Genomic DNA, 57,671 nt, shown 5'->3' on the forward strand with positions numbered 1-57,671 from the left:
TCGGTGATGGCTCAAGTCAATCCATCATCGATCCAGCAGTTGTCAATGCCTCAGCTGATGCAAAAGACAAGCATCAAAATATCACAAATGGCGAAGATGACTATACAACTCAACTTTTTGATAGTGGTGATGTAAGCTTGCCTGACTATGCAAATCAGCGTAGCTATCCGAGCCTTGTGACCGACTACCCAGCAGGTGGTGGGATTGAAACAGGCAAAGACCTCAAAGACTATATCAGATGGACTTTTGGCCCTGATGTGGTCATGCTTGGTGACTTTGATCCAGATACAGCGACTCAACCTCAATGGGTCATTGAGCCCAAAACAGGTTATGTCTATTGGTCAGAAGCCCTTGCGCCCGGTCAAAAAACGACTGATTTCTTGGATAGTTTGACCTTAACACAAGTCCCTAACAATGTCTCGCTTTACTATGCCATTCATACCAATCTTGAAGCGGTAGACTATAATGACATTGACGCCATGGATGGTCGGGGCGGTATTCCTAGTAAAATTATTGATGCATGGAAAAAAGTACCCGGTGTAAAAGTGCCTGATACAAAACCCGGTACTGAGTTCGAGTTTGCGGGTAGCCAGTGGCGGATTTTGGATACTGATATGAATGATAATTCATCAGACGGTTTACAAGCTCTTGTCATCAAGGTTGAATCTATTGGAGATAGTCAATTTATCTCTGATTCCAATAGAACAACTTACTTTAGTTCAGCTGGTACGAATGGCTATGAAGATAGTGCTGCTGGTGGTCTTAAACAGATAATTAATGCGTGGTATACGACTACTATCGCAAATAATCCTACTTTAGAAGTCGTGGTTCAAAAAGTTGACTTGAACAACCCATCTTTGGCTGAATTTAATGCCACAAATAATTTAAGTTGGACATATGATTCAGGTGGCTGGTCTGATTTCTATCAAGATACCGACTTTGCGACGACTCTAGATGCGTCAGGTCGCAAACAAGCCTTTGCCTTGAGTTATGGAGATATTCATGGCCATATGGCAGTACCAGAAGCAGAAAACAAAACGCCCCTATTATATTTCTCTAGTAATGGGAATAACAGTTTTTGGCTTCGCTCGGCCGGCAGCCTCTCTACTACTGCGGCCATTGCCGGCGGTGGTGGGGGGCGTTTCGATGGCAACGAATATGTGATCGACTATCCCATACGTGTCCATCCTGCTTTGTCTCTCTTAATTCAATAATCGGTTATCAGCTATAGCGATAGCCATGGTCATAGGAGTGTTGCAACATTTGAGTGCTCTTCATCGCTTTTGGATTTCAGCAAGTGTGCTAAAAATTGCCTTTGGTTACGCTTGCAAAGTGCAAGCTATAAGGGTGCAGCTTTTGTTTTCGAGACAGCTTTCTAGGGTAATCAAAGCGTGAGCGGTATCTATCCTGTCCATCCAGCATTAGCTATCGTGATCAAATAATATCTCTATCGTTATTTATAAGTGATTTAAGTACACGATTTCCGTGTGCTTTTTATTTCTGATACTATTCTCTAACTGTCAAAATAGGTTGTGTTTTTAAAAAACTAGGTGGAAATTTCAAGGACACCTGAAAATGGAGAGATTATGGTAGAATATGGTAAGAATAGATAAAGCCTTTGAGCGGATATCAGTTCACGAAGTGAAATCGCAGAAAGGAAGTGCTTGAAATGATTGCAATGATGCGTGAAATGTCAAAGGAGAAGCAACAGCATTATGAGACCTTATTTTCAGAGGAGCTTTTAAGTGTGGATAAGCAGCTATCGAAAGCTTATCCAGAAGTTGACATTTTAATTTCAGAACCGAATGTGACACCGGAGTTTTTGGCCCATTTCCCTAACCTCAAATTGATTTTCACCCTGTCAGCAGGGGTCAATAAAATGCCTTTTGAGTATTTGAAAGCCAATCAAATTATTTTGACGAATAGTCGTGGTCTTCACGCAGAGCATATGTCAGAGCACGCTTTAGCGATGATTTTAGCGCAGACACGCCAGATTAATTTAGCTGTCAAAAATCAAGTACAGCACCATTGGGCGCATAATGAGGGGAAGTTTACGACAGTCCATGGCAAGACCTTGTGTGTGGTTGGTGCAGGAGCGATTGGCAATGCACTAGCTCGAAAGGCTATTGCGATGGGGATGCAGGTGACAGGTGTTTCGCGAACGGGTAGGCAACAGGAAAATTATCAAACCATGTATCCAACAGACAAACTCATCGAGGCGGTAGCAACAGCAGACATTGTTGTCTTATTGCTACCTTTGACACCTGAAACCTACCATTTATTTGACAACCGTATTTTTTCGGCGATAAAAAAAGGCAGTGCATTGATTAATCTATCACGTGGTGGAACGGTTGACGAAACAGCGCTAATCGCTGCGCTGACTAATGGACAAGTTGGCTTTGCAGGCCTGGATGTTTTTAAAGATGAGCCATTGGGTAGCGAATCAGTTTTTTGGGATATGCCAAATGTACTGATTACGCCACATGTCGCAGGCGATATTTCAGATTATCTTGACCGTGCTTTGACCATATTTACGGCCGTCTTAACGGATTTCAGAAATGGTACAGCGGTCAGAAATCGTGTGGATTTGGATCTGGGCTATTAGATGAAGCCGATTAAAACGAAGTTGGGACAAAAGTCCTCTAAAAAAATAGGCTATGAACGATTTCCGATGTTAATCGAAAATGTTCATAGCCTATTTTGTGTGAAATTGGTATTCTTTTGTCAAAACAATACGAAATTAGCAAGAAAAGCGCTGCTACCATTGAAAAAGTCAAGAATCTGTGAAAAGTCGAAAGTTAGCATCATTTTAGTCTATCTATTTTTGAAGCCTTTTGTCCCAGTCTCTTTTAATATTATTTCATTGTTGGGAATAATAGAACATCGCGGATAGATTGGGCACCTGTTAAGAGCATGACCAAACGGTCAATCCCGATACCAAGTCCACCAGTTGGAGGCATACCGTATTCTAATGATTCAACGAAGTCGTAGTCAACGCCTGTCGCTTCGTCATCACCGTTTGCCGCATCGCTCGCTTGTTTTTCAAAGCGTTCGAGCTGGTCAATCGGGTCATTCAACTCTGTAAAGGCATTACCAAACTCACGACCGACGATAAAGAGTTCGAAACGGTCAGTGAAGCGGCCGTCCTCTGGATTCTTCTTAGCCAGAGGTGAGATGTCTACCGGATGTCCGTAGACGAATGTCGGTTGGATCAAGGTTGCTTCGACATATTTCTCGAAAAATTCATTAACGATGTGACCCCAGCGGAAATGTGGTTCAACCCGGATGTCGTGTGCTTCAGCGACTTTAACCGCTTCGTCGAAATCACGGATGTCAAAGAAGTTGACGCCTGTTTTTTCATTGATGGCATCAACCATGTGGATGCGTTTGAAGCTGTCTGCGAGGTTGATTGTTTGCTCATCGTATTCGACAAGGTCTTTACCAACAGCAGCTTTGGCAACGTGCTGGATGAGGCCTTCTGTCAAGTCCATGACATCAGTGTAGTCGGTATAAGCGGTATACACTTCAAGCATGGTAAATTCAGGATTATGCGTCGTGTCCATGCCTTCGTTACGGAAAACACGGCCGATTTCGTAGACTTTTTCCATGCCACCGACGATGAGGCGTTTGAGATGGAGCTCAAGCGCGATACGAAGCACCATGTCGATATCTTGCGCATTATGGTGGGTGATGAAAGGTTTTGCTGCAGCGCCACCAGCTTCGTTATGAAGGACAGGTGTTTCAACTTCAAGATAGTCTTGGCTATCAAGATAGCGACGAACTTCTGAGATGATTTTGCTACGTGTGACGAAGCGCTCGAAGCTTTCGCGGTTAGAAATCAAATCCAGATAGCGTTTGCGATATTTGGTTTCAGTATCTGTCAAGCCATGATATTTTTCTGGCAATGGTCGTAGGGATTTAGAGAGGAAAGTAATTTTATCAGCTTTAATTGATAATTCGCCCATGTCTGTCCGCATGACTTCACCTTCGATACCGTAGAAGTCGCCGAGGTCAGCGTGTTTGAAAATATCGTAGGCTTCGTCACCAACGTTATCCTTGCGGACATAGATTTGGATTTGACCTTCACGGTCTTGGATGTGGGCGAAAGCGACTTTACCTTTACCACGTTTGGTCATCATCCGACCAGCAATTGTTGTGCGTTCAGCCAATTCATGCAAGTCTTCTTTAGATTTATCAGTGTATTTGGCATTAAGAGTTGCCGAGTTGGCATCACGCTCAAAACGCTTACCAAATGGGTCAAGTCCAGCTTCCCGAAGTGTTTCTAATTTCTCGCGGCGGACTAGCATTTGGTCGTTTAATGCTACTGTATTGTCATCAGTCATTGTTTTCTCCCATTAAAATTTCATTGCTCTTATTTTATCACATTATAGTAGATTTGTGTAGCTAGTGGGCGAAACAACACTATTTTTAATCATAAAAAAATAGATAGCGTCTAGCACCCCATCTATCTTTACTGTTTTACTGCGTTCAGCTTAGTATTTTGCCAAAAAGGCAGCGACCTTGGCATAATAGCCAGCCTTATCGGTCTCGAGGGACTTAGCGTGTTTGGCCCCCCTGACGATAAATTTTTCACGTGGCCCTTTCGTTGTGGCGTAATTTTGATAAACCATTGCTGTCGGTACAAAATCATCTGCATCGCCATGGATGAAGAGGATAGGCAGTTTGTTATGGGCGAGTGATTTGACAGAGCTTGCATCCGCCTCGCCATAGGCAAAGCCAGCGCGGATTTTCGAGAGCGCCGACACCTCATAGAGTAGCGGGAAGGCAGGCAGGTTGTACATATCCTTGGCTTGGAAAGTCAACTCTTCCCAGACAGAGCTGTAACCGCAGTCCTCGATGACGTTGACCACGTTTTTAGGCAAATCTTGACCCGACGCCATCATCACGGTGGCTGCGCCCATAGAAAGGCCAAAGTAGGTAATCTCAGACTTAGGGTTCGTCTTGATGAGTTGATTTGTCCACTTGATGAGGTCATGTTTGTCGGTTACCCCATAGCCAATCAAGGTGCCTTCAGATGCGCCATGGGCACGGTTGTCGGGCATAAGCACGTTATAGCCAAGTTTATGGAAAAGCATACCATAAGCTGCCATTTGTTCCTTGCTACCATTGAAACCATGCACGACGATGACAGTGTTATCGGTTTTATTTTCAGCTGGGACATACCAAGCCTTGAGAGATAAACCATCGTTTTTTAGGGACAAGTTTTCCTTGTCTAATTTGAGAAAATCTTTCTCATCCTGATAAACAGGAGAAGACTTAGGCGTTGCAGCGTGACTGATGAAAGTTTTATTCCCACGAACCTGCGCCACATGGAAGAAGTAAAAGCTAGCACCGATTGAAGCGATGGCTAGGAAAGCGATGATACCTGCGATTATTTTAAAAAGTGTTTTCATTTTTATCATTGTTATATTATAACAAAAAATGGTGGATTGGTCTTGTTTTTGGGCTGGGATTTGGGGCATGCAAGGCTTGATTTATTAATAAAAATAATGAAAATTGCTCAATTCGGGCGATTTTTTAGTTAAAAACGATAAAAATGCAAAAATATACAAAAAACTACTTGACAAATGTATTTTTATTCAGTAAACTGTATATATAGTCAAAATAAGAAAATTGAGGATTGATACATGTCAAAAGAAAAAATTGTACTCGCCTATTCAGGTGGTTTAGATACGTCAGTTGCCATCAAATGGCTCGTTGACGAAGGCTATGATGTTGTCGCAGCTTGTTTGGATGTTGGCGAAGGCAAAGATCTTGATTTCATCAAAGAAAAAGCATTGACAGTTGGTGCTAGCGAGTCTTACGTTATCAATGCAAAAGAAGATTTCACTCATAACTATGTTGGTTACGCCATCAAAGGTAACCTCATGTATGAGCAAAAATATCCACTCGTTTCAGCGCTTTCTCGCCCATTGATCTCAAAAGCCTTGGTTGAAGTGGCGCGTGAAACAGGGGCAGCTGGCATCGCTCACGGCTGTACAGGTAAAGGAAATGACCAAGTTCGTTTTGAAGTGGCCATTCATTCACTTGCCCCTGACTTGAAAGTGTTAGCGCCCGTTCGGGAATGGAAATGGTCACGTGAAGCTGAAATTGAATATGCTAAGAACAATGGTATCCCTGTACCCGCAGACCTTGATAATCCGTATTCTATTGACATGAACCTCTGGGGACGTGCGATCGAAGCAGGAATTCTCGAGAATCCTTGGAACGAATGTCCAGAAGATGCTTTCTTCATGACAACCTCTATCGAAAATGCACCAGATGAAGCTGAATTTATCGAATTGACTTTTGAAAAAGGCATTCCAGTCGCTTTAAATGGTCAGAAATTACCCTTGTACCAACTCATCAATGACGTTAATATCATTGCCGGCAAACACGGCATCGGTCGGATTGACCACGTAGAAAATCGTCTGGTTGGGATTAAATCACGTGAAATCTACGAATGTCCAGGGGCGACGGTTATTCTGAAAGCGCATAAAGACATTGAAGATATTACCTTTGTTCGTGAAGTATCGCATTTCAAACCTGTTATCGAAAATGAACTCTCAAACACGATTTACAATGGTCTTTGGTTCAATCCAGCGACAGATGCGCTCAAAGCCTACATCGATAGCACACAAGAAGTTGTCAATGGGACAGTGAAAGTGAAACTCTATAAAGGCAATGCCATCTGTATCGGTCGTAAATCACCTAACTCACTTTACGATGAAAACTTGGCAACTTATACATCAGCTGATGAATTTGACCAAGATGCAGCGGTTGGCTTCATCAAACTTTGGGGACTACCATCACAAGTCAATGCTCAAGTTTGGGATAAACTCGACAAAGAAAAATAAGCCAGTCATCAAATAAACCAAGTCAGAGAATTGGATTTGAGACATTAAAAACCAATAAGTGTTACAGAGATGGCGCTTGATCAGGTTAAAAAATTCCGTGAGATTTCACCATATACTTTAAATAGAGATTAATAGTAATCAGAGAGTTACAATTTCGCTTAAAAGCGCTAGACTAGGCGCTTTTTTGATATAATGAACTAACCACAATAAATCAAGTTGCTAAATCTAATGACAGTGGTTAAAAAGGTGATTCACTACCGATTTCGTATTCTTTTGGTAAAACAATACGAAATCGGTAAGAAAAACCGATGATTTACTACCAAATTGGTATTCTTTTGGCAAAACAATACGAAAATGGTAAAAACACCATAATTAAAATCACTAAAAATCAGCTGATTAACAGCGACCAACTAAACTAAGGGAGAACAACATGACGAAACTATGGGGCGGTAGATTTGAAGAAGGCCTAGATAAAAAAACAGAAGCTTTTGGGGCATCGATAACTTTTGATCAAAAAATGGCACGTCAAGACCTAAAAGGTAGTCTTGCGCATGTGACGATGCTTGCCTCAACAGGTATTTTAACAGCTGAGGAAGCTGAACAAATCAAGGCAGGCATTCAAAAAGTCGAAGCGAAATACGAAGCAGGCGAGATCGAATTTAAAATTGAAAACGAAGATATTCACATGAATATGGAAACTTATCTGCATGCAGAAATCGGACCAGTCGCAGGTAAACTTCACACGGCACGCTCACGTAATGACCAAGTCGCAACGGATATGCATCTATGGATGAAAGATACCTTATCAGAAACCATGGATAAATTGCAAAACTTGCGTGACGTTATTGTGACATTGGCGTCAGAGCATGTTGAGACAATTATGCCGGGTTATACACACTTGCAGCATGCGCAGCCGATTTCATTCGGTCATCATCTCATGGCCTATTATAGTATGTTAACACGCGATTTTGAGCGTTTTGAGTTTAATATGAAACACGCTGATATTTCGCCGCTAGGAGCGGCGGCACTTGCTGGGACGACTTTCCCTATTGACCGGAAAGAAACGGCGGCACTCATGGGCTTTAGCGACGTTTATGTGAACTCGATGGATGCAGTGAGTGATCGTGATTTCATCCTAGAATTTCTCAGCAATGCTAGCATTCTCATGATGCACCTGTCGCGTTTTTGCGAGGAGCTGATCCTTTGGTGTAGCAATGAGTTTCAGTTTGTAACCTTGTCGGATGCTTTTTCAACGGGGTCGTCGATCATGCCGCAGAAGAAAAATCCGGATATGGCTGAGCTGATTCGCGGCAAGTCTGGCCGGGTTTATGGCAATCTCTTTGGCTTGCTCACGGTCATGAAATCTCTGCCTTTGGCCTATAACAAGGACTTGCAGGAAGATAAGGAAGGGATGTTTGACACGGCCGACACGATTTTGACCAGTCTGGATGTTATGGCGGGGATGCTGTCGACACTATCGGTCAATGAAACCGTCATGGCTGAGTCAACTGAAAAAGACTTCTCAAACGCCACAGAACTTGCTGACTACCTAGCTGCTAAAGGACTGCCTTTCCGTCAAGCTCATGAAATCGTCGGGGAAATGGTGCTAGAATGTACGAAGGCGGGGTATTACTTGCAAGATGTGCCATTGACACGCTACCAAGAAGTATCGTCCTTAATCGACTCAGACATCTATGAGACTTTGAAGTCTCGGACTGCTGTTCAACGCCGTAATTCCTATGGTGGCACAGGCTTTGAACAAGTCAAGATGCAAATTGCTTTGGCTCAGGATGCCTTAAATCAAGCAGCTTCTAACAACAGGCTGAGCCAGTCAGTTTCAGCCGAATAAATCAGAAAATAAGTGTATCAGTTGTCAACCCTTTCAAAATAACGTAAAATGGTAGTGTAGCTATTGGACTAACTTGAAAGTGGTGATGATAATGGAAAACATAGGAAATGTGACAGGGCTTGTCCATTCGACTGAAAGTTTTGGTAGTGTTGATGGGCCGGGCGTTCGCTTTGTCATTTTTATGCAAGGCTGTAAGATGCGTTGTAAGTTTTGCCACAATCCAGACACATGGGCGATGACCAACAGCAAGGCAAAAGAGCGGACGGTTGATGACCTCCTCGCAGAAGCGATGAAATTCAAGTCTTTCTGGGGCAGTCGTGGTGGGATTACGGTCTCTGGTGGCGAAGCCATGTTACAAATGGATTTTGTAACAGCTCTGTTTACGAAAGCGAAATCGCTAGGTATTCACTGCACACTAGATACCTGTGGTCAACCCTTTTCAACGAAACCTGAAACATTAATGAAAGTGGATAAATTGCTTGCCGTGACAGACCTAGTCCTGCTTGATATTAAAGAGATTAATGAGATTCGGCATCATGATTTGACAGGTCATCAAAATGACAATATCATCGCTTTTTCACGCTATTTATCAGACAAAGCGATTCCAGTCTGGATTCGCCATGTCTTAGTACCGGGGGAGACAGACTTTGATGAAGATTTACAGGCACTAGGCGATTATGTCAAGACATTGTCAAATGTTCAAAAATTTGAAGTTTTGCCTTATCATACGATGGGGGAATTCAAGTGGAAAGAGTTAGGCTGGGATTATCCACTGACGGGTGTCAAACCGCCAAGTAGCGAACGTGTGGCCAATGCCAATTCACACCTACAGACAGAAAATTATCAAAAATATCGGGAGCGCGTGAATAGCTAACGATTATCGGTCAGCTCAAAATACCTAAGATCGAAGCAGAGAATGCTTCGATTTTTTAGGTGTGTTATTCCTGAATTAGTCTCCATAAGCAAAGCATGATATAATGAAGTTAGACACTTTTTAAATTTAACCACAGAAAGACAGAATCAATGACAAAAATAATTTTCATGGGCACCCCAGCCTTTTCAGTACCAGTGCTTGACGGTCTTGTCGAAAATGGTTATGACGTTCTAGCTGTTGTCACACAACCAGATCGTGCGGTTGGGCGCAAAAAAGAAATTAAGATGACACCAGTCAAAGAAGTGGCGCTCCGTCACAATTTACCGGTTTATCAGCCTGAAAAAATTTCAGGGTCTGATGAAATGGCGGAGCTGATGACATTGGGTGCAGACATCATCGTAACGGCTGCATTTGGTCAGTTTTTACCAGAGCGTTTGCTCAAGTCAGTCAAGCATGCGGTTAATGTTCATGCTAGTCTCTTGCCTAGGTATCGCGGTGGCGCACCCGTTCACTATGCCATCATCAAAGGCGATGCTGAAGCGGGTGTGACAATCATGGAAATGGTCAAAAAAATGGATGCAGGTGATATGATTTCGCAGCGTGCCATTCCGATTACTGATGCTGATAATGTTGGCACGATGTTTGAAAAACTCAGTCTTGTTGGTCGAGACCTTTTATTGGATACTTTACCAGATTATCTGGCAGGCACTATCACGCCACAGCCACAAGATGAAACGCAAGTGACTTTTTCGCCTAATATCACACCTGAGGATGAACGGATTGATTGGCAACTGTCTGCGCATGAAATTTTTAATCAAGTGCGTGGGATGTCCCCGTGGCCAGTCGCACATACGATTTGGCAAGGGACGCGTTTTAAACTTCATGAAGTCGCATTGGCTGAATCTAATGGTGCTGAGGGTATCCCAGGTCAAGTCATCGAGAAAACGAAAAAAAATTTGGTCATCGCCACAAAAGAAGGGGCAATTAGCCTAACGATGGTACAACCAGCAGGTAAGCCTAAAATGTCTATCCAAGATTTTCTAAATGGGTTAGGAAAAACTATCAATATCGGAGATCAATTTGAGTAATAATCCGCGCCGGGTGGCGCTTTCTGTCATTAATGACGTGCTAAATAACGATGCTTATGCCAATATCGCGCTGAATGAAAAAATCAAGTCTGAAAATTTAACTGAGCTGGATAAGAAGTTGGTAACGCAGCTTGTTTATGGCACGATTTCAAAAAAAATCACGCTGGATTGGTATACCAAACCTTATGTCAAGAAGACGAAGAAATGGGTCAAAAACCTACTTGCCATGACGATTTATCAGATCATATATATGGATCGGATACCGATATCGGCTGCGGTTGATGAAGCGGTTAAAATCGCAAAAAAACAAGGGGATCAGCGGTTGTCTGGCTTTGTCAATGGGGTACTCCGTAATTTTACACGGGCTGAGTTACGGTCATTTGACGAGATTTCGGACTCAACGGAAAAATTAGGTATTCAGTATTCGATGCCAGCTGATTTGACGCAAAAATTTGTCAAGCAGTTTGGGTTTGAAAAAACGCTCAAAATTTTCAAGAGTTTGGAAGAGCCGAGTCATGCAAGTCTGCGTGTGAATACAACCTTAACAGATGTCGAGACTGAGTTTGCTAAATTATCGCAAGCATTTGATGTTGAAAAATCAGAACTTTCTCCGACGGGGATTGTCGCGAAATCCGGTCATTTTGCAGATTTACTTGATTTTAATGATGGCTTGATTACGATACAAGATGAATCCAGCCAATTAGTCGCATTGGCATTGGATGCGCAACCGTCAGATAAGATTCTCGATGCCTGTGCAGCACCCGGTGGCAAGACTGTCCATATCGCGGAATATTTGTCAGTGCAAGGTCATATCGAAGCCCTAGACTTGTACGATCATAAACTGCGTTTGATTCAACAAAATGCTGTGCGCCTCCATCAAGCAGACAAAATTAGCTTGACCAAACTGGATGCACGTCAAAGTTTTGAAAAATTTGGCGCAGAACGTTTTGATAAAATTTTAGTCGATGCGCCGTGTTCAGGGCTTGGGTTAGTTCGTCGCAAACCCGATATTAAATACCGAAAAGACACGACTGATTTTGAAAATTTACAGAAAGTTCAGCTTGAAATCCTAGAAAATACTTGCAAAACCCTTGTTAATAGTGGTATCATAGTGTATAGTACATGTACTATTTTCGACGAAGAAAATTTCCAAGTCATTGAAAAATTTTTGGCTAAGCATCCTGAATTTGAGCAAGTGCCTTTGACACATGAGAAAGCCGATATCGTTAAAAATGGCTGCCTCATGATTACGCCAGATGCTTATCATACGGATGGTTTCTTTATCGCAAAATTGTGCAAAAAATAAGGTGTATGAGGTTTAAGGCAATCCCCTTTGGGGAAGAAGTAGTAAGTCGACATGCACCTAATCTCAAATGAAATTGTGTAAAAATGACAGTGATTGAAGCCGTTGTTTTTATAGCTTGAATGAGGACTCAGATGAAGTACAGTATTTTGTCAGACGTTGGGCAAAAACGCGCGAATAATCAGGATTATGCCGACACTTTTGAAAATCACCAGGGTGAGCGGATTTTTCTGCTTGCAGATGGCATGGGTGGTCATAAGGCCGGGAATGTTGCCAGTAAATTGACAGTTGAAGATTTAGGTAAAGCTTGGGCAACAACTGATTTTACAAATGACAGCCATTCTGATGAGATTGAAGCATGGCTGCGTACTCAAATCCGTGCTGAAAATGAGAATATCTCAAACCTTGGGAAATTAGATGATTACAAGGGGATGGGGACAACGCTTGAAGCGGTCGTCGTTCAAAAACATCAAATCATCAGTGCCCATGTTGGAGACTCTCGGACACAAGTGATTAAAAATGGTAAATTGATTCGAATTACACGTGATCATTCTCTCGTCCAAGAGTTGGTAGATGCGGGGCAAATCACAGCAGATGAAGCTGAAAAACACCCGAATAAGAATATTATCACGCGTTCTTTGGGTCAACCGACAGATGTTGAGGTTGATACTTTGACATTAGAAATTGATGCGGATGATATGATTATCATGAGTTCTGACGGTTTGACGAATATGGTACCAGCCGAAGTAATCATTGAAACGGTTGATAATAATCAAGATGTGACCAGTCAAGCGCAAGCCTTAGTTAGCCTTGCCAATACCAATGGTGGTCTGGATAATATCACAGTTATTTTAGTCAAATTTGATAAAGGAGATCTGTAAGATGATACAAATTGAAAAAATCTATGCAGATCGGTATCGTGTAATCAAAGAAATTGGTCGGGGTGGGATGGCCAATGTTTATTTGGCAGAAGATACGTATCTGGACAACCGTCAGGTTGCGATTAAAATTCTACGCTCAAACTTTGAAAATGATGGTCTAGCGATTGCCCGTTTTCAACGTGAAGCTTATGCCATGGCAGAACTAAATCACCCTAATATCGTAGGTATTTCAGATGTCGGTGATGCAGATGAGCAGCAATACATCGTTATGGAATATATTGACGGTTTGACACTGAAACAGTATATCAATGAACATGCACCGCTTGCTAATGAAGAAGCGATTAGAATCGGTGATGAAATTTTAGCTGCTATGGCTTTGGCGCATACTAGTGGGATTATTCATCGCGATTTGAAACCGCAGAATATTCTCATCACAAAAGACGGTACCGCTAAGGTAACTGACTTCGGGATTGCTAAGGCGCTATCTGAAACGTCACTAACGCAGACCAACTCGATGTTTGGGTCTGTGCATTATCTCAGTCCTGAGCAAGCTCGTGGTGGTAATGCAACCCCTCAGAGCGATCTCTATGCGATTGGGATTATCATTTATGAGATGTTGACAGGGGCGATTCCTTTCGATGGCGATAGTGCTGTGACCATTGCCCTCAAACATTTTCAGGAAAATCTGCCGAGCATTATTAATCAAAATAAAAACGTGCCACAAGCTCTGGAAAATGTTGTGATTAAGGCAACGGCTAAAAAATTATCGGCTCGTTATGCCAATGTGATGGATATGCGTCGTGATTTGAATCTTGCCTTGAGTTTGGAACATGCCCATGATTCAAAACTGATTTTCGCTGAAGATGCCGATGAGACAAAAATTTTGCCTAAAATGCTAATACCAGATAATGGGAATACAGATAAATTGGTCACGCAAGTGACGCAAGATACGGCAAATCATGGCACGACAGGTGGTGTTGAACCACTTGTTGGCACAAGTAAGAAGAAGCGTGTCCCCAAAGGTTTGCTGATTGGTGGTGTTGTAGCACTTGTTTTAGTATTTGCGGTTGCAGCGCTGATTTGGACGACACCTAAGGAAGTGAAAGTGCCTGATGTGAGCGGTATGACGGTTGCACAAGCTAAAACGGTTCTTGAAAATAGCAAGCTAAAGGTTGGTCGTGAGATTGAAGAGGTCAGCGATTTGGATGAAGGCAAAGTAACACGGACGAATCCAGAAGCCAAGACGGTCAAAAAAGAGGGTGCAAGCATCACGCTTTATGTTTCAAAAGGTGGCAATGTCATCAAACTGACCAACTATGTTGGTTGGGAGGTTGATAGAGCCATTGATGATTTGATTTTTAAGTATAATGTGGATAAAAGCCGAATCAAGAAAGAATCAGTCAAGTCGGATAGTATTGATGCCGGCAAGATTATCAAGCAAACGCCTAAAAACGGTACTTTGTTTGATTTAGATGGAACAGATGACATCGTCTTCCAAGTTTCTGAAGGTAATCAAGCGGTAATGCCGACTTATATGACGAATGGTCTGAGCAATAAGACAGTGGCAACGCTCAAAGCTGAACTTCAAAATATGGGTGTGCCAGAGGCCAATATTACAGTTGAATACACGAAAACGACTGATCAAGATGCAGATGGCTATGTGATTGGTTCAACCCCTGCACAAGGCAATACGTTCAAAATCAAAGAGACTAAGATTGTCTTGACGGTGCTGCAATTTGATTCTGCAACGGCGAGTAAAGAGGCATCTGAGTCGGAATCTAAATCCAAGTCAGAAAGTGAAGCCAGTGCTTCTGCTTCTAAATCGTTTGAAGAGTCAAAAGCTAAAAGTGAAGCAGATGGTAAAGCCTCGCAACCGTCAAGCTCGACACCTATCAATTCAACGACATCTAGTCCACAATGAGTTGACAGAGCTGAAAAAAAACTGTATAATAGATAAAGTACCAACTGCTTCTGAGCTTGGCGAACGCCAAACGTTTGGCACGGAAACAGCAATAAGAAAACTTGAGCCTTAGCTCAATATAAAAAAGGAGAAACACAATGGCAATCTCAAAAGAGAAAAAAACTGAAATCATCAAGCAATATGCGCGTACTGAAGGCGACACTGGTTCACCAGAAGTTCAAATCGCTATTTTGACTTGGGAAATTAACCACCTTAACGAACATATTCAAAATCATAAAAAAGACCACGCAACTTACCGTGGTTTGATGAAAAAAATCGGTCACCGTCGTAACTTGTTGGCGTACTTGCGTCAAAAAGATATTCCACGTTACCGCGAATTAATCTCATCACTTGGTCTTCGTCGTTAATCATCAGAGAAATCCTAATTTGCTTGGGATTTTTTTGTTGCCAAGATATCCTGACGATGAAAGCAGCCTGAAAATATGATAAAATAGTATTAATTGAAACAAAAATGGGGCAGCAATCATCTTTGCTAATTCCTCAAAAGGAGTAATCGTGGGTCAAATTCAAATTACAAATATGCGTTTTTACACACACAATGGCGTTTTTGCAGAAGAAAAGACGCTTGGTCAGCAGATTTCAGTTGGTGTGACCGTCGATTATGACATTGAGCATCAAGTCAAGGATGATGACCTCGCCACGACGATTTCTTATGCGGATGTGTACGACATCATCCGAGACTATGTCACACAGCATGATTTTAACCTCATGGAGTCGGTCGCCAATGGGGCCTTAAACGCTTTACTGACTGCTTTTCCGATGGCAGATAAAATTCGGCTCTCAGTCAAAAAATATTCAGTGCCAATTGTTGGGGTCTTTGATGACATTATCATCACTGTGGAGGGAAGTCATGCCTAAGGTTTACTTGAGCATCGGCACAAATCTTGGGGATAGGCACGCTAATTTACAGGCAGCTGTTGACAAATTAACCAAGCTATATCACGTACTAGGTGTTTCTAAAATTTACGAAACACAGCCGGTCGGTGAGGTGGTTCAGGACGATTTCTATAACATCGCACTAGCCTTAGAAGTGCCCGAGACTTTAAAGCCTGAGACTTTGTTAACACAGACTCAACAAATTGAAAAAGACATGAAACGGGTCAAGACCATTCACTGGGGACCGCGGACGATTGACTTGGATATTTTGCTGTTTGGTGATGTCAAACTGGTGAGCGAAGCACTCACCATTCCGCATACTGAAATGGCCAACCGTCGCTTTGTCTTGCAGCCCTTGCTGGAAGTGGCTGAGCGTATTTTTGATGTGGCAGTTATGAAACAGACGCAGGCGTTATTAGATACGACCGCTGACCGAAATTGGGTTCAGGCAACGATATATGACATTACCTACTAGCCTAAACTAATGGCTTAGATTTAGAAAGTAACTCATGAAAAAATTTTCTCAGGAACATCAAGAAATTCTTGAAACAAATACAAAAAATCTACTGCAAACGATTGGGGACGATCCCAACCGAGATGGCTTACTCGAAACACCTAAGCGGGTGGCTAAAGCCTATGCCGAAATCTTTTCGGCAACTGGTGAGACGCAGTTTGATAATTATAAACTCTTTCCGACAGACCAAGACTCAGATATGGTCGTGGTCGCAGATATTCCTTTTTATGCCATGTGCGAGCACCATTTGTTGCCGTTTTTTGGGACGGTAACCGTTGGCTATGTGCCCGATGGCGAAATTATTGGTTTGAGTAAAATTCCAAGATTAGTGGATTGGGCAGCGCGTAGACCGAGCGTTCAGGAAAATCTAACCGCCTTGATTTGCTCAGAAATGCAGCGCATTGTGCATCCTAAAGGTGTCGCTGTTCACGTGCAGTCTCGTCATATGTGTATGGAAATGCGGGGGATTAATCGGCCAGGGACTTTTACAACGACTAGCCTTTATAAAGGCCTCTTGAAAACAGATACCTTTTTACGTCAAGAATTTATGATGAAAGTGAGTGGCAAATGACCTTACCCCATCGAATTGTTTTTGCGTCAAATAATTCAGCTAAAACCGCTGATGTTGCCAAGTTTTTTAAGCTCTATGGCATTGAGTTAGTCAATTATCGTGAACTTATGCCTGCGCAGAATTTTCCGCCAGAAACAACAGATGACCAAGCCTTGAATGCACGTATTAAAGCTCAGTTTATCCACGAGTTTCTACCTGAAGAATACGTCCTCGCAGACGACTCAGGCATGTTTTTGCGTGCCTTTCCAGAGCGTTTTGGTTTAACGACTGCTCGAGAATTCAAGGCCTTGGGCCTTGATACGGTTGAAGCGGAAAATCAGTACATGATAGATTTATATCGTGCAGTTGATGAACGCTCAGCTCATATGGCGGCGATTTTCATTTTGATAATGCCTGAGCATGAGGTCATAACTGTTGAAGGACACGGAGGTGTGGCGATTTCGCCAGAAAGTCGCGGGCAGTTTGGTAAGGGGCTAGATACGATTTTCCTAACTGAAACAGGCAAAACGATTGCCGAGTTGACGACTGTTGAGCAGCTCAATTACCATCATCGTGGGCGTGCCACCAAACGCTTACTTGCCAAATTACAGGGCAAAGACATCATTTGGCAAGCCAATGGTCATGACTTGACACAAGAGACCGGCATTATTTATGGTGTCTTGAACGTCAGTCCAGAGTCTTTCTATAATGGCGAGCGTGTTGGGGGCGTTGCCGTCTCATTGGCACAGGCAACACAACAGTTGGCTGATGGTGCGGATGTGATTGAGGTTGGGGGTCAAACGACACGACCCGGCTTTGTCCCATTGTCACCTGAAGCCGAGATTGCGCGGATTGTGCCAGTCATTCAAGGCATTAAAAAAGCGCACCCCTATGCTGTGGTAGCTGTCGATACGTATAAGTATGAAGTCATGGTCGCAGCGATAGAGGCTGGTGCTGATATTATCAATGATGTCAACGGCTTTACAGATGACCCAAGGAAACTGTCGCTCATGGCAACAACGGCTGTTGGGTTACTCACCATGTTTAACCCGAGGGATAATGACCTATCACCAGATATCGCATCAGACATGATTGCTTGGTTTACAGAGAATTTGGCAAGCCTTGAATCAGCTGGTATTCAGCGTGAACGCATTGCGCTAGATCCGGGTGTGGGCTATTCGAAAAACTCTGATGTTTATCAAGATTTAGCCATGATGCGGGCAGTTGGACGCTTAAAAGTTTTCAATCGGCCGATTATGACAGCAGTCTCTAATAAAGGCTGGGCAAAATTCTTATTTGATTTGCCAAAAGATGAGAGAGCCGATTTATCGCTAGTTGCAGCGACAGAGATGTACCGTCTAGGCGCTAAAGTCCTACGGGTTCACGATGTCAAATCCGCCCGTCAAATGACAAGTTTTGTTGAGCTATTAAAAAACGCGCATTAAGCCTAATCTGGCTTGATATGCGTTTTTATTGAAATAGATTAGCACCACCACCAACTAGCAGCAGTTTTAAGCTGTGTATATAATTTTGAAACCAAGGTTTGAATTTCTTCTTTCGTACGGTTCTCCATAGCTATTTCAGCGTCCAACCGCCATCTATTTTAACGATTTCACCATGCATGTAACTCGCCTTACCAGAAGCTAGAAAGGCCGTCAGGTCAGCAATTTCAGAAGGCTGTGCCCAACGCCCAATCGGTGTTTCGTTTGCCACCCAATCCGCCATTTGACCATTATCAGCTTCAAAATCTTGTCGTGTCATGTCAGTCTGAACGGCACCGGGTGCAATGCCGAAAATTTGCACGCCTGTCCGTGCATAATCGAGTGCCAGTTGCTTGGTGAAGCCAGCCAAGGCATGTTTACTCGTCGTATAAGCAGCACCACCGCCGCCAGCGACAAAGCTGGCAATTGAACACATGGTGATGATAGTACCCGATTTTTGGGCAACCATTTCTGGTAAAAAGTGGCGCGTGAGTTTGATGACTGGACTGAGATTGTTCGCTAAGACTTGATTGAAGTCATTATCAGATGTTTCGAGTAAAGGCTTGTAGTCGTCCAAAATACCAGCGGTGTGGCAAATCACATCAAAGATTTTCGGGAGGGGTGTGAGTAAATCAGTCAAGTCACCAGCTAAATCAGCCTGATAAAAGAAAAAGTTAGGGTGACTGAGTGCGAGTGGTGTTTGTTTGTCAATGCCATAGACTTGGTCGCCGCCATCTAAAAAGAGTCTGGCCTGAGCCAAACCAATACCAGAGGCGCAGCCAGTAACAAGAATTTTTCGGGGTGTGTGCTGTACAATTTGGGACATGTCAGATACCTCATCTGAAATTAGATATAAAAAACACCTCATATATATCGGTAGCAGCATTATCGCTTGTTAAAGCGTTACTAGAGGTGTTGGCTTGTACACGGTAGCGTGAACAGAGGAACTCAGTCAACAATTTGCCAGTCATTGGCTAGAACATCACACGGTGTTGGACTCCACATAGAATAGCCTTCGCCCTCACCGGAAACATTAATCAAAAAATAAGGTGTGACCTCTAGTTTCTGACCATCTGCTAGTTGGATCGTATCAAAGAGTTTGACGAAATTTTCAGCGCCACCCCAGCCTTGTGTTCGAACGGCTTTACCACCGTTTTTGAGAATAGGTAATATTTGTTCAAAATTCATGTCTACATTATACCAAATTTTTGGTATAATGTAGACACTACTAACTTATAATATTAGTGATAGATGCACTCAAGCACAAAATCAAAACAGATTTTAGACTTGACCGAGTAGATGAGTGAAGTGAGATGATTATGATTAATTTATATTTGTCACCTAGTTGTACGTCTTGTCGTAAGGCGCGTGCGTGGCTTGACAGTTACGGGGTGGCCTATGAAGAACACAATATATTAACGCAACCGATGACATCTGATGATTTGAAAGCCATTTTGTCTAAAACCGAAAATGGGACAGAAGATATCATTTCAACCCGAAGTAAGGTCTTTCAAAAATTAAATATTGATGTCGATGATTTGACCATCAATCAGCTCCTGACCCTTATTTCGGAGCATCCTAGTTTGCTCCGTAGACCCATTATTATGGACGATAAGCGAATGCAAATTGGTTTTAACGAAGATGAAATTCGTGCTTTTTTACCGCGCTCTTATCGCCAAGCAGAGTTAAGAGATGTCATGAGTTCAGGAGCCTAACAGATGTCAGCCAATAACAGCTATCAATATCCTTTAGATTTGACTTGGACAGGTGAGGAAATGGCTGCAGTCATTTCTTTTTTCAATCAAGTTGAGGCTTTTTACGAAACAAAAGTGTCACGTGAGGCATTTTTAGCAGCTTATCGCCAATTTAAACAAGTCGTGCCATCTAAAATGGCGGAAAAGCAACTGGATCGTGAGTTTGAAAAAGCTTCAGGTTATTCAAGCTATCGTGCCCTTCAGGAGGTGACCAAAAGTGAGCGCCAATTTGTTAAATACCAAGCTTGAGTTTGCAAAAAACGCTGTTAAACAAGCAGGGAGCTTTATCAGACAACATCTGTCAGATGACCTTGAAATTTCTGAAAAAACGCATTTCGATGATTTGGTGACCAATCTCGACCGAGAAGTCCAAGATCAGATTTTGACGCAAATTCAGACGACATTTCCCCAAGACCATATTTTAGCAGAAGAAAATGACGTGCGACATGAGATTACGGACGGTAATGTCTGGGTGTTGGATCCGATCGATGGGACGACGAATTTCATCGTTCAAAGGGATAATTTTGCGGTCATGCTGGCTTACTATGAGGCGGGTGTCGGCAAAATCGGTGTTATTCTGGATGTCATGAAGGACAATCTTTACTGGGGCGATGGCACAAGCGCTTATAAAAATGCCGCGCAGCTTCACCTGACGGCCAAACCTTTGCGCCAGAGTCTCATAGGCGTGAATACCTATATGTATCGCACTAATGCGGGTGGCTTATTAGATTTGAGCCATGAAAGTTTGGGCGTGCGGGCGATTGGTAGCGCTGGAATTGAGTATGTCAACATCTTAGAAGGCAAAATCTGGGGATATTTCAGCAGCTTATCACCTTGGGATTATGCGGCGGGGGCGGTCTTGATTGCACCGTTTGGCTATATCACGCAACAGATTGATGGTAGTCCGCTTGATTTTGAAGGCCGTCAGATGATGATGTCCGTGCCGAGCAATCAGCTCGATATAGTCAAGGCTTATTTTAAATAAATGTCTGTGGTAAAACGTTAGGATAGCCTAGCGTTTTTTGACTTTGTCTATATTTTAAACACGAAGAAAAGAAATATGATATAATTTTATATAAGATAAAATGTGAAAGTGAAATGATGGATAAAATAATAGTAAATGGTGGTCACACGCGATTAAGAGGTGAAATTGAAATTGAAGGGGCTAAAAATGCGGTTTTGCCGCTTTTAGCTGCGACAATCCTACCTTCTGAAGGGGAAACGGTGCTCCATAATGTGCCGATTCTGAGTGACGTCTACACGATGAATGCCGTGGTCAAACATCTTAATATCCCGCTGGTTTTCGACGAAAATGAGAAACGTGTCGTGACGCAGGCAGCGACAGCTATCGAGATTGAAGCGCCTTATGAGTATGTCAGTCAAATGCGTGCGTCTATCGTTGTACTAGGCCCGATTCTTGCTCGGAATGGTCATGCCCGCATCTCCATGCCCGGCGGTTGTACCATTGGTTCACGCCCGATTGATTTGCACATTCGTGGTTTGCAAGCCATGGGTGCAGAAATCACGCAAAACGGTGGCTTTATTGAGGCGAAAGCGGAAGAACTTCATGGCGCGCATTTTTATATGGACTTTCCGTCAGTCGGTGCAACACAAAATCTGATGATGGCAGCCACCCTTGCCGAGGGTACCATGATTTTGGAAAACGCTGCGCGTGAACCAGAAATCGTTGACCTCGCCAATTTATTGAATAAAATGGGGGCAGATGTTAAAGGTGCGGGGACTGACACGATTATCATTAAAGGTGTTCAGAAAATGCACGGTGCACAGCATAGTGTGGTTCAGGATCGAATCGAAGCAGGGACTTTTATGGTTGCTGCAGCCATTACCCAAGGTAATGTTTTGATTTTGGATGCTGTCCGTGAACATAATCGCCCATTGCTTTCTAAACTTTCAGAAATGGGAGTTGACATCATCCAAGAAGAAGATGGGATTCGGGTTATCGGTCCTGAAAAATTGAGACCTGTAACGGTTAAGACCTTGCCGCATCCGGGTTTTCCAACGGATATGCAAGCCCAAATGACAGTGGCTCAGACTCTCGCTGAGGGTGAGTCGATTATGATCGAAACAGTCTTTGAAAATCGGTTTCAACATCTCGAAGAAATGCGTCGGATGGGACTTTTTGTCGATATTTCGAGAAATACAGCCTTGATTCAAGGTGGGGGCAACCTATCAGGTGCTGAAGTGCGTTCGACAGATTTGCGTGCGAGTGCGGCACTCATCTTATTAGGCATGGTAGCTGAAGGTACGACAACAGTTGGCAATTTGCAACATTTAGACCGTGGCTATTATCAATTTCATGAAAAATTAGCGAGTTTAGGCGCGGACATTAAACGGATTAATGATAAGGAGTATGCCGATGTTTAAACGAACTTTTAAGTTTTTAGGGTTGCGTATTTCATTGATTTTACTGGTCGTCATTTTGGTGATTTTGGCGATTGTTTTGGGGCTCATGTTAGGTTATGGTGGTATGGGAGGGAAAAATCCAACCGATATTTTCAAACCAAGCGTGTGGCATGACTTTATCGCTAAATTGAGCGGGAAATAAAAGAAAATAACAAAAACGTCTAAAAATAGCGAATGACGGGGGTTTTTCTTGATTTTTAAGCGCGATTATGCTAGAATGAACAAGTTGAAATAAAATAGATTATAAATTTAGGAGAAATACAAATGACTGCAAGTTTTGAAAAAACTGGTGTAAATAACGGGACTCTGACGTTCACAATTGGTCAAGACATGATCGCAAAAGGCCTTGACACAGCATTTAACAAAGTTAAAAAGAACCTTAACGTACCTGGTTTCCGTAAGGGTAAAGTGTCACGTACTGTTTTCAATAAAATGTACGGCGAAGAAGCACTTTACGAAGAAGCGTTGAACGCTGTTTTGCCTGAAAGCTATGAAGCAGCTGTTGCTGAAAGTGGTATTGATCCAGTTGCTCAACCAAAAATTGATATCAAATCAATGAACAAAGGTGAAGACTGGGAAATCACAGCTGATGTTATCGTTAAACCTGAAGTGAAACTTGGTGACTACAAAAACCTTGAAGTCTCAGTAGACGTTAAAAAAGATGTAACAGATGCTGATGTTGATGCTAAAATCGAAGCAGCTCAAAAAAATCTTGCTGAATTAGTGATTAAAGAAGATGTTGCTGAAAACGGTGATACTGTTGTCATTGACTTCGAAGGTAAAGTTGATGGTGTTGCTTTTGATGGCGGCACTGCACAAAACCACAGCCTTGAATTAGGGTCAGGTTCTTTCATCCCCGGTTATGAAGAACAATTAGTCGGTCATAAAGCTGGCGAAACGGTTGAAGTAACGGTTACTTTCCCAGAAGATTATCAAGCTGAAGATTTGGCTGGTAAAGAAGCTGTCTTCACAACAACTATCCATGAAGTGAAAGCAAAAGAAGTGCCTGAATTGGACGATGAATTAGCAAAAGATATCGACGAAGAAGTTGAAACTTTGGCTGAACTCAAAGCAAAATACAAAGCACAATTAACTGAAGAAAAAGAAACGCAATACACCGACGCTGTTGAAACGGCTGCGATTGAAGCTGCTGTTGCTAACGCTGAAATCGTTGAATTGCCAAGTGAAATGGTTCACGATGAAGTTCACCGTGCCATGAACGAATTCCTTGGCAACATGCAACAACAAGGTATCTCAGCTGACATGTACTACCAATTAACTGGGACATCAGAAGAACAACTTCACGCGCAATTTGAAGGCGATGCTGACAAACGCGTTCGTACAAACTTGGTCATCGAGGCTGTTGCAGCTGCAGAAAACTTCGAAACAACACAAGATGAAATCGACACCGAAGTTGCTGAATTGGCTGAAACTTACAACATGCCTAAAGAGCAAGTTGAAAAACTCTTGCCAGCTGACATGCTCAAACATGACATCGCAGCTAAAAAAGCAGTTGAAGTGATTACATCTACTGCAGTTGTGAAATAAGACTCTAAACAAGAAAAAAGCAAACAACTTGCTTTTTTTCTTGTTTTTTTAGACCAAGTCAAGTTAAACTTTTTGTTGGTATAAGTTTCTACCGATTTTTTCAATGATTGAAATAACGGGGATTTGAGAGGTGATGTCATATTTATCATTTCTGTATTGTGAAATGTAGTAAGAAATATTGAGATGGCTCATCCTTGAAATCGTTGAACTTTGATTATTTGTAATGGAAATGATTTGACAATTTTTAACCTTGAAATTATTGATATGTGTGATGATATCACGACTTTCACCAGAAACACTACAAATGATAACAACTGAATCAGAATACAAATTGCCTTCAATAGGATAGTGTGGGTCATCAATGTAAAGGGTCAGCTCACCAATGGAAGATAAAAAACGTGCGCCGTATTTAGCAACGACACCACTGTTGCCACTGCCGATAAAAATGGTTTGTTTGGCGTTTGAAATGCGACTTGTAATTTGATCAATTTGTTGATTAAAATCTTCGCTATCACTTCTTTTCAAAAAATCAATGAGTTCAGCCGTATCATTTGTGAGAGTATTTTGTGTTTTGCGTTGATTGAGTTGTTGTTTATAGGACATTCTAAACTCAGTATAGCTATCGAAACCGATTTTTTTACAAAATTTTAAGATACTAGTTGTTGATACATAGCTTTCGAGAGCTAATTCTCGAATTTTCATGTAGGCAACTTTTTCTTTATTTTCTAAAATATAGCTGTAAATTGATAATTCTAAAGGGGTTAGCTCTTTAATTTTTTCTGCACTGAACATGCTTGTCTCCCTATTTTATTTGCGTATTGAATAGTCTTTCGTTGAAAACGGTACCACCTAAATTCTAACATAAATTTAAGCGATTGCAACTTAATCTTAAAAAACAACACGGTCGTTTCATGAGTTTAATTTTTCTGAAAAATACGCAAAAATCAGTGATTTAAATTTTTAATTAGTATATTTTGCAAGTTATTTTCATAAAAATATTCAAAAAAAGGACAATATTACTGAGTGTATTGTTCGAATATTCAAATAATAACTATTCTTAGATGCTATTCCTTTGGAAAATTTGATATTTTTTTAAAATATTCGGAAAAATACATTTTAAATTGAATTTATGAAACGACCGTGAAAAAACAAGGTGTTTTTTCTAGGGAACATTTTTTTATCTGCTTCATCTTGTTTTTAAAGCATTAAAAAGTATTGTAAGCGTTACCGATTCAGGTTACAATACAGATATTAAAGAATTAGAGGAGTTGTTATGGCAAAAGATTACGCGAGTATCGCTAAGGAAATTGTTGAAAAAATTGGAGGCGTTGACAATATTTCAGGTGTCACGCATTGTATGACGCGACTGCGTTTTGTGCTTAAGGATGATCAGAAGGTTGATGCTGATGGTCTAAAAAAAATTAATGGTGTCATGGGTTATGTCATTAATGGTGGACAACATCAGGTTATCATTGGTAATGCTGTGGCAAAAGCTTACACAGAAGTTTTAAAGTTAGGTCATTTTGGCAATGAAAGTGAAATTGCTAAAGGGACTATCAAAGAACCTTTAACACCTAAAAAAATCGGTAGCAATATCTTAGACGCCTTAGTTTCAACGATGAGTCCCTTGATACCAGCCATTATCGGTGGCTCAATGATTAAATTGCTCGTTTTGTTATTAAATATGGCAGGAATTTTAGCAGATACAAGCTATACCTATAAATTATTGACCATTATGGGTGACGGTGCTTTCTTCTTCTTACCGATTATGGTAGCGGCATCAGCGGCTAAAAAATTCAATACCAATATGTTTATCGCTATGGGGATTGCAGGCGCGCTAGTTCATCCAAGTTTTATTGAAATTATGGCTTCTATCGCCGATGCTGAAAATCCAACACATGTTGTTTTTCTCGGCATCACGATGACCTCTGTTAAGTACACCTATACCGTTGTGCCAGCACTTGTAATGACTTGGTTACTGTCTTATATTGAACGTGGTGTTGAACGCATCACACCAGAAGTAACTAAAAACTTCTTGAAACCCATGTTAATTTTTTTAGTTGCATCACCGATTGCGATTATGTTAGTAGGACCTGCAGGCGTTTGGTTTGGTAATGGTATTTCAAGTTTAGTTTATATGATTCATGATCACCTCGGCTTCTTAGCGGTTGCGATTATGGGTGCGATTTGGCCTTTGCTCGTTATTACAGGGATGCACCGTGTGTTTACACCAACGATTTTAATGACGATTGCCGCAACTGGTATGGAAGGCATGGTTATGCCAAGTGAAATTGGCGCTAATTTGTCGCTCGGCGGTGTTGCTCTTGCCGTTGCATGGAAAACAAGAAACCATGAATTGCGGTACACATCACTGGCAGCAGCATCGTCAGCTATCTTAGCTGGGATTTCTGAACCGGGTCTTTATGGTGTTGCTGTTCGTTTGAAACGCCCACTTATTGCCTCTCTTATTACAGGTTTCGTCTGTGGTGCTGTTGCTGGTTTAGCAGGCTTGGCAAGTCGTTCAATGGCTGCACCGGGTGTTGCGACTGCTGTGCAATTCTTTGATCCGAAAGATTCAATGTCAATTTTGTGGACTGTAGTGGTCATGGTTTTAGCAGTTGTCTTATCATTTGTTTTGACACTAGTCATCGGTTTTGATGATCTACCAGAAGGAGAATAAGCATTGGATAACATAAAATTCTCAGATGATTTTCTCTGGGGGGGCGCCATTTCAGCCAACCAATCAGAAGGGGCTTATTTAGAAGATGGCAAAGGTCTATCGACTGTCGATGTGATTCCACATGGGACAAAACGTTTGGGAATTAAACTTGGATTGACAGAAAATCTAGCCTTGAATCCTGAGGCTTATTATCCGAGTCATGAAGCGATTGATTTTTATCATACCTACAAATCAGACATTAAGCTCATGGCTGAAATGGGCTTCAAGGTGTTTAGGACCTCAATTGCTTGGACGAGAATTTTTCCAAATGGTGATGAAACACAACCTAATCAAAAAGGACTGGATTTTTATCAAGCTGTTTTTGAAGAATGTCGAAAATATGGGATTGAACCCTTAGTTACACTTTGCCATTTTGATACCCCTATGTATTTGGTTGAAAAGATTGGCTCATGGCGCAGTCGTGAGATGATTGATCATTTTGTCAAGTATGCCAAAACGTGTTTCGAGACCTTCAACGGCTTGGTTAAATACTGGTTGACTTTTAATGAAATCAATATTTTACTACACAGTCCATTTTCAGGTGCAGGCTTAGTTTTTAAAGCGGACGACAATAAAGAGTTAGTCAAATATCAAGCGGCACATCATGTCTTAGTGGCTAGCAGTCTCGCGACGAAACTTGCCCATGAGATTAATCCAGAAAATCAAATCGGTTGTATGTTGGCAGGTGGGGATTTCTATCCTGAAACTTGCCGACCTGATGATGTTTGGGCAGCTTTAAATAAAGATCGTGAAAATTTATTTTTCATCGATGTGCAAGTTCGTGGCTACTATCCAAGCTATACCCATCGTCTCTTTCGCGAAAAGAAGATTGATTTGGCAATCGAAAAGGCTGACTTTGAGATATTGAAACATACCGTTGATTTTGTGTCCTTTAGCTACTACGCCTCACGCTGTGCTAGTCATCAGATGACACAGTCAAGTGAAGCGAATGTTGTCAAGTCATTGCCAAATCCTTACTTGGAAAAAAGTGAATGGGGCTGGGCGATTGATCCTCTAGGACTTAGAATTACGATGAATACCCTGTATGATCGTTATCAAAAACCGTTATTTTTAGTTGAAAATGGTTTAGGCGCTAAGGATACGGTTGATAAAGACGGGCAAGTTCAGGATGATTATCGCATTGCCTATTTGCGTGATCATATTAAAGCGATGAAGGAAGCCATTGCAGATGGCGTTGAGTTGCTTGGTTATACGACATGGTCAGCGATTGACTTGGTATCAGCTTCTACTGGTGAAATGAGCAAACGTTACGGTTTCATTTACGTAGATAAGGACGATGCCAATCAAGGGACACTGAAAAGAATTAAGAAAAAATCCTTTGCTTGGTATCAAAAAGTGATTGCAAGCAACGGCGAACAGTTAGATTAAATTAAGAGGACAGAGATGGCGTTATTCAGTAGAAAGAAACAAATCACTATTCATGCCAGTACGACAGGGCAAGTCATTGTACTAGAAAAAGTTAATGATCCTGTTTTTTCACAAAAAATAATGGGTGATGGCTTTGCAATTGTACCAGAAACTCAAGAAATCTATGCACCGATGTCAGGTGTCATTGAAAGTATTTTTCCGACGAAACACGCCATAGTCATTGATCAAAAAGGGGTAAAAACGCTCATTCATATCGGCATTGATACGGTTGAATTAGAGGGAAAAGGCTTTGAGTTGAAGGTTAAAGTAGGAGATAAGGTCACAGCAGAGACTTTGCTTGCAATTGTTGATTTTGACTACCTCAAGAGTCAAGGTAAAGAAGTGACGACGATGATTCTTTTCCCAGAATTAGCTAATCAATACAAGCTTAATTTTTCTTTTGAACATTTTAATGCGAAAGAAATTATCGGACAAATAGAAAGTTAAACCATGTTAAAAAGTCAAGAAATCAGAAAAATCGCACCTGAAATGGATCCCCTTCGACTTGGTGCAGGCTGGCAGTTAGAAGATTTAGCCAAACCACAAATTATCATCGAAAGTTCTTTTGGTGACAGTCATCCGGGAAGTGCCCATTTGATGGATTTTGTTGAAAAATCTCGAATGGGTATTCAAAAAGCTGGCGGATTTGGCGCAAGATATTTTTGTACGGATATTTGTGATGGACAGGCTCAAGGCCATGATGGGATTAATTATTCTCTACCATCGCGTGATATGATGGCAAATATGATTGAAATTCATGCGAAAGCAACGCCTTTTGATGCGGGTGTTTTCATCGCTAGCTGTGATAAAAGTGTGCCAGCTCATCTGATGGCGATTGGACGCTTGAACCTGCCATCAATTATGGTAACAGGTGGTGTCATGGATGCTGGACCTGACTTGCTGACTTTGGAGCAGATTGGCATGTACAGTGCCATGCAAAAACGGGGCGAAATATCAGAAGAAAAACTCAATTACTACAAGCAAAATGCTTGTCCGTCTTGTGGTGCTTGCTCATTTATGGGAACAGCATCAACGATGCAAATTGTCGCAGAAGCTCTAGGCTTGATGTTGCCAGGGACATCTGTTTTACCAGCAACAAGTGAGGACTTGTGTGATTTTGCTGAAAAAGCGGGCGAACGTGCCGTTGCACTTGCTCATAGCGGTTTGAAGGCGCGTGATATCGTCACAGAAAAGTCTTTTGAGAATGCGATTATGGTACATGCAGCGATTTCTGGATCGACCAATTCTCTCTTGCATATTCCAACCATTGCCAAAGAATTTGGCTTGTCAATTTCAGCAGAACGTTTTGATGCCATGCATCGTGGCGCAAAATATCTGTTAAATATTCGACCTAGTGGTGATTGGCCTGCACAGTTTTTCTATTATGCAGGTGGTGTGCCGCGCGTGATGGAACAGATTAAAGATCGCTTGCACTTAGATGTGATGACAGTCACAGGTAAAACATTAGGCGAAAATTTAGCCGAACTAAAAGCCAATGGCTACTATGAAAAATGTGGTCAAAATCTTGAAAAATGGGGCGCTAAATGGACAGATATCATCAGAGATGGTGAGCATCCAATTGGTCATGACGGAAGTATTTCGATCTTGAAAGGTAATTTAGCACCTGACGGTGCAGTTGCCAAACATACAGCGATTCCAAAGGAAATGTTTGAGGCAACTTTGAGCGCACGACCATTTGATTCGGAAGAAGAAGCAATTGATGCTGTCTTAACGGGAAAAATCAATCCAGGCGATGCGGTGATTATCAGATATGAAGGACCTAAAGGAAGTGGTATGCCAGAAATGTTCTATACAACAGAGGCAATTGCATCTGATGAGCGTTTAGGCACGACGATTGCACTGCTGACAGACGGTCGATTTTCTGGTGCATCCAAAGGACCAGCCATCGGTCATATTTCTCCAGAAGCAGCTGAAGGTGGTCCGATTGCTTTAGTCTGTGAAGGGGATTTGATTCGTTTGAGCATTGCTGATCGTGAACTTGCGATTGTCGGGGCAGCAGGCGAATTGAAAACGCCTTGTGAGATTGCAGAAATTTTAGAAAAACGTCGAGCGGATTGGCAACCGAAAAAACGGCAATTTGAAGCAGGTGTCTTGAAACAATTCTCAGAAAAAGCTGTGTCACCGATGCGTGGCGGTTACATGGAATAGGAATAGGATGAAAAAATTAACAATATTGAAGCAATTAAAAGCGGTTGGTGTGATTGCAGTCGTTCGTGGTGCAACGAAAACAGAAGCGATTCAAGTCAGTAATGCACTTGTCGCAGGTGGTGTGACAGGACTTGAAATAACGTTTACGGTGCCACAGGCTGACCAAGTCATTGCTGAATTGGCTGACAAATACAAAGATAATGCTAAAGTCGTCATCGGTGCGGGAACGGTCTTAGATGTTGTTACAGCCGACTTGCGATAATGGCGGGAGCGGATTTTATCGTTAGTCCGACTTTTGATCGTGAAACAGCTGAACTCTGTAACCTTTATCAGATTCCCTACTTGCCGGGATGTATGACGATTACTGAAATGAAAACAGCGCTGAAATCGGGTGTTGATATAATTAAACTTTTTCCTGGTAACGCCTATGGACCATCCATTATTAGTGGTTTTAAAGCGCCCATGCCTCAGCTTAATTTGATGCCAACAGGTGGCGTTTCGCTAGATAACATGGCAGAATGGTTTAAGGCTGGTGTTGTTGCAGTCGGTGTTGGAGGGAATCTCTTAGCACCAGCAGCGACAGGCGATTTTGAAGCTGTCACAGCAGTTGCTAAGCAGTATGCCGAACGTTTTGCAGCGATTGCTGAGGGCAGTTTGTGATGCATGAAGTCATAACATTAGGCGAAATCATGTTGCGTTTGTCAACGCCACAAGGTCAGCTTTTATCAGATACACCAACACTTTTAGCCCGTTACGGTGGTGGTGAAGCAAATGTCGCAATTTCTCTAGCAAATTTTGGGCATCCGTCTTATTTTGCGAGTTATCTACGTAAGAATGCTCTGGGACTGGGTGTCAAACAACATTTACAAAAATATGGCGTTGGGACAGATTATCTGAAGTTTTCTGATGATGAAATGGCTCGTTTAGGGACTTACTATCTCACATCAGGCGTTGCACAGCGGGCTTCTCAAGTAATTTATGATCGGGCACATTCGGCTTTTGCGACAGCGGCAACTGACATTTGGGCAGCAAAAGATATGTTTAAAGGAAAAACTCTTTTTCATATTTCGGGCATCACTCCCGCTTTGTCTAAAACTTGGCAAGAATTAACTAAGAGACTCATCAAAAAAGCCAAAGCAGCCGGTTGTTTGATTTCTTTTGACGTGAACTATCGATCGAAATTATGATCACAGGCTGATGCGGGTCAATATTTGCAGCAGATTTTACCACTAGTGGATTTTTGTTCAGCTGGTGAAAAGGATGCCAAGTATTTGTTGAACTTGTTTGAAAATCAAACGGCAGGCGTTGATTTAAAGACTTGCTATCAAAAAATCACAGCAGCTTTTCCGAATTTGCAAGTTTTATATGCCACGAAACGACAAGTCATTTCAGCAACGCATCATCAACTTCAGGGTTTCATTTATCGCAAGCAAAAATTGACCGCCTCTAACATTCACACGATTGATATGATTGTAGATCGAGTTGGGACAGGTGATGCTTTTGCAGCAGGTATTTTGCATGGTCTGCTCGAAGATTGGCAGGATGAACAAATCGTTAATTTTGCAACTGCAGCAGCAACCCTTAAACATACGATTTACGGTGATACCAATCAATTTTCAGAAACTGATATCTTGCGTTTTATGGCACAAGCCTCCAGTCAGATTGACCGTTAGTTATGAGTGAATTGATGAAACACAAAAAGAACATTGTCTATTGCTAGGCAATGTTCTTCTTGTGTTGTCGAATTTATTGATTCATCGTATTATTTTTTTCAATCGTTGCGGTCATTGCATCAATCACTGTGGCAACGAAATTATTTTGCTCTAAGCTGACCACACCAGCAACAGTTGTCCCACCTGGGCTTGAAACATTATCAACCAAAGTCCAAGGGTTTTCATCAGACTTGAGAATCATTTCAGCACTAGCGAGGACAGTTTCAGCGACGATTTTGGTGCTGACATCTTTTGGCATACCGTGTAGGACGCCTGCGCGGCTCATGGCGTCAATGAACATATAGATATAAGCAGGTGAACTTCCAGCCAAGGCAGTAAAATTGCCGAAATCTTTTTCAGCTAATTCGTGAACACTGCCGACACTTTCAAAAATTGCCTTGACGATGTCGAAAACAGCATCTGAAACATAGGCATTTCTGACAATGCCTGTGGTTGATTTTTGAATGGTGGCGTTGATATTAGGCATAACTCTGACGATGGATTGTGTCTCAGTTGTCAGAGCAGTGAGGTCTGTTAGTGTAATGCCTGCTGCGATAGAAACGATTGGTTTCTCAGTTTGGTGTTCAGACAAAATATCTGCGACCACATAAGGTTTGACAGCTAGGACGATGATGTCTGAGATTTGAATTAAGTCGTTGTGACTCGCTGCGCCGTTGACGCCTAGTGTTTGAGCGGCCTGCTGTGTCTCCTCAAAATTGCGTCCTGAGATGTGAATGTTGAATTTCTCTTTATCCAGTCCTTTAATAATTGCTGATGCCATTTTCCCCGCGCCGATAAAACCAATCCTTGTCATGTCTTACTCCTTAAGTTTCTCGTTATTTTCTTTATTTTACCACAAATCTGACGGATATCGGGATAAGGTTTTAGTAAGACTAGAAAATGGTCGGGAATTATAAGTCTAAATCAAGTAGAAAAGCGATGAGACCGCGTCATTTAAGACAAAATATAAGTTTATTGGTATAATAGGCTTAAGGATTTTATGATTTGGACGATGTTGTGTCGTCAAAACGAAAAATAGGGGAGTACTTGTGGTGACGGATATCAAGCCGTTGTCTCAATGCATATATAAAGGAGCAATATTATGATGAATAAATACGCCATTATTTTAGCCGCTGGAAAAGGCACTCGGATGAAATCTGACCGGCCAAAGGTTTTGCATGAAGTTGCAGGAAAAACGATGCTTGCCCATGTAATTGCGGCGACTGAAGCTGTTGCGCCTGAAAAAACGATTGCCATCGTTGGGCATGGCGCAACGGATGTTTTAAGCATTTTACCTGAGCATGTTGCTTATGTTAAACAAGAGGAGCAGTTGGGAACGGGGCATGCAGTCAAAATTGCTGAGCCTTTACTAAAAAATCTTCATGGTATGACGCTTGTTATCGCAGGGGACACGCCGTTAATTCGGCCTGAGACTTTGGCAGAGTTATTTGCCTATCATCAATCTGAAAAAGCAACAGCGACGATTCTGACGGCGATAGCGGACGATCCGACAGGTTATGGTCGGATTATCAGAGAAGACGGTCATGTCTCTAAAATCGTTGAGCAAAAAGATGCCAATGATTTTGAAAAATCTGTGCAGGAAATCAATACTGGGACTTATGTCTTTGATAATCGGGCACTCTTTGAGGCACTCAGTAATATCACAACGGATAATGCGCAAGGCGAGTACTATTTGACAGATGTTATTGAGATTTTCAAAGACGATGCTAAAAAAGTTTCAGCTTTTGTTTTAGATGATTTCAATGAATCTATCGGGGTCAATGATCGTGTGGCATTATCGCAGGCTGAAAAAATCATGCGTGAACGGATTAATACTAAGCATATGTTAAATGGTGTGACTTTGATTGATCCAGCAACGACTTATATCGATGCAGATGTTGCAATTGGTGCAGATACCATTATCGAGCCTAACGTTGCGATTAAAGGTCAAACGGTCATCAGTAAAGGTGTTCACATCACATCAGGTAGCCGGATTGAAAGTTCGAGACTGCACCATAATACGGAAGTCCGGAACTCGACGATTGAGTTTTCTGTGCTTGAGCCCGGTGCGAATGTAGGGCCTTATGCTCACTTGCGTCCAGAAACCATTTTGCATGAAAATGTTCATGTTGGTAATTTCGTTGAAGTCAAAGCCTCTACGCTTGGCGTTGGCACCAAGGCGGGGCATTTGACTTATATCGGCAATGCCATGGTCGGGGAACATGTTAATTTCGGTGCGGGGACGATTACCGTCAACTACGATGGTAAAAATAAATATAAAACAGAGATTGAAGACTATGCCTTTATCGGCAGTAACTCATCTTTGATTGCGCCGCTTAATATCGGTCGAAATGCCATTACGACGGCTGGTTCTGTGATTACAGATGATGTCCATGAAGATGAGATGGCGTTTGGGCGCGCCCGTCAAGTCAATAAAGTTGGTCGTGCCAAACTTATGCCAAGTTATCATGAACGTTGAACCATCTATCAACTCAAATAGGACACCTGACATCAGAAATAAAAGCGGAGATGCCAAACGATGAATTTTGAAGATTTCGAAGAAAAGACGTTAAGTCGAGAAAATATTTTTAAAGGGCAAGTGATTGATGTCAAATTAGACACAGTTGCCTTGCCAGGGGATTTGGGTCTCGCCAAGCGAGAACTGATTTTTCATAATGGTGGCGTGGCAGTGCTTGCCATTACCCCAGAACAAAAAATGATTTTGGTGCGCCAATTTCGTAAGGCTTTGGAAAAAGTGATTTATGAAATTCCAGCAGGTAAGCTTGAAAAAGGGGAAAATGCTGATCCGAAAGTCGCCATGTTGCGTGAATTAGAAGAAGAAACAGGCATGACGACCACATCAGTTGAAAAAATCGCTGAGTTCTATACTGCACCTGGTTTTTGTAATGAAGTGATTTATCTTTATAAGGCGGATAATTTAACACAAGTAGAACAGCCACGACCACATGATGACGATGAAGTCTTGGAACGCTATGAAGTGACATTGTCGGAAGCAAAAGCACTCATCCAAAATGGTGAAATTAAGGATGCTAAGACGATTTTGGCTATCCAGTATTGGGAGTTAGAGACACATGCCTAAACCTTTATTAACAGATGAGATGATTCAGCAAGCGGCTCGTGAAAAAGAACGCTTGGAGCGAGAAATCGCGCAAGCCAGACAAGATGACACCCAACTGATTAAGAAATTTGCGCCACAAAAGGCTCAAATGGCAAAAAATCAGGTCTATAAAAGTCGCCGAATTGAGTCTCAAAAAAGAGAAGAACGCGGTAAAAAAATCACAAAATATATTGTGATTTTATTGATTTTATTGGTGATTATTACGGTGGTTGTTTTTAAATTTTAAAGATAGGGGTGGTTAATGGATAATTTTGATTTTGCTAAATATAAAAATATTATAAACAATCTATTACTGACTGGTTTCAAAGAGCGAAGTACGAGAGAGTTTGAGTTTCTATTTAAATATGGTGGAAAAAGTAATCGGTCAAGAGGTTTAAAAAGTGTTGAAGATTTAGAAAAAAAGATACCGTTGTTTGGTTTTTATCAAAATGAAGAAGATTATTATATGTTTTCATTGATAAAAGAAATATATTTAATAACAGGAGATTACATTTTTGAAGATGTAGAGTTTCCGATCTCTATTGAGACATATAAAGAATGCCTAGAAGTGCGCAATTGTGGTGCTTTAGAGTTTTTAGAATTTCAAAGTAATTTGGAGTGGGTTAGACAGTTTGATAAAGAAAACTATAAAAAATATTTAGATAGATTGAATCAAACCATTCTTCTTTTTGAACCTTTAAATAGTGAGGAGTTACTACGCTATATTGATGAATGTAGAGAAAATCTTCTTGAATTTAAAGATGTTTACGAATTAATCAAAGAACGTGAAATTATGCGAGCAACAGATAAACAAGAAGTATTTGAAAAAATTAATCAAGATATTTATAATTTTAATAGTGATCTGTATAATCATGAAATAGAAAGGGTAAGAAAAGAAGTATATAATACAGAAAATTATATCGATTCGCTTGAAATTGAATATTTGCAGCATTTAGATAATGGTCTGAAATTGATTATATTTTTTGATGAAAGAAAAAAAGTACTAGAGTTCTCGACTTCTACTAATGTTTTGAATTATATTACTAAAAAAATCAAAATTCTTCAATTTAAATATTTAAAAATTCTTGATGTAAATGCTGAAGTAATAGAAGATGTAAAAATATATTTAGCGAGAGAATTTCTAGTTGCTAATAGAATAAGCAAACAAAAAAGTAATAGATTTGTAGTAGTTTCAAAGGCTAAAAAGTATTTAATATCAGAATATGGCATAGGAAATAAATTTAATAAGTATATTAAAGATTTTGGAATGGAATTAATTACTATAAGTTCTTCTTCTCAATTAGTTGATATTATTGAATTTATAACAAATTTAAATGATTTAAGAAGTAATTATTTAAATTAGAAAGTGAATAAAGATGAAAATAGGCATTATTGCTGCCATGGATGAGGAGTTAAAAATCTTAGCAGAGAGACTTCAACATTCCGAAAAAACCAGTCATCACGGGTTTATATTTTACACAGGCATTATCGGACGGCATAATGTTGTCCTAGTTAAGTCAGGGATTGGGAAAGTTATGAGCGCGATTGCCGTTAGCTTACTGGTTGACTTATTCGCTGTTGATGGCATCATTAACAGTGGCTCTGCTGGTGGTGTTGGCGCAGGGTTAGCGGTTGGCGACGTCGTGGTTGCGGATAAACTGGCCTATCACGATGTTGATGTGACAGCCTTTGGCTATGCCTTTGGGCAAATGGCGGGACAGGAACTTTACTATCACAGTAGTGCTTATTTCGTTTCAGAGTTAAAGAAAGCTGCGCCTGACGCACAAGTTGGCTTGATTACCTCGTCAGACTCTTTTATCTCATCTAAAACGCAACAGTTGGCGATTAAAGAACATTTTCCTGATGTGCTTGCAGTGGAAATGGAAGGGGCATCGGTTGCTCAAGCAGCGAAAGCGCTAGGCAAACCATTTGTCGTGATTCGAAGCCTTTCGGACACAGCTGACGGTCAGGCGGCAGAAAGTTTTGATGAATTTATCGTCCAAGCTGGTGAAAAATCTGCTGCAACATTGTTCAAAATGTTGGAAACAATGGTATAAAAGATGACAGATAATTTAGTATTACATACCGATCTCTATCAGGTTAATATGATGCAGGTTTATTTTGAACAAGGGATTTCTGAGCGTAACGCAGTGTTTGAAGTTTATTTCCGAGAGATGCCCTTTAAAAATGGCTATGCCGTTTTTGCAGGTCTGGAGCGGGTCGTTGACTATTTGCGAGACCTCCATTTTGATGCTGACGATGTTGCTTATTTGCGAGAGCTTGGCTATCCTGACAACTTTTTAGAATATCTCGCTGACTTGTGCTTTACTTGTGACGTGAGATCGGCGCAGGAGGGCGATCTCGTTTTTGCTAACGAGCCGATTCTTCAAGTTGAAGGGCCGTTGGCACAATGCCAGCTGGTCGAAACAGCCATCCTCAACATCGTCAACTTCCAAACCTTGATCGCAACCAAAGCGGCACGGATTAAGTCGGTGATTGGTGACGAACCTTTACTGGAGTTTGGTACACGGCGTGCTCAGGAAATGGATGCAGCGATTTGGGGGACGCGTGCTGCAGTTATAGGCGGTGCGGATGCGACCTCTAACGTTCGGGCGGGCAAGCTCTTTGGTATTCCAGTGTCGGGCACCCATGCCCACTCGCTCGTCCAAGCTTATGGCAACGACTATGAGGCCTTTAAAGCCTATGCGACAACGCATCAAGATTGTGTTTTCCTAGTCGATACTTATGATACCCTGAAAATCGGTGTTCCTGCTGCCATTAAAGTCGCAAAAGAAATGGGCGGTCGCATTAATTTTCAAGGCGTCCGCATCGACTCTGGCGACATGGCTTATATTTCTAAAAAAGTCCGTGAGCAGCTTGATGATGCTGGTTTTACAGAGGCGAGAATCTATGCGTCTAATGACTTAGATGAAAATACGATTCTCAATCTCAAGATGCAGAAGGCTAAAATTGATGTTTGGGGTGTGGGCACAAAACTCATTACAGCTTATGATCAGCCCGCACTTGGTGCCGTGTATAAAATCGTTGCGATTGAAACGGAGACAGGTGAGATGCGGGATACGATTAAGCTCTCAAGTAATGCTGAGAAGGTCTCAACGCCCGGTAAGAAACAAGTTTGGCGGATTCGCAGTTTGGATAAGAACAAGTCTGAGGGGGATTATATCACGTTTGCGGATATTGACCCGAATGCATCTGATGAGATTTTCATGTTTCATCCGACTTATACCTATATTAATAAAAGATTGACCAATTTCACAGCGCGACCTTTGTTGGTGCCAGTCTTTGAAAAAGGTCAGTTGATTTATGAGTTACCGACATTGCCAGAAATCAAGGTCTATTTCAAAGAGAAATTAGATGATTTGTGGGATGAGTACAAACGTGATTTGAATCCGCAAGACTACCCAGTTGATTTGGCGCAGGATGTCTGGGAAAATAAAATGAAACTCATCGACCAAGTGAGAAAGGATGTTTACAAATGACCTTACAAGATAACATTATCGCAGAATTAGGGGTAAAGCCTGAAATTTCACCAGCAGAAGAAGTGCGATGTTCCATTGATTTTTTGAAAGATTATCTGAGACAGCACCCTTTTTTGAAAAGCCTAGTTTTAGGTATTTCAGGCGGTCAAGATTCGAGTTTGGCAGGTCGTTTGGCACAGCTTGCCATCTCAGAGTTGCGTGCTGAAACAGGCGATACTGCCTATCAATTCATCGCTGTTCGCCTGCCTTATGGCGTGCAACAAGATGAAAAGGATGCCCAAAAAGCCTTGGCTTTTATCCAACCAGATGTGAGTTTGACGGTCAATATCAAAAGTGCAGTCGACGGCGAAATTTCAGCTTTGACTGAGGCGGGGCTTGACATTACAGACTTTAACAAAGGCAATATCAAGGCACGTCAACGCATGATTACCCAGTATGCCATTGCGGGCGCCCATTCGGGTGCTGTGCTTGGGACAGACCATGCAGCTGAAAATATCACAGGTTTCTTCACGAAATTTGGCGATGGTGGTGCAGATATTTTACCGCTTTTCCGTCTCAATAAACGTCAAGGCAAGCAGTTATTAGCTTATCTAGAAGCAGATCCAACGATTTATGAAAAAATTCCAACAGCTGATTTGGAAGATGGCAAGCCCGGTCTGGCTGATGAAGTCGCACTGGGTGTGACTTACGATAATATTGACGATTACTTGGAAGGTCGTGAGATTGCTGCTGACGCACGTGCTGTGATTGAAAATTGGTGGCTGAAAACAGAACACAAACGTCATTTGCCGATTACGATTTTTGACGACTTCTGGCGCGCATGAGAATTGGTATTTTAGGGGGCAACTTCAATCCGGTACATTATGCGCATTTGTTCATCGCAGACCAAATCCAGCAGTTGTTGGGCTTGGACGAAGTTCAGCTCATGCCTGAAAACGATCCACCTCACATTGATACGAAGTCAACGATTTCAGCTGAGCATCGGGTTAATATGCTGTGGCTTGCCTTACAAGACTGTCCGCAGTTGACATTGAACTTGTCAGAAATTGAGCGAGGTGGCAAATCTTATACGTATGATACGCTCTCAAAATTGACGGTTGAACATCCTGAAAACGAGTATTTTTTCATTATCGGTGGCGACATGGTCGATTACTTGGAAAAATGGTACAGGATTGATGACTTGCTGAATTTAGTTAAATTCGTGGCTGTTAAGCGTGACCAAACTGTTCTGACTGAACCAAAATATCCCGTTCAAATGATTGATTTACCCTTGCTGAATATCTCCTCAAGCTATATCCGAGAGAGTTTACAAGCCAATCGTTGTCCGAATTTTCTCTTGCCAGCTGAGGTTTTGGCCTACATTGACCAAAACGGTTTATATCGCTAAGGTCTGTTTAAAAAACGACATGCGCTGTCTCGCGCAAGTCATTTTTTATGACGTGGATTATATAAAGTAATTTGCTGAGATATGCTATGAAAAGTGCTATACTATTCTTTGGAGGATTAACATTAACATGACAGAATTAACATCAGAATTTACACAATCACTATTTGATAACTATCAAAAAAATGCGAAATTTAGCGCAGTGGAAAACGCAGCGACTAAAAATGGCTTGCTCAATGCCCTTGAAAATCGTGCCTCACACGCGGCTAATTTGCCTGTTTTCTCAGTTGATTTGACAAATGATCCAGTCAGCAACCAAAAACAATCTGGTCGTTGCTGGATGTTTGCAGCTTTGAACACTTTCCGTCATAAAATTTTGACAGAGTTCAAGTTGGAAAACTTCGAGTTGTCACAAGCCTACACGTTCTTCTGGGACAAATATGAAAAATCAAACTGGTTCCTTGAGCAAATCATTGGTACAAGTGATCTTGAAATCGGCGATCGCAAGTTGAAATTCTTGCTTGACGTGCCCCAACAAGATGGCGGACAATGGGACATGGTCGTGGCTTTGTTCCAAAAATATGGTGTCGTGCCAAAAGATATCTATCCTGAGTCTATTTCATCAAGTGCCAGCCGTGAGTTGGATCAATATCTTAACAAACTCTTGCGTCAAGATGCGCAAATCTTACGTGAGTTGATTCAAACTGGTGGCGATGTGGCTACGAAAAAAGCGGAACTCTTGCAAGAAATCTTCAACTATCTTGCCATGACACTTGGTTTGCCACCACAAAAATTTGACTTTGAATACCGGGATAAAGATGACCAATTCCACAAATTCGAAGACATCACACCACAAGCTTTCTATGAAAAATTTGTGAATATCAAGCTTGATGACTACGTGAGTGTCATCAATGCGCCAACTGCTGACAAACCTTATAACAAATCTTACACCGTTGAGTTTTTAGGGAATGTCATCGGTGCGCGTGATGTCCGTCACTTGAATGTTGAAATGGACCGTTTCAAAAAATTAGCCATTGCCCAAATGCAAGCTGGCGAAACTGTTTGGTTTGGTTGTGATGTTGGTCAAGTTTCTAACCGCAAAGACGGTTTGTTGACCATGGACGCTTATGATTTCTCAGCTATGGATTTGAACTTTAAACAAGATAAAGCTAGCCGTTTGGACTACTCTGAGTCATTGATGACGCACGCCATGGTCTTGACTGGTGTTGACTTGGATGCTGCCGGCAATTCCCTTAAATGGAAAGTTGAAAATTCATGGGGCGAAAAAGTTGGTAAAAAAGGTTACTTCACAGCATCTGATGCTTGGATGGACGAATATACTTACCAAATCGTTGTCAGAAAAGAATTCCTGACATCAGAAGAGTTGGCTGCCTATGAGGCTGATCCGGAGGTTCTTCTCCCGTGGGATCCTATGGGCGCTTTGGCTTAAATTTTCTGGCGAACTTCTTCGTTACATCATAGCTCACGTACCTAAGTACGCTTCGCCATGCTGTGCCTCGAATTTCTTGAAAATTTCAGTCAAAGTTGCTTTGTTAGACTGTGTAGAAGAGGCTGGGACAAAAGTCTTAAAGATAAACAAACCGGATGTCTTCGTTTTTGAAAACGTTGATGACATGCGGTTTGTTTATTTTATAATTAGCAAAATTATGCTAATTTTCGACTATTGTCTCTGCTATATTTTTGTCCTTCTTCATATTTCTAAAAAATAAGAAGAAAAGGTTCGAATGTTCACCCTAGTTGATATATTACTTTCTCAATAAAGAGATATTTTTTTGAATATATTAATGTGAAAATTAGTGATAATACAAAAAGAAAAGGGAAAAGTTGTGATTAACGAGAGGGGCAATCAATTTTAAGGGGGAGAAAAGAGAATGATTAATGCTTAGAGATAATTAAAAGAAGGGGATTTCTGTTGAGTTTAAGTAAGTGTATTAGCTGAAAATAAGTATATGAGTTGAAAATAAATTAAGTTAAAAAAACAAGACGAAATAATAAAGGAATATGAAATAATAAAAAAGATAAGAAAACACTTTACAAAAATAGAATTTAATTATATAATGAACTAAGATACTAGTATATCAGTTTTGACATAAATCATAGATCCTTAAAAATATTTTGATTCATAAATAGAATTTTTCCGCTATTTGACAAGGTGTTTTGATTTGATGTTCTTTATGATACATAGTAATTTATTCAGTATGAAAGGAGAAGGCTTGCCTACATTTCTTATCACATTTATTTTAGGTATTTGACAAGTTTGATAAGTCAGTAGTTGTGAGTTAAATGTTTATGATCTAGATTATTTTTAAAATGTGACACTTATTTTTTATAAGTGTCTTGGAAGCGCTTACCTCGTTTGAGGGAAATTGGAGAATTTAAATGGAAACAATTATCGGTATTTTATTAATCTTATCATTCTTTTTTATGGTTTGGTATTGCGTCAAGAACTATAACTTGATGATAGGTTTTGTCGTCATGTCGACGTTCTGGTTTGCCTTAACGTTTATCGGACATTCGCTTGATTCAAGTATTGTTATGGAGGTCCCAACTGCTGCTGGCGACATGAGTAGTAAGTTAGTTGATTTGCTGACCTATGTTTATTCTGAAGGTCCAGCTAACTATGCGAAGGCGATGTTAGTCAATGTATTCTTTGGTGCCTTCTTTGGTCGTGTCCTTATGGATACAGGAATTGCAGCAACTTTAATTCGTAAAGTGGTTGAATTAGGTGGAGATAAACCTAAAATCACAATGAGTCTCTTATGTATTGTAACTTCTATTCTTTTCATGTCAATGACAGGGATTGGCCCAGTTATTTCGGTTGCCGTTATTGTTTTGCCAATCTTGATGTCACTAGGTATTCCAGCACCGATTGCCATGTTTGCCTTTATGGGTTCAATCATGGCTGGCGTATTTGCAAATATGATTCACTTTGCACAATATATCGCCATCTTTCAAACATTCAGCAAAGAAGCTATGAGCTATACTTACAATGACTACTTTACAATCGGTATGATTGGTATGGTTGTTTCATTAGTTGTTGTTTTAACAGTATCAATGTTGTCATTGAACAAGAAAAAATCTTATGCATGGGCAGCATCTGCAGGAAAACAAGCGAATGAAGATGCACCAGTGATTTCATGGGTTTCTATCGTACTGCCGGTTGTTGGTCTTGTGTTCCTCAAACTACCAGTTATCCTTTGTTTCATTCTCTCAGCTTGTTATGCGCTGATTTCAACTGGAAATTTGAAAGGGACTTATACACAAATCTGTCGTAAATTTGCGAAATTATTTACAGATGGTGCTATTGATGTAGCACCGATGGTTGGTTTTTTACTAGCTCTTTCGATGTTTAACAATGCTGCAACATTTGCTAAACCCTACTTTACTGCTGTTATCGGTAGTGCAGTGCCAACAAGTGCTTTGGTTTTATGTCTTGTAATGGGAATTTTAACACCACTTGGTTTCTTCCGTGGACCGCTTAATTTGGTTGGTGCCGGTGCAGCAATTCTTTCAGTTGTGATTGCAGCAAATCCAAATATTCCGACGGCTTTCTTATATCCGTTGTTCGCAATTACAACTTGTGCACCACAACACTTGGATGTAACACAATCTTGGGTTGCTTGGGGCTTTGGGTATACGAAGGTTTCATCTAGAGACTTTATGACGAAATCTATTCCAACAGGTTGGATTATCGGCATTATCATGTGTGCAGTTGTTTACGTTCTATATGGACATCTTGTTTAATTAAATCGTAAATTTTGAACGACTGCCAAGCAACTTAATTTTGTTTCATTATTTTATGCATGATAGGTTGCTTGTTAGCGTTACATAGAAATGAAAGGTATTAAAATGACACGTAAAGTAAGAATGGGGATTGACGTAGGCGGAACGCATACTAAGGCTGTTGCGATTGATAATGAAACCCATGAAATCGTAGGTAAAGTACAGGTAAAAACATCACATGATCATCCAAGTGGTGTAGCGGCTGGGGTTGTTGAGTCGTTTGTACAGTGTATGGAAGAAAATGGCATTGCTCCCGCTGATGTTGTATTCGTTGCTCATTCGACAACACAAGCAACAAACGCATTAGTTGAAGGAGATGTTGCCAAAGTTGGTATTATCGGCATGAGTAAAGGAGGCCTTGAGGGGTTCTTAGCTAAACGGCAACTCAAACTGGATAATATTCAATTAGAAGAAAAGAAACAAATTGAAATTGTCAACGAATTTCTTAAATTAAAAGACTTAAACGAAGCAAGTGCCACAACAGCAATTAAACATTTGAAAGATCAAGGCGCATCTGTTTTGGTTGCCTCAATGGCATTTGGTGTAGATGATGGCTCACCTGAAGAGTTAATTCATGAAATTGCAGATGCTGATAACGTTCCGACGACAATGGCATCGGATATTACAAAGCTTTACGGCTTGACACGTCGGACTCGGACAGCGGCCATCAATGCTTCTATTTTACCCAAAATGTTAGATACGGCAACTTCAACTGAGGAGTCAGTAAAAGGTGCAGGTGTTGAAGTCCCACTTATGATTATGCGTGGTGATGGTGGGGTAATGGAAATCAGTGAGATGAAAAAACGTCCCGTTTTGACCATGTTATCTGGTCCAGCAGCCTCAGTTATGGGATCTCTAATGTATTTGCGTGCCTCAAATGGTGTTTATTTTGAGGTTGGTGGCACAACGACAAATATCGGGGTTATCAAAAATGGTCGTCCAGCCATTGACTATTCAGTTGTCGGCGGACATTCAACTTATATTTCTTCACTGGATGTGCAGGTTGTTGGTTGTGCGGGTGGTTCAATGGTACGTGCTAACAAGACAGGTATCGTTGATGTTGGGCCTCGTTCAGCTCACATCGCAGGGCTAGGTTATGCTGTTTATACTGATACAGAGAAAGTCAAAGGCCCTCGCGTTGAGTTCTTCTCGCCAAAACCAGGTGATCCAGAAGATTATGTCAAAGTTGTCATGGAGGATGGCTTTGAAGTGACAATTACTAACTCTTGTGCAGCGAATATTCTTGGTTTAGTTAGCCCAGACCATTTCTCTTACGGTAATGTTGAGTCAGCTAGATTGGCCTTTAAAGCTTTAGCTGACTATTGTGGGACAACGGTTGAAGACATTGCCGAACAAATCATGGCCGCTTCTTATCGTAAGATTGAGCCAATTATCTCAGGATTTGCTGAGAAATATAAATTGGAACATGACCAAATTTCCTTGGTTGGTGTTGGAGGCGGTGCAGCATCGCTGATTACTTATTTCTCTGACAAATACAAGGTTAAGTATTCTATTCCGGAAAATGCGGAAGTCATCTCTTCTATCGGAGTTGCCTTGGCAATGGTACGTGACGTTGTCGAACGGATTATGCCATCCCCATCTAAAGAAGATATTCGTGCCCTTAAAAATGAGGCCTTGAATAAAGCAGTAGAGTCAGGTGCAACGCCAGAATCTGTTGAAATCCATATCGAAATTGATCCACAAACTTCTAAAGTGACAGCAATTGCGACAGGTTCAACAGAAGTTAAAGCAACTGATTTGACAAAAGAAATAACAGATCCAGAAGTATTGGAATTGGCGGCAGAAGATATGCGCCTACAAGAAAATCAAATCGAAATTAAAACGAAAAATCAATACTTCTATATCGTTGGTGAAACCAAAGACGATAAGGATGCGCAAGCCATGCGTATTGTGGATAAAAAAGGCTTTATCAAAGTTCAACGTGCTAATGCGATGTATGCCAAAACGACAGCTGAATTTTATTTGGATCAATTGGGACGCTTATGGGATGACATGGCGGTCTATCAAACGGAATTGATTGCACGACCTGATTTTTATCTTTGTATCGGTGCACGCGTGATGGACTTCTCAGCGACTGATTTTGAACAATTAACATTGCTAACTGACTTAGAAGTTTCAATGTTAGAACCAACAGATGAGGTGTTAATTGTTGCAGCAAATATTGGTCAAGCTTAAAAATCGTCAAAAGAAAAGTACTTTTGAACAGTTAAATAATTTAGTGAAACCACAGCCAGCTGTAAAATCGGAAACGGCCAATGATGCTGAACTTCAAAAAATGGTACAGATTTTATGTAAAATACCAGATGATGTTTGGGAAGAAGTTGCTTTTACAAAAGACTTGCTAAAAAACAAAATTTCAACTGATTTAAAAGCTGAAATGATTGTTAAAGCGAGAGCTGCCGGTGAGGCAATGGCTAAAAAATGTCAAGCAGAGTATCCAAACTTGACAATTGAGCAGATTATTGAAAAAGTAGGTCTTGATTTAACGTACCATGCTGAGGAAAAAATAGGTGAGCGAATTTTATTTGCCATGTATACGCCACCTAAGCAAATTGTTGTGATGAAAAATCCAATCATGGAGATTGTCAAAGCGATGCCTAAATGGCAAAGCGAGGATGCGTTAAAAGCCATTATCTTAGGTCATGAACTCTATCACCATTTAGAATGTTCTGATCCTAGCACCTATACGCAAAGTGAAAAAATCGTCTTGTGGAAACTTCCGTTTTATGAGAGTAAATCACAAGTTCGTGCTTTGAGTGAAATTGCAGCGATGGCTTTCAGTAAAAAAATGAATCACTTAGATTTTTCGCCAGCTTTATTGGATATTGTTCTGTTTTATGCGTATAATCCAGAGCAAGCAAGAAAAATGTTTGATGATGTTTTAGAACTAAACAACCAAGTCGTTTAGTGTAGATAGAAAATGGAGGAATTTATATGTCAATTTTGTCAGGAATCTTATTACTAGTAACATTTTTGATCCTAGTAACGTATTGTATGAAGGGCGGAAACTTACTTTTAGGTTTCTTAGTAACAGCAGTGCTTTGGTGTGTGATTGGGCTAGTACCAATCCAAACCGTTGTCACAAAGATTTTCCAAGATTCAGTCGCAGCTTATGGTGGGACGATTGCCGTCATTGTCTTTGGAGCTTGGTTCGGTCGTGTCCTTGTGGATACAGGGATTGCAGGTTACATTATCAAGAAAACAGTTGAACTTGCGGGTGATCAACCACTTGTTACAACTTTACTGCTTAATGTGGTTTGTATGCTCATCTTTACCAGTGCTTTCGGTGTTGGTTCAGTAATGGCAATCGGGATGATTATCTTGCCGATTCAAATGTCTTTAGGGATTGATAAACGAACAGCAGTTGGTGCCTATATGTTAGCAGTTGCAGGCGGAATGTGGTTAAACGTGGCTTATGTTAGCCAATTCTTCGCTGTTTTCCAAGGGATTAAATACGATAATCACTATGTGCAATTTGGCTTGATTGCAACTGCACTTCATCTGATTGTCTTGGTTGCTTATATTTTAGTGAATTATGGATTTAAAAATAAGAAAAAAGTACGTGCTTGGGCTGCCAAACAACAGTCTAATGCAGACACACAATTAAATGGTATTGTTGTCATTGTACCGTTTATCCCGATTTTAATGGTCGCTTTATTCAAATGGCAACCTGTTCCTGCTTTCATTATGGGGATTTTCCTAGGTCTATTATTGACTAAAAACCTTAATGGCTATAAATTAGCTGTGACTAAAGCTCAAAAAACGTTATATGATGGTGTTGCAGATAGTGGACTCTTGATTGGGATGCTCTATAGCGTGAATATCTTCCAAGCTGCGGCCAAACAAATTGCACCTATTTTAAAAGATTTACTAGGAGATTTCATTCCAAATTCACCAATTATTTTGTTAATCGCCTTTGCGATTTTGGCACCACTTGCTTTATTCCGTGGGCCACTGATGGTTTTTGGATCTGGGATTGCCTTGGTTTCCATTTTACAATCGATGGGCACTTTTGATGAAAAATTCTTGTTCATCCTCTTTATGATTCCACCTGTATCAATTGTTGCATCATCTTGTCCGACACAATCTTGGACAATGTGGGCATTAAACTTTGTCAAGGTGGATACGAAAGAATATATCAAGTCTAACTTAGGTTGGGCATGGGCATTAACTGTTGCTTGTCTAGCTGTAGGATATTTTGTTTATTATCTTTAAGAGGTAATAAACAAAAATGTTGGAGTTTTGGGGAAAGGAGAAGGAACTTTGCTCAATTATGATGTGATGTTGGCTAAAACACAGATAACAGATGTTGACTATTTTTTGGAACTTATCAATGATAGTCCAGCACGTATGATGTCGCTAAATGAAAAATTGGATATCATTGAAAAGTGTATGGTAACAGCTCAAAAATTGTGGGAACGACTTCAACTAGAAGAGGCTTCTTCTCCGATATCTTTGATTGAGAGGAGAGGTTATCAGTTACAGGAAAACTCTGATTTCACTTTACTCCCAATCTTTGCTATCTGTGATCCAAATGAAAAATTAGTTATGATGAACGCTAAAGCAATTGAAAAAACAGGCGCGATTCTCAAAGGTTGGACTGAGTTTGACGAAAAATGGGCAGTAAATTTTGAAAATCTTGTGTTATGGCATGAACTTTTCCATATTTTTGAGGAGGAAGACGAGACGATTTACACACGTCAGCCAATTTTGGAAAAACATTTTTTAGGTAGAAGAAAACACTTGCCTTTGGATTGTGCGAGTGAAATTGGTGCGATATATTTTTCAAAATTAGCAATGGCTATTTCTTTTAATCCAAGAGTTTTTGAAAGTTTGGAAGCAAAACTCTTGGATGTTTAGTTTAGGGTGACGAACGCTAGAGTTGAATTTAGCTTATAAAAAGTAAAGATGGTGTTTTAACTATCTAGAAAAGGAAAACAAATGACAACACTCAACACACGTTACGCCCACAGTCCTAAAGATATCGAACGTCTGACCACTTCAGAACTTCGTGAGGAATTTTTGGTGGAAAACATTTTTGTACCCGATGAAATCAAGCTCACCTACACCCACAATGACCGCATGATTTTTGGTGGTGTAACACCAACGGTGACACCACTTGAAATCGTTCTGAATAAAGCATTAGGTGTCAACTATTTTCTCGAACGCCGTGAATTAGGTGTCATCAATATCGGTGGACCGGGTAAAATCACGATTGACGGTCAAGTTGAAACCATGGTCAAACAAGATGGTTACTATATCGGTAAGGAAACCAAGCAAGTCATTTTTGAATCTGATGATGCTGAAAATCCAGCTAAATTTTACATCAGTTCAACCCCAGCTCACAAAAAATATCCCAATGTCAAAATTGCAATTTCGGACATCAAACCGATGAAAACAGGGGCTGGTGAAACGATGAATGACCGAAACATTTATCAATACATTCACCCAAATATCTGTGACAGTTGTCAACTACAGATGGGCTATACGATTCTTGAGCCGGGTAGCGCATGGAACACCATGCCTTGTCATACGCATGAACGTCGCATGGAAGCCTACTTGTATTTTGACTTTGATGCTGCGCAATGCGCTTTCCATTTCATGGGCAAACCTGATGAAACAAAACACTTGGTTGTCGCACCTGAACAAGCTGTCATTTCACCAAGCTGGTCAATTCACAGCGGTGTTGCAACGACTAATTATAGCTTCATTTGGGCCATGTGTGGTGAAAATATCACCTATGACGACATGGATTTTGTTGCAACAAAAGACTTGAAATGAGCCTTTGAGCGGACAAAGTTCGCAGAAAGAATAGAGGAGACAAAATGGCATTTTCACTAGATGATTACAAATTAGACGGCAAGATTGCCTTGGTCACAGGGGCGACTTATGGTATTGGTTTCGAGTTAGCTTCAGCCCTCTCAAAAGCTGGCGCAACGATTGTGTTCAATGATTTGAAGCAAGAGGCAGTTGACAAAGGATTGGCTGCTTATCAGGCAGCTGGGATTGCTGCGCACGGTTATGTCTTTGATGTGACGGATGAAACCGCAGTCCAAACTGCTATCAAACAGATTGAAACGGAAGTTGGGACGATTGATATTTTGATCAACAATGCAGGGATTATCAAACGCATCCCGATGATTGAGATGAGTGCCGCTGATTTCCGCAAAGTCGTTGATGTTGACCTCAACGCACCATTTATCGTTGCTAAAACGGTCATTCCGGGTATGATTGCAAAAGGTGGCGGAAAAATCATTAACATTTGCTCGATGATGAGTGAACTCGGTCGTGAAACAGTCAGCGCTTATGCCGCAGCTAAAGGTGGTTTGAAGATGTTGACGCGTAATATCGCTTCAGAATATGGTCAGTACAATATCCAATGTAATGGGATTGGCCCGGGTTACATCGAAACGCCACAAACAGCCCCCTTGCGTGAAGATGGGCATCCATTTAACGACTTTATCCTATCAAAAACGCCGGCGAATCGTTGGGGGACGACCTATGATTTGGCGGGGCCGACAGTATTTTTGGCTTCTCAAGCTTCAGATTTTGTTAATGGGCATGTTTTGTATGTGGATGGTGGGATTTTAGCTTACATTGGTAAACAGCCGTAAAAGCTAGGAATTTGTAGACGTGAATGTTTAAATTGGTTGAAAAATCAATCAGAATAAAGGAGGTTAAATCTTGGTAGTTAAATTAAATGAAAGTTTGTGTTTACAAGCAAACGAATTGGTTAAACGAGATGTTCAAGTGACAAAGAAAAATCTTGAGTATTTACGGGAGCAGACGATTTGTCAGCCGCAGTGGATTCACTTTGGAGGTGGGAATCTCTATCGTGGTTTTCACGCTGAGGTTGCACAAGAGTTGATCAATCAAGGCAAGCTTGAAACAGGGGTTATTGTTTGTGAAACTTATGATGAGAACATCATAGATGATGCTTATTTACCTTATGACAATGATATTCTTGAAGTTATCATGCATGAAGATGGGACTTTAGAGAAAAAATTATTGCAATCAACGGTAGAAGCTTATTACTGCAATCCTGATCGACCTGAAAGTTATGAGGCGGTCAAAGCGATTTTTGAAAATGCTAGTCTACAATTTGCAACTTTTACAATCACTGAAAAAGGCTATAGTTTAACGGATATCAATGGGAATTATACGGCTTTAGTTGAGAAAGATATTGCTGAGGGACCTGATTCAGTTGAGCATACAATGGCGATTGTGGCGAGTTTATTATTGGCACGTTTCAATGCGGGTCAGCTACCGATTGCTATGGTGACGACGGATAATTTCTCGCAAAATGGTCAAAAATTCCAAGATAGTATTTTAGGGATTGCTAAAGGTTGGGTAGAAAAAGATTATGCTCCACAAGCCTTTGTCGATTATTTGGAAGACAGCAATAAGGTGAGTTTTCCTTGGTCAATGATTGACCGCATTACGCCAAATCCGTCTGAAAGTGTTAAAACGGCACTTGAAAATGAGGGATTTGAAGGCGTTGAGCTCATTCATACACCAAAACATACCAATATTGCACCGTTTGCAAATACAGAAGTGTCACATTATCTGGTAATTGAAGATAGTTTTCCAAATGGTCGGCCTGAACTTGAAGCGGCTGGCGTGATTTTAACTGATCGTGATACAGTTGATAAGGCAGATACAATGAAAGTAACGACTTGTCTGAATCCCTTGCACACGTCGTTGGCTGTGTTTGGTAACTTGCTTGGTTTCACATCCATTTCAGGTGAAATGGCGGATGAAGATTTAGTTGATTTGGTCAAACAGGTTGGGTATGTTGAAGGCTTACCAGTGGTTGTCAATCCTGAGATTATTGATCCCAAAGACTTTATTGATGAGGTGGTCAAGAAGCGTTTGGTGAATTCAAATATTCCAGATACGCCACAACGGATTGCCTCAGATACATCGCAAAAAGTTGCCATTCGCTTTGGGGAAACGATTAAAAAATATGTCGAAAGCGACACACTTAGTGTTGATGATTTGACTTTTATTCCTCTGACGTTAGCGGCATGGGTGCGGTACTTGTTAGGTGTTGATGATAATGGAGAATCTTTTGCTATTAGTCCAGATCCATTGTTGACAGACTTACAGGCGCAATTAAGCGATGTAACGTTAGGCTTTACGGGTAATCTGCATGATAAAGTTGCCCCGATTTTGTCGAATGAAAAGATTTTTGGTCTTGATTTGTATGTAGCAGGTCTGGGCGAAAAAATTGAAGGCTATTTTGCTGAATTATTAGCAGGATCAGGAGCTGTGCGCAATACTCTGCAAGCTCTGTTAGTAGAAAATAAAAAATAGGAGGTGGCAAACTAAATGGAAATGACATTTAGATGGTATGGTGCCAATGAAGAAAAAATTAAATTAGAAGATATTCGTCAGATACCGGGATGTAAAGGTATCGTGGGTACGCTGATGGATATTCCTGTCGGTGAAGTGTGGCCTAAGGAACGTATCAAAGCCTTAAAAGAAGAAATTGAGGCGGCTGGTTTAACGCTTAAAGTGATTGAGAGCGTGAATATTCACGAAGATATCAAAATGGGTGTGCCAACACGTGATAAATGGATTGAAAACTATAAAACAACGATTCGCAATTTAGCTGAATATGGTATCGAGGTTATTTGCTATAATTTCATGCCTGTCTTTGACTGGTTGAAAACAGATTTGGACTTCAAATTACCTGATGGTTCTTCAACACTTTCATTTGTCAGCAGCGATATGCCTGCTTCGCCAGAGGAATTGATTGAAAATATGGAAGCTGGTGCTGATGGCTTTAGCTTACCGGGTTGGGAGCCTGAACGTTTGGCACAGTTTAAAGAGGTTTTTGCCTTCTATAAAAATGTGTCAGATGATGATTTGCGTGCCAATTTCAAATACTTCATGGAAGCGATTATTCCAACTTGTGAAGAAGTTGGTATCAAAATGGCGTGTCACCCTGATGATCCACCTTATAGTGTGTTCGGCTTACCTCGCATGGTTAAAAACCGCGACGATTTAGATTGGATGTGTAACGCTGTTGATTCACCATCTAATGGGATTACCCTATGTACAGGTAGTATTGCAGAAGATCCTGCCAATGATGTCGTAGCGATTGTAGCTGAATTTACCAAACGTAATCGCATTCCATTTGCCCATGTGCGCAATATCAAATTTACAAATGTTGCGGCTAAAGATTTCTATGAGGCACCTCACTTGTCAAGCGAAGGGTCACTAGATATGTATGCGATTATGCAAGCCTTGCATGACAATGGTTTTGACGGCTACATTCGTCCTGACCATGGTCGTATGATTTGGGGAGAGACTGGTCGTCCGGGTTATGGTCTATATGATCGTGCGCTAGGCCTATCTTATTTGAATGGCTTGTGGGAAGCACTAGAAAAGCAAGATAGCTAAAATAAAAAAATGAGGAGAGTTCATGTTTTTAGATAAAGATTTTCTACTCAAAAATGATTTTGCAAAGACTTTGTATCACGAATATGCTGCAAAACAACCGATTATTGACTACCATTGTCACCTTGAACCCCAAGAGATTTATGATGATATTCAGTTTGAAAATATCACGCAGGCTTGGCTTTATGCTGACCATTATAAATGGCGATTAATGCGAGCAAATGGCGTTCCCGAGGCACTAGTTGCGGGAGATGGGTCTGATTATGATAAATTTGTCGCATTTGCTGAAGCTTGTGAAAATGCGATTGGTAATGCAGTATATGTTTGGACAAATTTGGAGTTGAAGCGTCTATTTGATATTGATGAAGTCTTGACAGTGGCTAATGCACCGATAATTTGGGAAAAAGCCAATAAAAAAATTACTGATGGTACGATGTCTGCAAGGCAGTTGATTAAATCTGCTCAGGTTAAAGTGATTTGTACGACGGACGATCCCGCAAGCGAGTTATCTTATCATCAAAAATTATCTGTAGATGAAAAATCATTTAAGGTTTATCCAACTTTTCGTCCAGATAAAGCTTTTGCGATAGGCACGCCGAATTTTGCAGAAAATGTGGCAGAATTGGCCAATGTTTCAGGATTGACGGTTCATACTTTTGCTGACTTTGTCCAAGTACTCAAACAGCGCATTGACTTTTTCCATAGCCATGGTGGTCGGATTTCAGATCATGGCTTTAATCCATTCCCAGCCAAACAAGCGCCAATTGAAACAGTTGAAGCGATTTTTGCTAAAGGGTTAAGAGGAGCGGCGCTGACTGCTGATGAAGTAGAGTTTTATTCATCAGAGTTAATGTTTCATCTCATGCAACTTTATCAAGATAAAGATTGGACGGTACAGCTACATTTACAAGCTACACGTAGCAATTCAACTAAACTGCTTAAAGAAGTTGGGACAGATGTTGGAGGTGATGCGATTGCTGATGGATTTATTGAAGCATCTGTTCAAAGTTTATTTAATCGTGTTGAATTGGCATGCGGGTTGCCAAAAACGATTTTGTATTCTTTAAATCCTAAAGATCATATCCCTTTAATTGCTTTAATGGGTGCCTTCCAAGGCGGTCAAAAAGGGAAACTTCAGTATGGTTCTGGTTGGTGGTTTAATGACACGTACTCTGGTATGCGGCAACAAATCATAAATTTGGCTGAAAATGGTGTTCTTGGAAATTTTGTTGGCATGTTGACGGACTCACGCAGTTTCCTATCTTATCCACGTCATGAATATTTCCGTCGCATTTTATGCGAGGTTGTTTCTGAGTGGGTAGAAGATGGGCAACTTCCTGCTGACCATCAATTGATTGGTCCGATTATTGCTAAGGTTGCTTATGGCAATGCGTCAACATATTTTGATTTTGAATTACCAGAAGAAGTGAGGTCACTATGATTATACTCGAAAATGACCAATTCTTGGTTGAAATCTCAGAAAAAGGTGCAGAATTACAGAAAATTTTCAGCAAAGAATCAAAGATTGATTATTTATGGGATGGTAATCCAGAGGTTTGGCCAAAACATGCGCCGGTTTTATTCCCATCAATTGGAAAATCAAATGAAGATGCTTACACTCATAAAGGTACTCGCTACGAGATGCCGCATCATGGCTTTGTAGGAGAGTTTGATTTTACAGTCGTGGCGCAAACACCTGAAAGTGTTAGTTTGAGTCTCTCTGATAATGAGAGCACCTTTGCACGTTTTCCTTTCCATTTTGAATTGATTTTGCGTTATGCCTTGACAGCTGATGGTTTGGAAATAACTTATACTGTTAAAAATCTGTCAGATGAAGCAATGTCCTTCTCTTTGGGGGCACATCCAGCTTTCCGTGTTCCTTTTGACAATGATGGAGAGTTTGAAGATTACGAGGTTAGCTTTGAGCCAAACTCAATTGACTTGAAACGTTTCGAGTTTGTGATGACACCGATGCCACATCGTAGTGGTCTGACACAAGCTTTTGAAACTGTCGGGGGCAAGCTCCGATTGACACGAGAATTATTTCAGGATGGTTTGATTGTCTTTGATAATCCAGATATTACATCTGTGACTCTGTCTAGTTCTAAAACAGCACATTCGGTAACTGTTGATACGCAAGATTTTCCATACTTCTGTCTATGGACACAGGACAAACAAGAAGCAAGGTTTGTTTGCTTAGAACCCTTCTATGGAATTCCAGATATTGATGGCAAAAGTGCTGAATTACTTGAAAAAGAAGGCAACTGTGTATTGGCAGGACATGCTGAGAAAGCGATTAAGACAAGTTATTTACTGAGATAATAAATTGGTCTACATGGAAACGGTGTCAATATTGAGTGAATAATTCCTATAATATGATATAATAACTGGTATATCGCATATAAGGAAGTGAAGTCATGATGAAACCAGCAAGTTTACAGGAACAAGCATACAAAATCATTTTGCGCAAAATGATCTATTCTGATTTTGCGCCAGGTCAAAAAATATCGGAAAATGAACTAGGTCAAGTTTTGAATATGGGAAGAACACCTATTCGAGAAGCTTTGTTGCAGTTGAGAAAGCAAGGACTAATTTATGTCGTTCCTCAAAGTGGCACCTATGTTTCAAAGATTGATTTAAAATCTGCTGACAATGCGCGTTTTACACGCGAGCAACTGGAGCAAAAGATTATGCTTGAATGTCTAATCAAAATTGATGATCAAGGACAAGATGCCTTGAAATGTATCATTGAAAAGCAATGTCAAGCAGCACTTGAGCAAAATAAACGTGATTTCTTCTTCTTTGACAACGTTTTTCATAGAACGTGTTTTGAAATTGCTGATAGAGAAGAAATTTGGCGTTGGATGAATAAAAATAATACACATCTAGAGCGTTTTAGATGGTTACGGATTGTAACAAAGGAATTAGATTGGGCTAAAATTATTGATCAGCACAAAAAAATTCTGGCTACAATTTTTAACAAAGATGTTGATGAGATGAATTTTTTAATCGGAACGCATTTGCATATGATGTTAGATGAAAAGGATTTCGTCATTTCAAAATATCCGGATTATTTTTTGGCAGAAGAGGATACACATTCAGAGGATGTCTCAGAACTTGATTTTGATGGATTCTAATGTCAATTTTCTAAATAGAAATATTTTTCGAGATATGTAGAGAATTGAGCTTAAAGCAGAATTTAAAATGGACAGAGAAATCCCAATAAGAGATAAGGAAGGTAAGTTGATGAAACGTGTTGAAATTTTAAATCGTTTAGAAAAAACAGGGGTCGTCGCAGTCATTCGTGGCAATTCTAAGGAAGAGGCAGTGAAATCAGCTCATGCTGTTGTCAAGGGTGGTTTGACGGGACTTGAGTTGACATTTACGGTACCTCAAGCGGAAGAAGTCATTCGCGAATTGGCCACCTATTATAAAAACAACCCAGAGGTTGTGGTTGGTGCTGGGACGGTGTTAGATGCAGTGACTGCTCGTTTAGCCATTATGGCAGGGGCTGAGTATGTGGTAAGTCCGTTTTTTGATAAAGCAACAGCTGAAATTTGTAATCTTTATCAAATTCCATACTTGCCAGGCTGTATGACCATCACAGAAATCAAAGAAGCTATGAAGAGTGGTGTTGATATTGTCAAACTATTCCCAGGTGGTGCTTTTGGGCCGAGTATCGTTAGTGCCTTTAAAGCACCATTGCCACAGCTTAACCTTATGCCAACAGGTGGCGTGAGTTTGGACAATATGGCAAGCTGGTTTGAAGCGGGTGTGATTACTGTGGGTGTAGGTGGCAATCTGTTAGCACCTGCGGCAACAGGTGATTTTGATGCTGTCACGGAAGTGGCCAAGCAGTATGCAGCAAAATATGCTGAAATTAAAGGAAAATAATGGCTACTGTACGTTTTTAAGCGTGCAGTTTTTCCTATCAAAAAATGTGGGCATAAACACAGCATGAGAGCAAATTGCTACAGCATATTTTTTAGCGTGATGATGTTTATAGTGTAAAGGAATGATGAAGTATGAGTAAAGTGGTAACATTAGGTGAGATTCTTGCACGTTTTTCAACGATGGCAGGTTCACGATTAGCATCTGTTGAACAGATGCGGGTTGATTATGGTGGCGGTGAGGCTAATGTTGCCGTCTCCTTGGCAAATTTTGGTCATGAGGTTAGTTTTGCAAGTAAAGTACCTGAAAATGCCTTGGGTGAGGGTGTCAAAAGACATCTCAAGGCTCATGATGTTTCGACAAGCTTTTTATTGCAAGGTGGTCCACGTTTGGGAACTTACTATATGGAGGCAGGTGTAGGCGAACGTGGCGCTTCAGTCTTTTTTGACCGTGCAGGTTCAAGTTTTGCTGTCATGAATGAAATTGAATGGGATTTGGCAGACTTGTTTAAAGGTGTTGATATTTTCCATATTTCAGGCA

Annotated in this window: 53 protein-coding genes and 2 pseudogenes (1 of these 55 running past the window's edge); 49 read left to right on the forward strand and 6 right to left on the reverse strand. The window is 40.9% G+C overall.

Annotation, left to right across the window (positions count from 1 at the left end):
- Both ACYQ21_RS00005 and ACYQ21_RS00010 read left to right on the forward strand, forming a co-directional pair.
- Positions 1–1,214 (forward strand): hypothetical protein (locus ACYQ21_RS00005; protein WP_460053887.1); only part of this gene is annotated, 1,214 nt, incomplete at its 5' end.
- A gap of 455 nt (positions 1,215–1,669) precedes the next feature.
- Positions 1,670–2,605, forward strand: coding sequence for a D-2-hydroxyacid dehydrogenase (locus tag ACYQ21_RS00010; protein WP_460053889.1), 936 nt, complete (start codon positions 1,670–1,672; stop codon positions 2,603–2,605).
- Positions 2,606–2,855: 250 nt separating this feature from the next.
- On the opposite strand, the gene lysS is transcribed toward ACYQ21_RS00010, so the two are convergent.
- Both lysS and ACYQ21_RS00020 read right to left on the reverse strand, forming a co-directional pair.
- Positions 2,856–4,343 (reverse strand): lysine--tRNA ligase, encoded by a 1,488-nt coding sequence (gene lysS / locus ACYQ21_RS00015; RefSeq protein ID WP_460053890.1) that lies wholly within the window; start codon positions 4,341–4,343, stop codon positions 2,856–2,858.
- A gap of 150 nt (positions 4,344–4,493) precedes the next feature.
- Positions 4,494–5,414 carry an alpha/beta hydrolase gene (locus ACYQ21_RS00020; RefSeq protein WP_460054053.1) on the reverse strand — a complete coding sequence of 307 codons (921 nt, stop codon included), beginning with the start codon at positions 5,412–5,414 and terminating at the stop codon, positions 4,494–4,496.
- Between the two features lie 234 nt (positions 5,415–5,648).
- Between ACYQ21_RS00020 and ACYQ21_RS00025 the strand changes: the two genes are divergently transcribed.
- The 12 genes from ACYQ21_RS00025 to folP all read left to right on the forward strand — a co-directional run bounded on the left by ACYQ21_RS00025 (position 5,649) and on the right by folP (position 18,218).
- Complete coding sequence (locus tag ACYQ21_RS00025) at positions 5,649–6,857, forward strand: argininosuccinate synthase (protein WP_460053891.1); 1,209 nt, start codon at positions 5,649–5,651, stop codon at positions 6,855–6,857.
- Positions 6,858–7,287: 430 nt separating this feature from the next.
- Positions 7,288–8,706 carry an argininosuccinate lyase gene (gene argH / locus ACYQ21_RS00030; protein WP_460053893.1) on the forward strand — a complete coding sequence of 473 codons (1,419 nt, stop codon included), beginning with the start codon at positions 7,288–7,290 and terminating at the stop codon, positions 8,704–8,706.
- 85 nt (positions 8,707–8,791) lie between these two features.
- Positions 8,792–9,580, forward strand: a complete 789-nt coding sequence (gene pflA / locus ACYQ21_RS00035) for a pyruvate formate-lyase-activating protein (RefSeq protein WP_460053894.1) — start codon at positions 8,792–8,794, stop codon at positions 9,578–9,580.
- Between the two features lie 149 nt (positions 9,581–9,729).
- Positions 9,730–10,668, forward strand: coding sequence for a methionyl-tRNA formyltransferase (fmt, locus tag ACYQ21_RS00040; protein ID WP_460053896.1), 939 nt, complete (start codon positions 9,730–9,732; stop codon positions 10,666–10,668).
- Positions 10,661–11,974, forward strand: a complete 1,314-nt coding sequence (rsmB, locus tag ACYQ21_RS00045; RefSeq protein WP_460053897.1) for a 16S rRNA (cytosine(967)-C(5))-methyltransferase RsmB — start codon at positions 10,661–10,663, stop codon at positions 11,972–11,974. The genes fmt and rsmB overlap by 8 nt, the downstream gene beginning before the upstream one ends.
- Before the next feature lie 131 nt (positions 11,975–12,105).
- Positions 12,106–12,852 carry a Stp1/IreP family PP2C-type Ser/Thr phosphatase gene (locus tag ACYQ21_RS00050; protein ID WP_460053899.1) on the forward strand — a complete coding sequence of 249 codons (747 nt, stop codon included), beginning with the start codon at positions 12,106–12,108 and terminating at the stop codon, positions 12,850–12,852.
- Position 12,853: 1 nt separating this feature from the next.
- Positions 12,854–14,773 (forward strand): Stk1 family PASTA domain-containing Ser/Thr kinase, encoded by a 1,920-nt coding sequence (pknB, locus tag ACYQ21_RS00055; RefSeq protein WP_460053901.1) that lies wholly within the window; start codon positions 12,854–12,856, stop codon positions 14,771–14,773.
- A 137-nt stretch (positions 14,774–14,910) separates the two neighbouring features.
- Positions 14,911–15,180 carry a 30S ribosomal protein S15 gene (gene rpsO, locus ACYQ21_RS00060; RefSeq protein WP_460053903.1) on the forward strand — a complete coding sequence of 90 codons (270 nt, stop codon included), beginning with the start codon at positions 14,911–14,913 and terminating at the stop codon, positions 15,178–15,180.
- A 172-nt stretch (positions 15,181–15,352) separates the two neighbouring features.
- Entirely contained in the window at positions 15,353–15,691 is a 339-nt protein-coding gene (gene folB, locus ACYQ21_RS00065) for a dihydroneopterin aldolase (RefSeq protein WP_460054056.1), read from the forward strand.
- Complete coding sequence (gene folK, locus ACYQ21_RS00070; protein WP_460053904.1) at positions 15,684–16,184, forward strand: 2-amino-4-hydroxy-6-hydroxymethyldihydropteridine diphosphokinase; 501 nt, start codon at positions 15,684–15,686, stop codon at positions 16,182–16,184. Before folB ends, folK begins: the two co-directional genes overlap by 8 nt.
- Positions 16,185–16,218: 34 nt before the next feature.
- The gene (folE, locus tag ACYQ21_RS00075) at positions 16,219–16,794 is read left to right on the forward strand and encodes a GTP cyclohydrolase I FolE (protein WP_460053907.1); all 576 of its coding nucleotides are present in this window, start codon (positions 16,219–16,221) and stop codon (positions 16,792–16,794) included.
- Positions 16,791–18,218 (forward strand): dihydropteroate synthase, encoded by a 1,428-nt coding sequence (gene folP / locus ACYQ21_RS00080; RefSeq protein WP_460053908.1) that lies wholly within the window; start codon positions 16,791–16,793, stop codon positions 18,216–18,218. The genes folE and folP overlap by 4 nt, the downstream gene beginning before the upstream one ends.
- A gap of 130 nt (positions 18,219–18,348) precedes the next feature.
- Here the strand turns inward: folP and ACYQ21_RS00085 are convergent, their stop codons facing one another.
- Positions 18,349–19,080, reverse strand: a complete 732-nt coding sequence (locus tag ACYQ21_RS00085) for a 3-oxoacyl-ACP reductase (protein WP_460053910.1) — start codon at positions 19,078–19,080, stop codon at positions 18,349–18,351.
- A 122-nt stretch (positions 19,081–19,202) separates the two neighbouring features.
- Positions 19,203–19,442 (reverse strand): DUF2829 domain-containing protein, encoded by a 240-nt coding sequence (locus ACYQ21_RS00090; RefSeq protein ID WP_460053911.1) that lies wholly within the window; start codon positions 19,440–19,442, stop codon positions 19,203–19,205.
- A 131-nt stretch (positions 19,443–19,573) separates the two neighbouring features.
- Here ACYQ21_RS00090 and spxA point away from each other — a divergent pair, with 131 nt between their 5' ends.
- The 6 genes from spxA (at position 19,574) to tig (ending at position 23,980) form a co-directional block, all read left to right on the forward strand.
- A complete protein-coding gene (gene spxA / locus ACYQ21_RS00095; RefSeq protein WP_460053914.1) occupies positions 19,574–19,969 on the forward strand; it encodes a transcriptional regulator SpxA in 396 nt (131 codons plus the stop codon).
- Positions 19,970–19,972: 3 nt separating this feature from the next.
- Positions 19,973–20,257, forward strand: coding sequence for a UPF0223 family protein (locus ACYQ21_RS00100; protein ID WP_094785423.1), 285 nt, complete (start codon positions 19,973–19,975; stop codon positions 20,255–20,257).
- Complete coding sequence (locus ACYQ21_RS00105; protein ID WP_460053916.1) at positions 20,226–20,993, forward strand: inositol monophosphatase family protein; 768 nt, start codon at positions 20,226–20,228, stop codon at positions 20,991–20,993. The genes ACYQ21_RS00100 and ACYQ21_RS00105 overlap by 32 nt, the downstream gene beginning before the upstream one ends.
- 116 nt (positions 20,994–21,109) lie before the next feature.
- Positions 21,110–22,393 carry a UDP-N-acetylglucosamine 1-carboxyvinyltransferase gene (gene murA / locus ACYQ21_RS00110; protein WP_460053917.1) on the forward strand — a complete coding sequence of 428 codons (1,284 nt, stop codon included), beginning with the start codon at positions 21,110–21,112 and terminating at the stop codon, positions 22,391–22,393.
- Positions 22,386–22,574 (forward strand): DNA-directed RNA polymerase subunit beta, encoded by a 189-nt coding sequence (locus tag ACYQ21_RS00115; RefSeq protein ID WP_460053919.1) that lies wholly within the window; start codon positions 22,386–22,388, stop codon positions 22,572–22,574. Before murA ends, ACYQ21_RS00115 begins: the two co-directional genes overlap by 8 nt.
- Positions 22,575–22,696: 122 nt before the next feature.
- Entirely contained in the window at positions 22,697–23,980 is a 1,284-nt protein-coding gene (tig, locus tag ACYQ21_RS00120; RefSeq protein WP_460053920.1) for a trigger factor, read from the forward strand.
- A 63-nt stretch (positions 23,981–24,043) separates the two neighbouring features.
- On the opposite strand, the gene ACYQ21_RS00125 is transcribed toward tig, so the two are convergent.
- Entirely contained in the window at positions 24,044–24,772 is a 729-nt protein-coding gene (locus tag ACYQ21_RS00125) for a MurR/RpiR family transcriptional regulator (RefSeq protein ID WP_460053922.1), read from the reverse strand.
- A 481-nt stretch (positions 24,773–25,253) separates the two neighbouring features.
- On the opposite strand from ACYQ21_RS00125, the gene ascF reads away from it, so the two are divergent.
- The 6 genes and pseudogenes from ascF to ACYQ21_RS00155 all read left to right on the forward strand — a co-directional run bounded on the left by ascF (position 25,254) and on the right by ACYQ21_RS00155 (position 31,969).
- Positions 25,254–26,660: a PTS cellobiose/arbutin/salicin transporter subunit IIBC gene (ascF, locus tag ACYQ21_RS00130; RefSeq protein ID WP_460053925.1), complete on the forward strand. Its 1,407-nt coding sequence runs from the start codon at positions 25,254–25,256 to the stop codon at positions 26,658–26,660.
- 12 nt (positions 26,661–26,672) lie between these two features.
- Complete coding sequence (gene ascB / locus ACYQ21_RS00135) at positions 26,673–28,088, forward strand: 6-phospho-beta-glucosidase (protein ID WP_460054058.1); 1,416 nt, start codon at positions 26,673–26,675, stop codon at positions 28,086–28,088.
- Between the two features lie 15 nt (positions 28,089–28,103).
- Positions 28,104–28,574, forward strand: a complete 471-nt coding sequence (locus tag ACYQ21_RS00140; protein ID WP_460053927.1) for a PTS glucose transporter subunit IIA — start codon at positions 28,104–28,106, stop codon at positions 28,572–28,574.
- Between the two features lie 3 nt (positions 28,575–28,577).
- The gene (gene ilvD, locus ACYQ21_RS00145; protein WP_460053929.1) at positions 28,578–30,296 is read left to right on the forward strand and encodes a dihydroxy-acid dehydratase; all 1,719 of its coding nucleotides are present in this window, start codon (positions 28,578–28,580) and stop codon (positions 30,294–30,296) included.
- 7 nt (positions 30,297–30,303) lie between these two features.
- Positions 30,304–30,956 (forward strand): annotated as a pseudogene (locus ACYQ21_RS00150) (bifunctional 2-keto-4-hydroxyglutarate aldolase/2-keto-3-deoxy-6-phosphogluconate aldolase).
- A pseudogene (locus ACYQ21_RS00155) lies at positions 30,956–31,969 on the forward strand (sugar kinase). Before ACYQ21_RS00150 ends, ACYQ21_RS00155 begins: the two co-directional pseudogenes overlap by 1 nt.
- Positions 31,970–32,042: 73 nt before the next feature.
- Here the strand turns inward: ACYQ21_RS00155 and proC are convergent.
- Positions 32,043–32,822, reverse strand: a complete 780-nt coding sequence (gene proC / locus ACYQ21_RS00160) for a pyrroline-5-carboxylate reductase (protein ID WP_460053931.1) — start codon at positions 32,820–32,822, stop codon at positions 32,043–32,045.
- Positions 32,823–33,113: 291 nt separating this feature from the next.
- Here proC and glmU point away from each other — a divergent pair, with 291 nt between their 5' ends.
- The 23 genes from glmU to ACYQ21_RS00275 all read left to right on the forward strand — a co-directional run.
- Positions 33,114–34,487, forward strand: a complete 1,374-nt coding sequence (gene glmU, locus ACYQ21_RS00165) for a bifunctional UDP-N-acetylglucosamine diphosphorylase/glucosamine-1-phosphate N-acetyltransferase GlmU (protein ID WP_460054060.1) — start codon at positions 33,114–33,116, stop codon at positions 34,485–34,487.
- A gap of 60 nt (positions 34,488–34,547) precedes the next feature.
- The gene (locus tag ACYQ21_RS00170; protein ID WP_460053932.1) at positions 34,548–35,108 is read left to right on the forward strand and encodes an NUDIX hydrolase; all 561 of its coding nucleotides are present in this window, start codon (positions 34,548–34,550) and stop codon (positions 35,106–35,108) included.
- On the forward strand, positions 35,101–35,373 hold the full coding sequence (gene macP / locus ACYQ21_RS00175; RefSeq protein WP_460053933.1) for a cell wall synthase accessory phosphoprotein MacP: 273 nt from the start codon (positions 35,101–35,103) through the stop codon (positions 35,371–35,373). The genes ACYQ21_RS00170 and macP overlap by 8 nt, the downstream gene beginning before the upstream one ends.
- Positions 35,374–35,388: 15 nt before the next feature.
- Positions 35,389–36,489, forward strand: coding sequence for a hypothetical protein (locus tag ACYQ21_RS00180; protein ID WP_460053935.1), 1,101 nt, complete (start codon positions 35,389–35,391; stop codon positions 36,487–36,489).
- A 13-nt stretch (positions 36,490–36,502) separates the two neighbouring features.
- A complete protein-coding gene (locus ACYQ21_RS00185) occupies positions 36,503–37,183 on the forward strand; it encodes a 5'-methylthioadenosine/adenosylhomocysteine nucleosidase (protein ID WP_460053937.1) in 681 nt (226 codons plus the stop codon).
- 3 nt (positions 37,184–37,186) lie between these two features.
- Positions 37,187–38,626: a nicotinate phosphoribosyltransferase gene (locus tag ACYQ21_RS00190; protein ID WP_460053939.1), complete on the forward strand. Its 1,440-nt coding sequence runs from the start codon at positions 37,187–37,189 to the stop codon at positions 38,624–38,626.
- Positions 38,623–39,450: an ammonia-dependent NAD(+) synthetase gene (gene nadE, locus ACYQ21_RS00195; protein WP_460053941.1), complete on the forward strand. Its 828-nt coding sequence runs from the start codon at positions 38,623–38,625 to the stop codon at positions 39,448–39,450. Before ACYQ21_RS00190 ends, nadE begins: the two co-directional genes overlap by 4 nt.
- Positions 39,447–40,013, forward strand: a complete 567-nt coding sequence (locus ACYQ21_RS00200) for a nicotinate-nucleotide adenylyltransferase (RefSeq protein WP_460053943.1) — start codon at positions 39,447–39,449, stop codon at positions 40,011–40,013. The genes nadE and ACYQ21_RS00200 overlap by 4 nt, the downstream gene beginning before the upstream one ends.
- Before the next feature lie 127 nt (positions 40,014–40,140).
- The gene (gene pepC, locus ACYQ21_RS00205; RefSeq protein WP_460053945.1) at positions 40,141–41,460 is read left to right on the forward strand and encodes an aminopeptidase C; all 1,320 of its coding nucleotides are present in this window, start codon (positions 40,141–40,143) and stop codon (positions 41,458–41,460) included.
- Between the two features lie 950 nt (positions 41,461–42,410).
- Positions 42,411–43,775, forward strand: a complete 1,365-nt coding sequence (locus tag ACYQ21_RS00210; protein WP_460053947.1) for a citrate transporter — start codon at positions 42,411–42,413, stop codon at positions 43,773–43,775.
- A gap of 105 nt (positions 43,776–43,880) precedes the next feature.
- On the forward strand, positions 43,881–46,010 hold the full coding sequence (locus ACYQ21_RS00215) for a hydantoinase/oxoprolinase family protein (RefSeq protein WP_460053948.1): 2,130 nt from the start codon (positions 43,881–43,883) through the stop codon (positions 46,008–46,010).
- Positions 45,982–46,743, forward strand: a complete 762-nt coding sequence (locus tag ACYQ21_RS00220) for a hypothetical protein (protein WP_460053949.1) — start codon at positions 45,982–45,984, stop codon at positions 46,741–46,743. Before ACYQ21_RS00215 ends, ACYQ21_RS00220 begins: the two co-directional genes overlap by 29 nt.
- An 86-nt stretch (positions 46,744–46,829) precedes the next feature.
- Positions 46,830–48,050: a hypothetical protein gene (locus ACYQ21_RS00225; protein ID WP_460053951.1), complete on the forward strand. Its 1,221-nt coding sequence runs from the start codon at positions 46,830–46,832 to the stop codon at positions 48,048–48,050.
- Between the two features lie 48 nt (positions 48,051–48,098).
- On the forward strand, positions 48,099–48,695 hold the full coding sequence (locus tag ACYQ21_RS00230) for a hypothetical protein (RefSeq protein WP_460053952.1): 597 nt from the start codon (positions 48,099–48,101) through the stop codon (positions 48,693–48,695).
- A gap of 81 nt (positions 48,696–48,776) precedes the next feature.
- Entirely contained in the window at positions 48,777–49,616 is an 840-nt protein-coding gene (gene kduI, locus ACYQ21_RS00235) for a 5-dehydro-4-deoxy-D-glucuronate isomerase (RefSeq protein WP_460053953.1), read from the forward strand.
- Positions 49,617–49,660: 44 nt separating this feature from the next.
- On the forward strand, positions 49,661–50,449 hold the full coding sequence (locus ACYQ21_RS00240; protein WP_460053956.1) for a gluconate 5-dehydrogenase: 789 nt from the start codon (positions 49,661–49,663) through the stop codon (positions 50,447–50,449).
- Positions 50,450–50,564: 115 nt separating this feature from the next.
- A complete protein-coding gene (locus tag ACYQ21_RS00245; protein ID WP_460054062.1) occupies positions 50,565–52,151 on the forward strand; it encodes a mannitol dehydrogenase family protein in 1,587 nt (528 codons plus the stop codon).
- A gap of 15 nt (positions 52,152–52,166) precedes the next feature.
- Positions 52,167–53,243, forward strand: coding sequence for a mannonate dehydratase (gene uxuA / locus ACYQ21_RS00250; protein WP_460053957.1), 1,077 nt, complete (start codon positions 52,167–52,169; stop codon positions 53,241–53,243).
- Positions 53,244–53,265: 22 nt separating this feature from the next.
- Positions 53,266–54,681 (forward strand): glucuronate isomerase, encoded by a 1,416-nt coding sequence (uxaC, locus tag ACYQ21_RS00255; RefSeq protein WP_460053959.1) that lies wholly within the window; start codon positions 53,266–53,268, stop codon positions 54,679–54,681.
- Positions 54,678–55,562, forward strand: a complete 885-nt coding sequence (locus tag ACYQ21_RS00260) for an aldose 1-epimerase family protein (protein WP_460053960.1) — start codon at positions 54,678–54,680, stop codon at positions 55,560–55,562. Before uxaC ends, ACYQ21_RS00260 begins: the two co-directional genes overlap by 4 nt.
- Positions 55,563–55,657: 95 nt before the next feature.
- Positions 55,658–56,377, forward strand: a complete 720-nt coding sequence (locus ACYQ21_RS00265) for a GntR family transcriptional regulator (protein WP_460053962.1) — start codon at positions 55,658–55,660, stop codon at positions 56,375–56,377.
- Positions 56,378–56,486: 109 nt separating this feature from the next.
- Positions 56,487–57,134 (forward strand): bifunctional 4-hydroxy-2-oxoglutarate aldolase/2-dehydro-3-deoxy-phosphogluconate aldolase, encoded by a 648-nt coding sequence (locus ACYQ21_RS00270; RefSeq protein ID WP_460054063.1) that lies wholly within the window; start codon positions 56,487–56,489, stop codon positions 57,132–57,134.
- Positions 57,135–57,265: 131 nt separating this feature from the next.
- Positions 57,266–57,671, forward strand: the 5' end (the start) of a protein-coding gene (locus ACYQ21_RS00275; RefSeq protein ID WP_460053963.1) for a sugar kinase. The gene runs 605 nt beyond the window's last position; only the first 406 of its 1,011 coding nucleotides appear in the window; it begins with the start codon at positions 57,266–57,268; its stop codon lies off the right edge, out of view.

It is taken from the genome of Pseudolactococcus yaeyamensis (genome assembly GCF_054658615.1).

Bases quoted from the DNA above. Each gene is read 5' to 3' on its own strand.
- ACYQ21_RS00010 (WP_460053889.1), top strand. From the start codon at position 1,670: ATGATTGCAATGATGCGTGAAATGTCAAAGGAGAAGCAACAGCATTAT.
- lysS (WP_460053890.1), bottom strand. From the start codon at position 4,343: ATGACTGATGACAATACAGTAGCATTAAACGACCAAATGCTAGTCCGC.
- ACYQ21_RS00020 (WP_460054053.1), bottom strand. From the start codon at position 5,414: ATGAAAACACTTTTTAAAATAATCGCAGGTATCATCGCTTTCCTAGCC.
- ACYQ21_RS00025 (WP_460053891.1), top strand. From the start codon at position 5,649: ATGTCAAAAGAAAAAATTGTACTCGCCTATTCAGGTGGTTTAGATACG.
- argH (WP_460053893.1), top strand. From the start codon at position 7,288: ATGACGAAACTATGGGGCGGTAGATTTGAAGAAGGCCTAGATAAAAAA.
- pflA (WP_460053894.1), top strand. From the start codon at position 8,792: ATGATAATGGAAAACATAGGAAATGTGACAGGGCTTGTCCATTCGACT.
- fmt (WP_460053896.1), top strand. From the start codon at position 9,730: ATGACAAAAATAATTTTCATGGGCACCCCAGCCTTTTCAGTACCAGTG.
- ACYQ21_RS00050 (WP_460053899.1), top strand. From the start codon at position 12,106: ATGAAGTACAGTATTTTGTCAGACGTTGGGCAAAAACGCGCGAATAAT.
- pknB (WP_460053901.1), top strand. From the start codon at position 12,854: ATGATACAAATTGAAAAAATCTATGCAGATCGGTATCGTGTAATCAAA.
- rpsO (WP_460053903.1), top strand. From the start codon at position 14,911: ATGGCAATCTCAAAAGAGAAAAAAACTGAAATCATCAAGCAATATGCG.
- folB (WP_460054056.1), top strand. From the start codon at position 15,353: ATGCGTTTTTACACACACAATGGCGTTTTTGCAGAAGAAAAGACGCTT.
- folK (WP_460053904.1), top strand. From the start codon at position 15,684: ATGCCTAAGGTTTACTTGAGCATCGGCACAAATCTTGGGGATAGGCAC.
- folE (WP_460053907.1), top strand. From the start codon at position 16,219: ATGAAAAAATTTTCTCAGGAACATCAAGAAATTCTTGAAACAAATACA.
- folP (WP_460053908.1), top strand. From the start codon at position 16,791: ATGACCTTACCCCATCGAATTGTTTTTGCGTCAAATAATTCAGCTAAA.
- ACYQ21_RS00085 (WP_460053910.1), bottom strand. From the start codon at position 19,080: ATGTCCCAAATTGTACAGCACACACCCCGAAAAATTCTTGTTACTGGC.
- ACYQ21_RS00090 (WP_460053911.1), bottom strand. From the start codon at position 19,442: ATGAATTTTGAACAAATATTACCTATTCTCAAAAACGGTGGTAAAGCC.
- spxA (WP_460053914.1), top strand. From the start codon at position 19,574: ATGATTAATTTATATTTGTCACCTAGTTGTACGTCTTGTCGTAAGGCG.
- ACYQ21_RS00100 (WP_094785423.1), top strand. From the start codon at position 19,973: ATGTCAGCCAATAACAGCTATCAATATCCTTTAGATTTGACTTGGACA.
- murA (WP_460053917.1), top strand. From the start codon at position 21,110: ATGGATAAAATAATAGTAAATGGTGGTCACACGCGATTAAGAGGTGAA.
- ACYQ21_RS00115 (WP_460053919.1), top strand. From the start codon at position 22,386: ATGTTTAAACGAACTTTTAAGTTTTTAGGGTTGCGTATTTCATTGATT.
- tig (WP_460053920.1), top strand. From the start codon at position 22,697: ATGACTGCAAGTTTTGAAAAAACTGGTGTAAATAACGGGACTCTGACG.
- ACYQ21_RS00125 (WP_460053922.1), bottom strand. From the start codon at position 24,772: ATGTTCAGTGCAGAAAAAATTAAAGAGCTAACCCCTTTAGAATTATCA.
- ascF (WP_460053925.1), top strand. From the start codon at position 25,254: ATGGCAAAAGATTACGCGAGTATCGCTAAGGAAATTGTTGAAAAAATT.
- ACYQ21_RS00140 (WP_460053927.1), top strand. From the start codon at position 28,104: ATGGCGTTATTCAGTAGAAAGAAACAAATCACTATTCATGCCAGTACG.
- ilvD (WP_460053929.1), top strand. From the start codon at position 28,578: ATGTTAAAAAGTCAAGAAATCAGAAAAATCGCACCTGAAATGGATCCC.
- proC (WP_460053931.1), bottom strand. From the start codon at position 32,822: ATGACAAGGATTGGTTTTATCGGCGCGGGGAAAATGGCATCAGCAATT.
- glmU (WP_460054060.1), top strand. From the start codon at position 33,114: ATGAATAAATACGCCATTATTTTAGCCGCTGGAAAAGGCACTCGGATG.
- ACYQ21_RS00170 (WP_460053932.1), top strand. From the start codon at position 34,548: ATGAATTTTGAAGATTTCGAAGAAAAGACGTTAAGTCGAGAAAATATT.
- macP (WP_460053933.1), top strand. From the start codon at position 35,101: ATGCCTAAACCTTTATTAACAGATGAGATGATTCAGCAAGCGGCTCGT.
- ACYQ21_RS00180 (WP_460053935.1), top strand. From the start codon at position 35,389: ATGGATAATTTTGATTTTGCTAAATATAAAAATATTATAAACAATCTA.
- ACYQ21_RS00185 (WP_460053937.1), top strand. From the start codon at position 36,503: ATGAAAATAGGCATTATTGCTGCCATGGATGAGGAGTTAAAAATCTTA.
- ACYQ21_RS00190 (WP_460053939.1), top strand. From the start codon at position 37,187: ATGACAGATAATTTAGTATTACATACCGATCTCTATCAGGTTAATATG.
- nadE (WP_460053941.1), top strand. From the start codon at position 38,623: ATGACCTTACAAGATAACATTATCGCAGAATTAGGGGTAAAGCCTGAA.
- ACYQ21_RS00200 (WP_460053943.1), top strand. From the start codon at position 39,447: ATGAGAATTGGTATTTTAGGGGGCAACTTCAATCCGGTACATTATGCG.
- pepC (WP_460053945.1), top strand. From the start codon at position 40,141: ATGACAGAATTAACATCAGAATTTACACAATCACTATTTGATAACTAT.
- ACYQ21_RS00210 (WP_460053947.1), top strand. From the start codon at position 42,411: ATGGAAACAATTATCGGTATTTTATTAATCTTATCATTCTTTTTTATG.
- ACYQ21_RS00215 (WP_460053948.1), top strand. From the start codon at position 43,881: ATGACACGTAAAGTAAGAATGGGGATTGACGTAGGCGGAACGCATACT.
- ACYQ21_RS00225 (WP_460053951.1), top strand. From the start codon at position 46,830: ATGAAGGGCGGAAACTTACTTTTAGGTTTCTTAGTAACAGCAGTGCTT.
- kduI (WP_460053953.1), top strand. From the start codon at position 48,777: ATGACAACACTCAACACACGTTACGCCCACAGTCCTAAAGATATCGAA.
- ACYQ21_RS00240 (WP_460053956.1), top strand. From the start codon at position 49,661: ATGGCATTTTCACTAGATGATTACAAATTAGACGGCAAGATTGCCTTG.
- uxuA (WP_460053957.1), top strand. From the start codon at position 52,167: ATGGAAATGACATTTAGATGGTATGGTGCCAATGAAGAAAAAATTAAA.
- uxaC (WP_460053959.1), top strand. From the start codon at position 53,266: ATGTTTTTAGATAAAGATTTTCTACTCAAAAATGATTTTGCAAAGACT.
- ACYQ21_RS00260 (WP_460053960.1), top strand. From the start codon at position 54,678: ATGATTATACTCGAAAATGACCAATTCTTGGTTGAAATCTCAGAAAAA.
- ACYQ21_RS00265 (WP_460053962.1), top strand. From the start codon at position 55,658: ATGATGAAACCAGCAAGTTTACAGGAACAAGCATACAAAATCATTTTG.
- ACYQ21_RS00270 (WP_460054063.1), top strand. From the start codon at position 56,487: ATGAAACGTGTTGAAATTTTAAATCGTTTAGAAAAAACAGGGGTCGTC.